Genomic DNA, 55,044 nt, shown 5'->3' on the forward strand with positions numbered 1-55,044 from the left:
GCAATCACCCTGCCCGTGGTCCAGATGATTGGAAGAGTGTTATCGCCTCAAAAGCGCAAGGCTCACCCGCGCAGCATTGCCGGCAAGCGCGCTCTCACCATGGGCAGAGCCTGAACGCACCAGGACCAGAATGCTGGCATTGATCAGGGCTCGCGCCCGATATGGCCGGCCAGGGTGTCGAAAAAACTCTCATCTTTGGTCGGGGCGCCCGAAAAACACGAAAAAACCTCTCCTGCCAGATGCCCGGCCCAGGCGGTCAGGCGGTGTCACCCTGTCGGCAACAGGCGACCATTCCCGGAGGGGGGGTCAACGGTAAGAACCTGTCAGGAACAGGTCTGCGGTAAACAATTCCCCTGTAAATCGCAGCCTTATGCCGGCCCGAGCTTTGCCAGCCGCGCCGCGCGCAGCTGGGCGAAATCATCGCCGGCATGATAGGAGGACCGTGTCAGCGGCGTGGCCGAGACCATCAGGAAGCCCTTGTTCCGCGCCGATTTCTCATAGGCCTGGAAATCCTCGGGTGTGACGAATTCCGCGACCCGGTGATGTTTCGGCGTCGGCTGCAGATATTGGCCGACGGTAAGAAAGTCGATATCGGCCGAGCGCATGTCGTCCATCACCTGCAAGACCTCATGGCGCTTTTCGCCAAGGCCGACCATGATCCCCGATTTGGTGAACATCGCCGGATCCAGCTCTTTCACCCGCTGCAACAAGCGCAGCGAATGGAAGTAACGCGCACCGGGGCGAACCTCGTGATAAAGACCGGGCACGGTTTCCAGATTGTGGTTGAACACATCGGGACGCGCCTCGACCACTTTCTCCAGCGCCGAGGGCGCGCATTTCAGGAAATCGGGCGTCAGGATCTCGATGGTGGTGCCCGGAGAGCGGTGCCTGACTGCACGGATCGTCTGGGCGAAATGCTCGGCACCGCCATCATCCAGATCGTCGCGGTCGACGGAGGTGATCACCACATGGTTCAGCCCCAGCTTCTGCACCGCATGCGCCACCCGGCCAGGCTCGAACGCATCCAGCGTCTGCGGCTTGCCGGTCGCCACATTGCAAAAGGTGCAGCCGCGGGTGCAGATCTCGCCCATGATCATCATGGTGGCGTGACCCTGGCTCCAGCATTCACCGACATTGGGGCAGCCCGCTTCCTCGCAGACCGTCACCAGACGGTTTTCCTTCATAATGTCGCGGGTCTTCTTATACCCTTCCGAATTCGGCGCCCGGACCCGGATCCAGGACGGCTTTTTCGGCTGTTCCTGATCGGGGCGATGCGCCTTTTCGGGGTGACGCTGATCAGGGATCTTCAGATCGCGCATGGGCTGACCTCTGGCTTTTTCCCCCTTTTCCGGGGCTCCCCCCAAGACATAAGCTGAGCGCGGCCCTAAGGCAACGGATAGTGCATGTACACGTCCCAGGGGCCGACTGACCAGGAACTGCCGGGGACTTCCCCCCGGCCCTGTCACCAGGAGGGACAATGTCTAAAAAGTTCACTGCCGAAGTTATCGGCACATTCATCCTTGTTTTCTTCGGCTGCGGCGCGGCGGTGATCGCCGGCGCCGACGGCATGACCGGCGTGGGCCTGACCGGTATCTCGCTGGCCTTCGGGATCTCGATCATCGCCACCGCCTATGGGATCGGCGCGATTTCCGGCGCCCATCTCAACCCGGCGGTCAGCCTTGGCGTGCTGATGGCCGGTAAAATGTCGCCCGGCGATTTCATCGTCTATGTCGTCGCCCAGCTTGTTGGCGCAATTCTCGGCGCCGCCGTGCTTTACCTGATCGTGACCGGCAAGACCGGCTTTACGCTTGGGGAATACGGTCTCGGCTCGAACGGCTATGGCGAGGCCTATCTTGGCAAATACAACCTGACCTCGGCGCTGGTCTTCGAGATCGTGGCGACCTTCCTCTTCGTCACCGTGATCCTCGGCGCCACCCATCCGGGCGCCTATACCGCCATGGCGGGCCTTGCCATCGGTCTGACCCTGACCGGCATCCACCTCGTCGGCATCCAGGTCACCGGCGTTTCGGTGAACCCGGCGCGTTCGATCGGCCCGGCGCTTTTCGCCGGCGGCGCGGCACTGAGCCAGCTCTGGGTCTTTATCGTGGCCCCGCTGATCGGCGGCGCCCTGGCGGGGATCGTCCATGCAGCCGGCCTGACCCGCGCAGACTGAAGCCCAGGGGTCGAAGACCGATAGACCGCAAATGAAAGGACGCACGCCCCCAACCGGGCGTGCGTTTCTCTTTTCGCCGCAGGACGGGCCCGCCCCGAACCCACGCGGCGCCAGCCAGAGCCAGGGCGAAACCTCCGGATTGCTCATCCGGGTAATTGTCTTGACAGGACCAGCCTGCACTGAAAAATTCTTAGAATTTTCCAGTTAATCTTCGGGGGAGTAAGTGATGGTCAATGTCATATTCACAGGAACAAATGCAGGCGCTGAGAGCAGCAGCTTTTCCCTCCTTGATGTGGGACCAGGGCTTATATCCGGAAGTTTGATCAACAACCGATATACCTACTTATACGTTTCAGGTCCTTTCGGGACCGGCAACACCTTCCAGTCTACATTCCGGTTGTTCGACCTGCCCGGCCGGCTGGAGATCGTATCCGGAACCTTCAATTATAACGGAACCGCTATCATTCAGATGGACGGGATCGGGCAAACCCTGACGGGTTTCGAACATTCCCCAATCATTGCCGCCCTGGATAATCTGCTGAGCGGAGACGACAATTTCAGAATGTCAGGCGCGCTCTCCTTCGCCTGGGGCGACATCGCTACTGTCGCGGCCGACACAACATTCTTCGGAGGCAACGATACTTTTGATATCTCAGGAATAACGGTTGCGACAGGCCATACCAGAGCAACGATCTACGGAGACGCAGCCCTGGTCGCTGCAGGGGCCACAGCTAGAGGTGGCGATGACGTGATTTCCGCTTTGGCCGCCAACGCTGGCTTAGTCATCTACGGAGATTTCGGCACCGTCCAGGGCAACGCCACCTATGGCAATGACATTATCGTCGGCAGTCAGCACAGCGACATAATTTATGGCGACGGGCCCGATGACACAGCCGAGGGCGGCAATGATACGATCAGTTCCGGAGGCGGGGCCGACACCATCTATGCTGGCGGAGGCGACGATCTTATCGCTCACTCGTACGGACCGATCGAGGCCTATGGCGGGGCCGGGTTTGACACCCTGGATCTGACGACCTTTGCGGTCAGTAATGGCCCGATAGTTGTTGATCTGGAAGATAACTCCCTCAACCGCTCAAACGTTGCCGGAGCCCGGTTCTTCCAGATCGAGGCGATCATCGGAACTTTCACCGGAGACGACCTGCGCGGCGATGCGGCGGATAACCTGCTTTCAGGTGCCGGCGGCAACGATACCCTGACCGGGCGTGCCGGCAATGACACACTGGATGGTGGCACCGGAGCCGACAGGATGTATGGCGGCATCGGCGATGATCTCTATTACGTTGACCATGCCGGTGATCAGGTCACCGAACTGGCGGATGAGGGCACCGATACCGTCATCAGCAGCGTCAACTGGACGCTGAGCGCCCATGTCGAAAACCTGCAGCTGACCGGCAGCGGCGGGCTTACCGGGTTCGGCAACGCGCTTGCCAATGAAATCCAGGGCAGCGCGGGCAATGACCTTCTGCGCGGCGCGGCCGGCAATGACACCCTGTTCGGTGGCGAAGGGGATGACACCTTCTTCGGCGATGCCGGGTATGACATGTTCTATGGCGGGCTCGGGAATGACATCTATTATGTCAACACGGTTCATGATGTGGTGATCGAGGCTGCGGGCGAAGGCACCGACCTTGTGGCCTCGACCGTCTCCTGGACGCTCGGCGCGCATATCGAGAATCTCATCCTGCGCGGCAGCGCCAACCTGACCGGAATCGGCAACGAGTATGGGAACAAAATCATCGGCAATGACGGCAATAACGTGCTCGATGGCGCGGGGGGCAATGATTACCTCGCAGGCGGTGCCGGCGATGACATGCTGATCGGCGGCGATGGCATGGACCTGCTGTTTGGCGGTGCCGGGGCGGATGTTTTCGTCTGGCGCAACGCCGCGGAAAGCGCGGTCGGGACCGGGCGCGACCAGATCGGCGATTTCGCAGCCGGCGATCTGATCGACCTTTCGGCAATGGATGCCGACAGCCTGACCGAAGGCAACCAGGCCTTCACCTTCATAGGCCACGCGAATTTCAGTGGTGTGGCCGGGCAGCTGAACCTCTGGGGCAATGGCAGCGTGACCATCCTCCAGGGTGATCTCGACGGCGACCGCCAGGCCGATTTCCAGATCATGGTCAGCGGTGTCGCCACGCTGAGCGAGACCGATTTTCTGCTCTGATCCGCCTGGAACGCCCCGGTCGTCCGGGGCACCACCAGGCACAGAAAAAAAGGCGAGGCCCCGCGGGCTTCGCCTTTTTTGCTGCCGTCATCAGCCGATCAGCGGGCCGGAGCGACCATAGGTCTCGTCGTAATGGCGCCTGAGCCGGAGCAGCGCGATCCGCAGCACGATCTTACCCGAGCGCGCCGCCCAGCCCATGCGCCGCTCGGCGCTTTCCACCCCTTCGAGAAAGCAGCAGACCCGCAACGCGATATCCCCCAGCCCCGGCCCCAGATCACGCAGCGCAAGCGCCACCCGGTCGCGCGCGCGGCCAGGCCCCTCGGCCAGCCCGCTATCGCCGCGAAAGCCGCCACGGTCGCCGCCGGTCAGGAACTTCTCCCAGTTCTGCGCCACGCGCGGCCCCATTTGCGCCAGCTCGAAGTCCTCACGCAGCCGCTCGGCCGCCGCCACCAAGTCCGAGGTCAGGAACAATTCGCCATTCTTCTCGCGCCGCCGCCCCAGCACCGCCACCGGGCTTTCCGCGATGTTGAACCGCATCCGGCGCGGGCCGTCCGGGGTCTGCACCTCACGCTCGGCAAAGTCGCGATGCTGATCGGCAAAGGGCGTCGCCGCCTCGGCCAGACCAGGCTGCGCCTCGTCCTCGCCCATGATCCGCCTGAGCGCCGCCCTCCCGGCCGGAGTGATGCCATAGGTCGAGATCCGCCCGCTTTTGCGGCAGGAGATCCAGTCCTTCAGGCAAAAAGCCTGCGCGACCGCGCGTTCCAGCACCGCTGTCCTGACCGCGCGCCCATCGGGAAACTCGCGCAGAACGGCGGCCTTTTCCATATCGCCGGCAAAGGCCAGCACGGCGCCCGGCTCGGCCAGACGGCGCAGGATGCGGCGGGCCTCGCGGTCCAGCTCGCCCTCATCGGGAAGGGCGGCAGTGCCTGCGGAAATGGCTTTGGCGGCAACGGGATTGGCGCGGGGGATCGACTGTTGCGAAAGATGGGCTGTCATCGGGGGGAATACCTTCTGGCCGACCGGATTGGGGGAAAGCCGCGCCGACCGGCTGAGCTGACTGAGCGCAGCATCCATCAGCGGATCGTCACGGCGGCACTCATACCGGCGCACCTGGCGCATCACGGTCGAGGCATGCACCCCCCGTTCACGCGCCAGCGCCCTGAGCGAGATCCCCTCCTCGGTATGACCGAGATAAAGCCTTACCTGATCCGGAATCCAGCCCGGCAGATGCGGCGGCCATCCAGGGCTTTCAAAGTCTCTGATCTGTTCCATTTTCAGGTCTGAACATCCGGCTGGTGCAAAAGGCAGGTTAAGGGATCGTAGTTACTCAGACGTTAACTGGTTACGATTTGACGATAATGGTAACCAAAAGCTAAACAGCCACTTCCAGGGCGCGCGCCGGTTTTCGTGGCTGCGCAACGGTGGAACTTTCCAGGTCAGACTGCCCTTCTCACCCGCAGAAGGAACCGATAATGCCTGATTTCCGCACCGCCCTTTCCGAAATCCGCCGCCCCGGCATCCTGATGCGCGCTGTCCGTTTCGCCCTGACCGACTACCACCGTCCGACTGCGCTGAAGCGCTTCGCCCCCGAAGAAAAACGCCCCGAAGGCATCGTCTCGAAACTGTTCGAGACCGAGGCGCGGATCGAGGAAATTCGCCAGAGCGGCGCCTCGACCTATTCGATCTGTGATCATATCGAGGTGCTGGCCGCCCTTGTTGCCGAGACCCGTCTGCTGCAGCCAAGGCCGGTTTCGGGCTGAAAGCAGCCGCTGCAAGACCCGGGCCACATCCTTACCGATGCGGCCCTATTCTTTGCACAAACCTATATATTAAAAGGTTATTCTGATTTTGACTTTTGCCAGAGCGCAATCATCTCCTCCGGCGGCGCGCCACCAATCGCCACCCCGGTGAGGCGGCAATTGTTCAGCGCCGCGCCCGAGAGGTTGAGGTTCTGAAACAACGCACCCGAGAGGTTCACATCATAGACCCGCCAGCCCGACATATTGCTGTCGTTGAAACTGGCGCCCGAGAAATTGATCTGGTTGAAGCGGCTGCCCGACAGATTGGCATCATTGAAATGCGAGCCGGAAAGATCGGCATCATTGACGTCAGGCTGCCCGGTCACGCGGTGCAGTCTCATCAGATCAAACTCCACGACTGTCTCCTGCCGGGCATTGGATGCCCTCAGCCGCACGCGGTCAGCAGAGGGATCGGGAAAGAAGGCAGGATAAAAACAATTGGCCCCGCTCTGTTGCCAGAACGGGGCCAATTGTTTCGAAACCGGCGACGATTACATGAAGGCGTCGGGCATCGATTCCTTGCGCTCTGCGACATAGGCGTCCAGCGCCTCGCGCTTCGCAATATCCAGTTCGGGCGCCACATAATCCGCCAGCATCTTCCGGACCCTTGCCGAGGCCAGCGTCGCGGTGTCGCGCGCGCCCTCTTCCTCCCAGGTTTCGAATGGCTTGTAGTCGAGCACATCCGAGCGCCAGAAAGCGGTCTTGAAATTGGCCTGGGTATGGGCACATCCGAGGTAATGGCCGCCGGGGCCAACCTCGCGGATCGCATCCAGCGCCTGGGCGTTCTCGTCAACCGAAACACCCTTGGCCAGACCATGCAGCGCGCCCAGCTGATCGGCATCCATCACGAATTTCTCGTAAGAGGAAACCAGACCGCCCTCCAGCCAGCCGCAGGCATGGAGCATGAAGTTCACCCCCGCCAGCAGGCCCATATTCAGGCTGTTCGAGGTCTCGTAAGCCGCCTGCGCATCCGGCAGTTTCGAGCCGCAGAACGACCCTGCCGAACGATAGGGCAGCCCCAGACGCCGCACCAGCTGACCGGCGCCATAGGTGATATGCGCGGCCTCGGGCGTCCCGAAAGTCGGCGCGCCGGAATTCATGTCGATCGAGGTCACAAACGCGCCCGCAATCACCGGAGAGCCTGCGCGCACCAGCTGGCTATAGGCCACGCCCGCCAGAATTTCCGCCAGCACCTGGGTCAGTGTCCCCGCCACCGTCACCGGTGCCATCGCGCCGCCGACGATAAAGGGCGACACGATGGAGGCCTGGTTATTGGCCGCATAGACCTCAAGCGCGCCCATCATAATGCCGTCAAAAGTCATCGGCGAGTTGATGTTGATCAGCGACGTCATCACCGTGTTCTGGTCAACAAAGTCCGGGCCGAACAGGATCTTCGACATATCGACCGAGTCCTGCGCCCGCGAGGGTTCCGTCACCGAGCCCATATAGGGCTTGTCGGACAGTGTCATATGCGCCAGCAGCATATCGAGGTGGCGCTTGTTCACCGGCACATCGGTCGGCTCGCAAACGGTGCCGCCGGAATGGTGCAGCCATTTCGACATATAGCCGAGCTTCACGAAATTGCGGAAATCCTCGATGGTCGCGTAGCGGCGACCACCTTCCAGATCGCGCACGAAGGGCGGGCCGTAAACCGGCGCCAGCACAAGGTTCCGGCCGCCGATTTCGACATTGCGCTCCGGATTGCGGGCGGCCTGGGTGAAATGCGCCGGCGCTGTCGAACAGAGTTTGCGCGCCAGACCACGGGGGATATGCACCCGCTCGCCGCGCACATCGGCCCCGGCCTCGCGCCAGCGCACAAGGGCGCCTGGATTCTCGACGAAATTGACGCCGATCTCTTCCAGCACCATTTCGGCATTATGCTCGATGATCTGAAGCGCCTCTTCATTCAGCACTTCGAAATTCGGAATGTTGCGGCTGATGAATTTCGCAGTCTCAAAGCTGACAGCCGTGCGTTCGGCCCGCCGCGCCGCACCGCCACCCCGCGCCCGACGACCCTCGATCACATCCGACATCTTATCCTCCTGAACGGCCTTCGCAGGAAATACTCCTGGCCGTGGCGGCACCGCCTGGTGTTTGCGGCGTTTTTGTGCCGTTTGCGACATTATCAAAGTCCGGATGCGACAGGGATGGTCAGGCCGTGAAAGAAGGGTTGTCAGTTAAGAATGGTTTTCATTTACAGCTGAACAGGAAAGAAAAGGAAACCCCATGCAATCATGGCTCAAACTTCCGACGACGGCCTTTGCGGCGCTTCTGATGACCACCGGCCTCGCCCCGGCCCAGGAGAAGCTGAAAGTCGGCACCACCATGGCCGTGATCGCGGATATGGCGCAGCAGGTGGCGGGGGATGCGGCCGACCTGGTCTCGGTCACCCGCCCCGGTGCCGAGATCCATGGCAATGAGCCGACGCCGCAGGATCTGGTCGTACGATGGATGCCGATCTGGAACTGTGGTTCGCGGGGCTCCTCGAAAACCTGGGCGATCTGCCCTCGGCCACGCTGACCGATGGCATTGATCCGATTGCGATCTCTTCGCGGTCCTGCCAGGGCAAGGCCAATCCGCATGCCTGAATGGGTCTGTATAACGCGCTGATATATATAGACAATATAGAAAATTCGCTGTCAGAGCAGGATGCGGACAATGCGAGCGTCTACGCCGCCACTGCGGCGGCCTGTAAGGATGAGCTGAAAGCCGTGATAGGGCTGCTGCGCGCCCGCGTCGAAGCCATTCCGGAAGGCACGCGCTGGCTGGTGACCTGCGAGGGCGCGTTTTCCTGGCTCGCCCGCGATTTCGGCATGGAGGAGCTGTATCTCTGGCCGATGAATGCCGATCAGATGGGCAGGCCGCAACAGGTGCGCCCGGTCATCGACGGGGTCAGGGAATATCAGATCCCGGTCGTCTTCTGCGAAAGCACTGTCAATACCACCCCCGCCGAACAGGTGGCGCGCGAGACCGGCGCGGCCTATGGCGGCGTGCTTTATGTCGACAGCCTTTCGACGGCGGATGGCCCGGTTCCGACCTGTCTCGACCTGTTGAAAACCACATCCGAAACCATTGCAAAGGGTCTGGAAGGCGCGCCCAGTTGAGATTGCTTCTCAAAATCACCTATCTTCCACGGATTGTCGTGGCAGAGTTCCCCGGCCGCAACTCAGGAAAACCAGAAAGATCATGTCGCAAAACAGCCAGCCCCGGATCGGGGCGCCACAGCCCAAGACCCGGGGAGCGGCATCACCCGCCCGGGATGTGACGGTCACCTGCCGGAATGGCCATACCGCCTTGCGCAATGCTCGTTCCAGATCCCGCGCGGCACCGTCACCGCGCTTGTGGGCGTAAACGATGCCGGAAAATCCACACTTTTCAAGGCGACATGGGGTTCGTGCCGCTGACAAAGGGGAAGCTCCGGCTCCTCGGCCGACGGTATGCGAGACGCTTAAGCAGAACTTTGTCGCCTATGTACCGCAATCGGAAGAGGTCGACTGGTGCTTTCCCGTCCTCATCGAAGATGTGGTGATGATGAGGGCGCTACGGCCATATGGGTTTTTGCGAATCCCCTCGGCGACGGATCGCGCGGCGGTGGATCAGGCGCCCATGCGGATAAACATGCTTGATTACCGCCACCGCCAGATCGGCGAGCTGTCCGGGGGCCATAAGAAACGGGTCTTCCTCGCCCGCGCGCTGGCGCAGGATGGCCAGATGATCTTGCTGGACGAGGCTTTCACCGGCAGCGACGTCAAGACCGAAGAACAGATCACCCCCCTTCTGCGCGATGAGGGAAGGGTGATGCTGGTCTCAACCCATAACCCCGGCTCGGTGCCGGAATTTTGCGGCCGGGTGGTGCTGGTTTGCGGCACGGTGCTGGCCTATGGCCTCACCGCCGGGACCTTTACGCATGACAATCCAGAAGAGGCTTTCGGGGGTGTTCTGCGCCGCTTCACGCTGTCGGGCGATCAGTTGCATGACGATGACGACCCGCGCCATGTTTCGATCCTGAGCGATCACGAGCGGCCTTTGGTGCAATACGGCCATGAGACCCGTCCCCGCGCGGACAGGCAGACCGAAAGCGGAGGGGCGCGCTGAATGTCCGTCCTCTGGGGGCCGTTTACCTGGTCCTACATGCTGAATGCGATGTGGGTTTCCGCCCTGGTCGGCGGCGTCTGCGCCTTTCTCTCGGCTTACCTCATGCTGAAGGGCTGGGCGCTGATGGGGGATGCGGTTTCTCACGCGGTGGTGCCCGGAATGGCCGGCGCCTATATGCTTGGCCTCCCCTTCGCGCCTGGCGCCTTTCTTTCAGGGGGGCTCGCTGCGCTCGCCATGCTGGTCCTGTCGGACCGGTCGGGGCTGAAATCGGATGTGGTGATCGGGCTGATCTTCACCGCGTTTTTCGGCCTTGGGCTGTTCATGGTGTCGCTGAACCCGATGGCGGTCTCGATCCAGACCATCACCATGGGGAATATCCTCGCGATCACGCCCGAGGACACGACGCAACTGGCCATTATCGGCTTTGTCACGCTGGCGGTGCCGCTGGTGAAGTGGAAAGACCTGATGGTGGTGTTCTTTGATGAAAACCATGCGCGTTCCATCGGGCTGCATCCGGGGCTTTTGAAAGGCGTGTTCTTCACGCTGCTTTCGGCCTCGGAGGTGGCCGCGATGCAGACGGTGGGCGCCTTTCTGGTGATCGCCCTGGTGGTCACACCCGGCTCCACCGCCTGGCTGCTTTGCGACCGGTTCGGGCGGCTGAACGCACTTTCCGTCGCCATCGGCACGGTGACCAGCTTTGCCGGCGCCTGTATCCGCTATTTCCTCAATGGCGCGACCGGCGGCGTCATCCTCCGCCTGTAAACCGCGATCGTCCTCACGGTCTTCATCTTTGCGCCAAAACACGGGTTTCTGGCCGCAAAACGCCGCGCAGCCGAGGCGTTGCATGACGAGGTGGCCAATGATCGAGACGCTTCTGCTGCTGTTCCGGTTCCCGTTCATGCAAAAGGTCTATCTGATTTCAGACATGATTTCAGTGCTCTATGCGCTTTTGTCCTGTTTTCTGGTGCTGAAGGGCTGGGCGCTGATGGGGGATGCGGTCTCTCACGCGGTGCTGCCCGGAATCGTGCTGGCCTATATCTGGGGCTTTCCGCTGATCATCGGCGCCTTTGTCGCCGGCATGTTCATCTCGGTCGCCACCACCTGGCTGTCAGAGAACAGCCGCATCAAGCCCGATACGGTGATGGGGGTGGTGTTCTCGGGCATGTTTGCCGTCGGAATCGTGCCTTACACCTTGATCGAAAGCGATGCCGATCTCGACTATATCCTGTTCGGGAATATGCTGCGTGTCAGCGTCCAGGACCTCTGGACCGCCGGGCTGATCGCCGGATGTGTCACGCTGGTGCTGGAAAGACCTGATGCTGCACGCCTTTGATCCGGCCCAGGCGCGGGCCCCGGGGCTGCCGGTGGGGCTGTTACATTACGGATTGCTGGCGACCTGTCGCTGACCATCGTGGCGACGCTTGCGGCGACCGGGCTGATTCTCGCCATCGGGCTGCTGATCGCACCCGGAGCCATCGCCTTCCTGCTGACGCGCCGCTTCGGGCGGATACTGGTGATCGCAAGTGCCTCCTGTTTCACCACCATGATGACGGGGATCCGGACGAGCTTCTGGCTGGTTTCCCCGCCGGCCGCCCCCATCATCCTGGTGCTGACCGCAATGTTTCTCCTGGCCTTTTTCCGGCGCAGCCTGCAGATCCGCGCGCAAGGCCGCGCCAGGACCGGCCATCTGTGTGAAAACGGGGGCCGGCCCCGGTTTCAATGCCGGCCCCCCTGTCAATCCGGCCTGATCCGGCCTCAGCTCATCCCAAGCGCGGTCATATAAACCTCAAGGATCGCATCCGCCTCCTGGCGCTCATTCGCATCCTGCTTGCGCAGCGACACGATTTTACGCAGCGCCTTGGTGTCGAAACCGCGGCCCTTGGCCTCGGCATAGACCTCTTTCAACTGCTCAGCGATGTCCCTCTTCTCGGCTTCGAACTGTTCGATCCGCTCGATCAGCTGGCGCAGTTCATCTGCGGTCACGTTGAAGGCGTCATTCATTCCTGCTCTCCGCTTTATGCCCTGGGCAACAGATACCCTGCCCGCCTTGCGGAGTTCAAGCGGCGCCGCCCCTTCCCCGGCCCCTCTTGCGCGAAAGCCCGGCAGCGTTTAGCCAGCATCCCGTAGCAAATGGCGGAGTTCCCCATGCCGTATCTGATCTGGCCCGGCGCCTTTCTGTCGCTTCTTGGCGTGTTTGGCCTGGCCTGGTGCATCCTGCGCGGGCTGAAAATCCGCCGCTCCGGGGCGACGGATGATCAGATGCGCACTGAACTGCAAAAGCTTTTCGCGGTGAATTTCGGCGCGCTTGGCCTGTCGGTGCTGGGCCTCGCCTTGGTGATCATGGGCATCTCCCTGGGCTGAAACCCTGCGTTCAGGCGGGTCCTGTGCTCAGGCGGCAACGCCCCGCCCTTTTGAGACCAGCAGATCCAGCATCGGATGCGGTGCCCAAAGCGGGTCATCCTCCTGCCAGCGGCGCAATTCGCTGCGCAGCACCATCGCGCCGCGCTCGGCGGCGAGATGCATCGGCCCGCCCTGCCAGCGCGGGAAACCATGGCCCTGCACCAGCAGGAAATCCACCGCATGCGGCCCCGGGGCCGAACCCTCGGCGATCTGCCGGTAACCCTCATTCGCCAAAGCGCTCAGCCAGCGCCGGACCACCTCGTCCGAGGCCATGCCGCGCACCGCCTGGCCGGGCTCCGGCTCCGCCAGATCGGGCATCGCCTGGCCAAAGCCCTCCAGCGCGGTTGCGATCAGCCGGCGCGGCACGCCCATGGCCAGCATGCGCGACAAAGCCGCCTGGCCTGCCGCCGCCACCCGTCGTCCGATCTGTGGCAGCCCGCCGCTGAGCACCGGTTGCAGCCCAAGGCCACGCATCAGCCGCCACAGCCCGGCAAGCGCCAGCGGCCCCGCCACACCGCCGGTGCTGATTTCACAAACCCGGCCCGATGGGGCGATGGTCAGCCCGGCCCGGCCCGGCGCGCCGCCGATCACCAGATGCAGCGCGGCAGGATTTTGCCGTGCCAGGGCATCGACAGTGGCGCCTGCACGGGCATGAACCACCAGACCGGCCTGGGCCAGCGCCTGGGCCGGCTGGCCGGTCTCGAACCGCAGCAGATCGGAATCGCGCTGCGCCTGGGCCATGCGGCCAGAGCGCGCCCCGGCCTCCAGCCGCTCCCGCACCCAGGCCGCAATGCGTTGCAGCGAAGCCTCGTCGCCACCACCCTCCGGACCGGCCCAGATGACCCTGATCCCGCGCCCAAGCGCAAGCAGCGCAAGCGCAGCAAGCTGCGGCCCGGCGCCGGTCAGCCCCAGAACGCGGATATCCTCGCCATTGCCGGCAGCCACGCCCGCAGGCAGCGCATGGGCCGCCCTCTCGGCCCTGGCGGCCGCGATCAGCCCGCGGCTCTCAGTGGTCTCCAGCAGATCCTCGAAAATCACCGTCTCCAGCGCGAGGCCGTTTTCAGGGGGCAGGTAAAGCGCCGCCTCGACGCAATCTATGATCCGCGCCGGGGCGGGCATGGGGTTGCGCGCGGTATCGCGCCGCGCCTGGGCAATCGCCGCGACAAAGGCACTCGCATCGCGGATGCCCTCGTCGCGGGCGATCACCGGCGCCGGGATTGGCATCCGCGCCGCGAACTCAACCGCGGCCGGCACCGGATCGCCCTCGGTCACATGATCGGCGAGGCCGATGGTCAGCGCCTGGTCGGCATCGACGGGTCGGGCATCCAACAGCAGCGCAATCGCCTCTGTCGCGCCGGTCAGACGCGGAAGCCGCTGACTGGCGCCGGCCATCGGCGGCAGGCCCAGCCCGGCCTCGGGAAACTGGATCCGGGCGCCCATTGCCATGATGCGCGCATGGCAGGCGAGCGCCAGCTCCGCCCCCGGGCCGGTGGCCCGGCCCGCAATGGCCGCCACCACCGGCGCCGGATAGAGGTCGATCTGCCGGCAGAGATCGGCCAGCGAAGGGGCGCCATCGCGCAAAGCCGCACCCGCCTCCACCAGTGTCGCCGAGGAGAAGCCCCCCGCCGCGCCGGTAATCACCACCGGCCGGGCGCCGGTCCTGGGCCGGGTGCCAGGGGTCTCACCACCTTCGGGCGCGCGGGTCAGCGTCTCGCCGTCACGACCGGCAGAGCCCGCATCGCCATTTGATGCGCGGTTACAGGCATCAGGGGCAGCCTCGCCGGTATCCGCAGCCGCGCGGCCATGGGCCTCGTCCAGCCGGGCTTCGGCCTCCCCGACCTCTGCGGCAAGCGCGGCAGAAAGGGCGGCCCGCACCTCCTGGGTCAGGCCGTTCAGGGGCGCATTGTCGATCTCAAGCAGCAGGACGCGCGCCTCCGGACCGACCAGGCTCTGCCGCAAAACACCCTTCGCCGTGGAATGCGGCCCGGCCACATTCCCGCTCCGCTCAGTTCGAGTCATGCCCCCGCCTTCACCCGACACATCCATGGGCTGCGAGTTAACAGGACATTCCGGTGGCTTGACAAGAGCTTACCCTGCCCTGCCGGCTGTCTCCCGCCCAATATTCCACGCTTATTCCCACACGGCCCGCGCCCAGGCCAGCCAATGCCCTGCCCGGATAACAGGCCACCTGCAACAATCCCTTGCCCATGCCACAACCGGACCGGCAAAAAAGACAGGCAGCACAATCCTTCCGTGAGCAGCCAATACAGCCTGCCGCCGGATGGCAGCAGAGTATCAACGGCGCAAACCACCCGTGCAGGGCTGGTGGGGATCAGACCGGCATATTATCGAATATTTGTTCGATTTCTTCTTCCTCACGCAGGCGCCGCGCCTCGCGCTGCGAGAGGCTTTCGCGCCCGCCCTCGGAAACGGGGGTGGGAAAGCGATGCGCCAGGGCCTGGATCTCTGCGAGCGTCGCGCTCAGATCCGTCATCGCACCATCTTCCGCAAGCTTTACCGCCTCGCGGGTCAGGCGCTGCAATTGAGAAAAACCGTTATAGATTTCCATGGCCGTTCCTCCTCCGGCTGCCGGTACTCCCGGGATTACAATATCAGGCTTGTGTTTCACTGCCATGACGCAGATCAACAATGGGCGCGCATTGCGCGGACAGGCGCCGCCGGATCGGGGCTTTTCCCCCGGCTTTCGGCGCTATAGGCTGCGGCAGAATTTCCGAAGGGACGTCAAGATGGATATCCGCCCGCTCAGTGAAACCTATGCCGTTTCGCCCCAGATCGCAGTCGAGGACCTTGAGGCGATCAGGGACGCCGGCTACCGCGCGGTGATCGACAACCGCCCCGATGCGGAGATCCCCGACGACCTCCATACCAGCGAGATGCAGGCGCGGGCCGAGGCGCTTGGCCTCGCCTTCTTTGCCAATCCGGTGATTGGTGGCGCGCTTACGATGCAAAATGTCGTGGCCCAGGCCGAGGCAATTGCCGCCGCGCCGGGGCCGGTGCTGGCCTATTGCGCCAGCGGCAACCGTTCGTCGATCGTCTGGGCTTTGTCCCAGGCAGGGACGCAGCCGGCCGCCGATCTGATCGCCGCTGCCGCGCGGCATGGCTATCAGCTCGCCCATCTCGAACCGCAGATCGAGGCACTTGCGGCGCAGAAATCCGCCGGCTGAGACACGTCCGGGTCGTGGCGTGGCCCCGGCCTGGGGCTCTGTGCTGCGCCGATCAGGCCGGGACACGGAAATCAAGCCCATCCCCGAGGCCAGCCTCAATCCCGAAGCCCGGTTCACCCTCCGGGCCGGGAATCGCCATTTGTTCCGTTGCGAATCCAGCCGGAAAGTCCATCGCAGCGGGCGTATTCATCGCCGGAAGATCCGGCACCGAGTCCGCCGGGATACCCGGCTCTGTTTCGCCCTTGCCGCTCGCCACCGCGCTGATCCGCAATGCGCGGTAGCCGTTTTGCTGCCCCAGCCGTGCCGCAGCCACCGGTTTACCGTCGATCCCCCGCAGGCTGATCTTTGCGATACTGGCCTCGTTCAGCGGCAAAACCTGCCCCGGCTCCAGCTGCATCACCTCATTCAGGGTCAGCATCCGCCGCCCCAGCACCGCCTGCAATTCGCATTCCGTCTGCCCCAGATCGGCGGAGAATCCCGCAGGCTCGGGTGCGGTGCCGGCGGGCTCCGCCTGCGACATCTCAGCCAGCGGCAGCGCCAGCAGCATCTCCCCGCTGCGCTTGCCATCGGCCAGTGACAGGGTGGTGGTCATCAGGTGATAGGGCAGATCATCCAGCAACAGCCCGATGCTGCGCGGATCATCCAGCAATGAGGCAAAGCGGAAACCGCCATCGACGCGGCGATCCGGCAGGTCGCGGACCAGGAAATCGAACCGCGCCAGCGCCCGGTCAAGCACCGGCGAGATCATCGCGGCATCGGTCCTGGTCGGTCGTCTGGATCCGGGCGCCACCGTGCCGATACGGCCGATCGTCTGCATCTCGATCAGCGAAGCCGTCAGCTCGGGTGAGAAAGCCGCCACCCCCATCGCGCCCCCCGGCCCGTCCAGCAGCGCGATCAGCGCGCGCTCGGGCGGCAGCTCCGGCAGTTCCAACAGATCGCAGGGCCGCGAGGACAGCGCCGTGGTTTCCGCAGGCAGCCCCACCCCTTCGCGCAGGGCGCGCGCCAAAGCCAGCCGCCAGGCCTGATCAACCAGCGCATGGGGCTGGGGCAGTTCCTCATGCGCGGGGCGAAGTTTGCGGCGCAGGATCTCGCTCATGCCAATGCTTCCCGTTTTCGTCCAGGTATCGCCATTCTGGTCGCGAGAAGGTTTGCGCAAAGTTAACAGGGCCGGGAAAATCGTAGCGAAACCGCGCGCCGCCCGCCGCTGCCCGTTTTTTTTCAGCCGGGGTCGATTCTCAGCGGCAGCACCACGCGAAAGGCCGCACCGCCCTGGCCGGGAAGATAGTCGATGCTGCCGCCCAGATTGGTGACGATCTCGCGGCAGATCGCGAGGCCCAGCCCCGCGCCCGAGGCCCTTGCCTCGCCGGGAAGTCGCCAGAATTTCTCGAACACCATGGATTGCAGCGCCTTGGGAATGCCCTTGCCGTTATCCGAGACATCGACCCTGACCCGCCCGCCTTTGACCCGCACCGCGATGCGGATGCGCGGATGACTCGAATCGCAATATTTGCGCGCATTGGCGATCAGGTTGATGAACACCTGGGTCAGCCGGTCGGCATCGGTGCGCATCCAGACGGATTCGGCGATGGTGTCGCGGGTGAATTCGATATCACGCTCGGGCTTGACCTTTTCGGTGGCGAGAATGGCGCGGTCGATCATATCGCGCATGCTGACAAGGCTCACTGACAGCTGCACCTTGCCGCTTTCCAGCACCGACAGATCCAGCAGATCATCCAGCAACCGCGTCAGCCGCACCGCCTCGTCGCGGATGATCCCGCCCGAGCGCGCGACGGTACCGGGCGGCAGATCGCCCTCGGCGAGGATCTCGGAAAAGGCGCGGATCGAGGTCATGGGGGTGCGCAGCTCATGGCTGATCTGCGACAGGAACGCGTCTTTCTGCACCGAAAGCGCGGTCAGCTTCTCATTGGCCTCCCGAAGCGCGGTGGCGGTGCGCGAAAGCGCGCCCCGCTGTTCCTCCAGCTGCGCGGAATGTTCCATCAGCTGCGCGGATTCGCGCGCCACCACCATCAGATCCTCGACCGTCACCGTATCAAGGCCGACCAGTTTCGAGATCATCGCATGCGCCGTGGCGGCACCGATGGAGCCGGCGAGCTTCTCCTCAAGCGCGGCGAGGAAGGCGGGCGTCGGGTCGGGCAGCATGGATTCGCTTTTGCCCTGATCGCGGGCGGCGCGCTCGAAAAGGCCCTGTGCCTCCTCCTCGCCCATGATGCGCTGTGTCATAACAAGCAGCGCCTCGGGCTCTGCCTCGCCGCGCGCCCAGCGTTGCGGGCCGACCGGGCCATCGAAGACATTGACGAAAACCGCGCTTTGCAGCCGCTCGACCGGGCCGGGGAAGCTCAGGATCGAGGCGGCGCAGAACACCGCCGTATTGGCGATCAGCGACCAGAACAGCGCATGGACCAGCGGATCCATCACCTCGGTGCCGAACATCGCCTCGGGGCGCAACCAGCCAAATCCCCAAAGGCCCTGTTGCAGCACCGAGGCGGGCAGGATCGCATCCCCGAAAGAGGGCAGGAACAGGCAATAGGCCCAGAGCGCGAAACCCGTCCCAAGCCCAAGGAGCGCGCCGGTCCGGGTGGCGCCGCGCCAGAAAATACCGCCGATCATCACCGGCAGGAATTGCGCGACACCTGCAAAAGAGATCAGCCCGATCTCGGCCAGCGCCCCCGATCCCCCCGAGACGCGGTAATAGCCGAGGCCCAAAGCCAGCACGAGCGCGATGGAGATCCGCCGTGCATTCAGCACCAGCGAGCGCACATCCTCGGAAATCGCGCCAGAACGGCGCAGCCTGAGCCAGGTCGGAATCACGATATGGTTCGACACCATGGTGGCCAGTGCAATCGCCTCGACGATCACCATCGAGGTGGCCGAGGAAAAGCCGCCAAGGAAGGCAAGCATCGCAAGCGCTCCCTGCCCCTCGGCCAGAGGCAGGGTCAGGACGAACATATCGGGGTTGGCGCCTTCGGGCAGGCGCTCGATCCCCATCACGGCGATGGGGATGATGAAAAGGCTCATCGCCAGCATATAGGCCGGGAATGCCCAGGAGGCGCGGGCCAGCTGGCGCTCATCGGAATTCTCGACCACGATGACCTGAAACATGCGCGGCAGGCAGATCACCGCCGCGCCGGCAAGGAACAGGATCGCGGTCCATCGCCCCGGCTGCAACTGCCAGTCATGCAACGAAGACGCGTCGATCTTCGCCATGATGCCCGAGACGCCGCCCGCCAGCCCCCAGACCACGAAACAGCCGACCGCGATCAGCGCGACCAGCTTGACCACCGCCTCGACCGCGATGGCGGCGACGATGCCGGTATGCTGCTCTTTGGCGTCCAGGTTGCGGGTGCCGAACAGGATGGTGAAGAGCGCCAGCCCCACCGCCACCCAGATTGCGGTCTGGCCGGCGGCCGGGCGCGCCTCGCCGGGCGCGGCATTGGCAAAGACCTCAAAGGCCAGCACCACCGATTGCAATTGCAGCGCGATATAGGGCGTCACCGCGACAATCGCGATCACGGTGACCAGCACGCCCAGCGAATTCGATTTGCCATAGCGCGACGAGATCAGATCGGCGATCGAGGTCAGCCGCTGCCGGCGCCCGATATGCACCAGCTTGCGCAAGATCCACCACCAGCCGATGAAGACCAGCGTTGGCCCCAGATAGATCGTGATGAATTCCAGCCCCGAGCGCGCCGCATAGCCCACCGCGCCGTAAAAGGTCCAGGCGGTGCAATAGATCGACAGCGACAGCGTATAGACCATGGGCGAGCGCAGCCAGCCAAGCTTCCCCTGCCCCGAGCGCCGCTCGACCAGAAAGGCGACGGCGAAGAGGAAGATCACATAGGCAAGGCAAGAGGCGACCAGCAGGTTGAAAGACATCGGGGGTTCAGCCTTCTTCCTCGTCGCCCGATGCCTCGCCGGGGCGGGTCTCGTCGGGTTTCGCCAGCCCCGGCGCAAGCGCGGCGGCCAGAAGGATCAGCACGGCCCAGGTCAGAAAGAACCAGATCACATCCGAGGAAAGCAGCCGCTGGCCGCCATCCGCCGGCGTCCAGAGGATCGGCAGGATCATCAGAAAGACCCCGGCCACCGGCAAAAGCCGCGCCGCATCGCGCAGCCGGCGGCGGCGATAGGGGATGCGGCCAAGAAAGAGCGGACGGCGCGGGCGTTTCACGGCCTGTCTTCTCCACACCTGACCGCAGTATCGCGGAACCCGGGCCCGCGCGCCACAACCCTCCGCCGCGTCAGCACTGCTGTCACGACCTGCGCGAGGGTCTCGGTCACCGCGCCCCTTTCTGCCCCCGGCATGGACTCTGCCCCTGTCACGGAGTTCGTCTCCACCCTGCGGGTGTTGCAACATGGCCGCGCGCAAGCCAGCGGCGGGATCACCCGGCGCGGAGGGCGCTCCTCTCTGATACGAATATGCCCCGTCCCGCTGAGGGTTCGGGTCACGGAAATCCTGCGGAGCGGATCTTCCCCCGCATCCGTGCTGCATTGTCCGATTGCGCGGGCGCAGGACGCGCCCGGATAATCCGGCCCCTCGCCGCGGGAAGATCGCGTCCGATCGCGCGCATCCGGCACGGGACCTGTCTGCCCCGACAGCGCTGTCTTCGGCAGCCGGGTATCGGCAGCAGCCTGTCGCACAACACCCCTCGGGCAGGAGGACCCGCCTTCCCTCTGACAAAATCCGGTCATCCGGCCAATGCCTCCCGGAGCCCGCAACCGCGCCATGGCAAAAGGCCCGGCGGCGTCATGCGGCGCCATTGCCGGATCCCGCAATGGCCTGCCCCGCAATGGCCTGACCCGCATTGGCCTGACCCGCATCGACCTGCCCCGCATCGACCTGCCCCGCATCGACCTGCCCCGCATCGACCTGACCGGCCCCGGCGCCAAAGCCGGTGAGGCTGCGCACCTCGGCCACGATCTCGGCATTGGAAAAAGGTTTGGTCATAAAGCGCGTCGCCCCGGCCCGCTCTGCCGCCTCGCGGTCGCGCGGCAGGCCCTTGGCGGTCAGCATCAGCACCGGCACCGTCACCGTCACCGGATCGGCCCGCAGCGCCGTCAGCACATCAAGACCCGAAAGGCCGGGCAGCATATGATCAAGGATCACGAGGCCCGGGCGCAGGCTCCGCGCCAGCTGCGCCGCGCCCTGTCCCTCGGCATGGTGGATCACCTCCCAGCCGGCGCGCGACAGGATGAACTGGATCGCCTCGGCGATATTGGGTTCGTCTTCGACCAACAGCACCTTGCGGCTGTTTTCCATGCCCGTCCCCCGCCTTTCTTCGCTGCTTTCTTCCCTGCCCGTCTGCCGCTTGTGATGCGGCATGACCGGTCCTCCCCATCCGGGCAACCGGCCCGGAAAGCCAGTATCTTATGATTTGCCTTCCCCTGTCAAAAGGCGATCCACGCCGCATTGCAGCGCACCCTTACGCAGAGCGTGGCAGATACTCCGCCGTCGCTCAGCGCGGCGGTTTTGTCGCCTGCTGTGGCGCATCGCCAAGGATCGAGGGTTCCCGCCGCGCCGGGCAGGCATCCCTCGGGCAGATGCGGCAGGTGGTGCCCGCCGCCAGCGGCGCCGGATCGGGGGCGCTGCCGCTGTCGGGCTGGATCAGCAAGGCGGCCTCGCGCAGTTCCGGCCCGGCAAAGCCCCAGGGCAGCCGCGCCTCACACCAGGCCAGACAGAGAAACCGCCCGCCCCCTGGCTGCGGCATCTCCATCACCGCCCGGACCGGCTGGCCGGGCCGCGCAAGTGCCGTGAAAAGCGGCCAGAGCGGACAGGCCGCCCCATAGCGCGGCGGCGCGAAACCGGGGATCGGCTTCCGGAACAAAAGCGTCCCCGAGGCATCGCAGACCACCAGCCCGGCGACAGATCCCGGCCGGAACGCGATCCGGCGCATCGCCGCCTGGACAGAAACCCCGAACCGCGCCGCGATCAGCGCGGGATCGCCCCCCGCTGCCAGCGCGGTGCGCAAGCCAGCTTCGGGGATCGCCGCGATATCGCCCCGCGCCTGACCCATCCAGCCCCGCGCCAGCGCCTTCGCATCACGGCCCTGGATCTGATCCAGCGCCACAGCCTCTTCCTCGGGCAGGACCCAGCCGATCCTGGACAGCCAGGCCTCCAGCTCGTCCTGCGGCGCCATCACGGCGCTTTCCGCCTCCTCGCCGGAATGATCAAGCCAGGAGACCAGCGCCTCGGCGCCCCCCACCAGGCGCTCGCTGTCCTGATGCAGGTTCAGGTGAAAGCGGCGCTGCCAGTCGGGGCTGAGATCCTCGGTCTCGACCAGGATCCCCGCCGTCGCCCGGACCGCAGACAGCGCCGATAACAGCTCATGCAGCGCCGCCGACAGATGCGGGTCATGGCCCAGCCGGTCATTCAGCGCCGCCATCCCCTGCCTGAGCCCGGAGATATGGGTCTGGAGATCGGCGATCAGCTGCGCCCAGCCGGGAAAGCGGCCCGCCAGTTCCCCGGCGCGATCGGCCTCGGCACCCGAGCCCGGGAAGCTTGCCGCCACCGCCCTGAGTTCCGCCACCAGCGCGCCGGGATCACGCTCCGAGAATTCCTCGGGCGCGACATCCAGCGCGCGCGCAAGGCGGTCCAGCACTTCGGGCGTCACATTGCGGCGATTATGCTCGATCAGGTTCAGATAGGAGGGCGAGATCCCCGCCGCCCGGCTGAGATCACCCTGCCGCATCCCCGCAGCAATACGCCGCTCACGCAGGCGGGTGCCGATCAGGGGGGCGCGGGACATGGCTTCTCCGGGCAGGGCTTGCGACAGGCTCGCCCGGAGAATTTACAACCTGGTGAAAACTTTACAACCGGTTCAGACACCGGTTGCCGGAATGCCGCCGCGCTGCACCGGGCGCGGCGCGGTGAGGTCTTTCCACTGCGTATAGGCGCGGCTGACGGTTCCGCGCGGCTCGCGCGCGACGAATTTGCCATGCCCCTCCGCCGAGGCAAGCTGGCCATCGGTCACCGCCACATGGCCGCGTGACAGCACAAAACGCGGACCGCCCATGACCTCCTGCCCCTCGAAGACGTTGTAATCAATGGCGGATTGCTGGCTTTCGGCCGAGATAGTCTTTGCCTTTGCCGGATCCCAGACCACCAGATCGGCATCGGCGCCCACCAGCACCGCGCCTTTCTTCGGATAGCAGTTCAGGATCTTGGCGATATTGGTCGAGGTCAGGGCGACGAATTCGTTCATCGTGATCCGCCCGGTGCGGACGCCATGGGTCCAGAGCATGGAAAGCCGGTCCTCCAGCCCGCCTGTCCCATTGGGGATCCTGGTGAAATCGCCAAGCCCGGTGCGTTTCTGTTCGGTGGTGAACGCACAATGGTCGGTCGCGACACAGGACAAAGACCCCGAAGACAGCCCCGCCCAGAGACTGTCCTGGTGCCGTTTGCCCCGGAACGGCGGCGACATCACGCGCCGCGCGGCATGGTCCCAGTCGGGGTGGAAATACTCGGTCTCGTCCAGCGTCAGGTGCTGGATCAGCGGCTCGCCCCAGACACGTTGCCCATTCTGACGCGCGCGGCGGATCGCCTCATGCGCCTCTTCGCAAGAGACATGCACGATATAGACCGGCACCCCCGCCATATCGGCAATCATAATGGCGCGGTTCGTCGCTTCACCCTCGACCGCAGGGGGCCGTGAATAGGCGTGGCCCTCGGGGCCATTGGTGCCGGCGGCCATCAGCTTCGTCTGCAGCTCGGCCACCAGATCGCCATTCTCGGCATGCACAAAGGGGATCGCGCCGAGATCGGCGCAGCGCGAAAACGACGCGAACATCTCGTCGTCATTCACCATCAGCGCGCCCTTATAGGCCATGAAATGCTTGAACGAATTGATGCCGCGATCGGCGACCTGCCGCATCTCGTCAAAGACCTGCTCACCCCACCAGGTCACGGCCATATGGAAGGAATAATCGCAATGCGCCCGCGCGCCTTTGTTGTCCCAAAGCTTCAGCGCATCCATCAGCCCCTGGCCGGGCGAGGGCAGCGCGAAGTCGACGACCATCGTGGTGCCGCCCGCCAAAGCCGCGCGGGTGCCGGTGTCGAAATCATCCGCCGTATAGGTGCCCATGAAAGGCATTTCGAGATGGGTATGCGGGTCGATCCCCCCCGGCATCACATAGCAGCCGGTGGCATCGAGCACCTTATCGCCTTTCAGCCCATGGCCGATCCCGATGATCTGCCCCGCCTCGATCAGCACATCCGAGACATAGCTCAGATCCGCCGTGACGATGGTGCCGCCTTTGATGACCGTGCTCATGCTCTTTCCCCCTGCTATTGCCCTGCACAAACCGGATCGGCCAGCGCCTCGCGCAGACCACCGGCAGTGAAATCGAATTCGGTTCCGACCTCTTCGCCCATCACCGAAAGGATCACACCGGCGCTGTTTTGCAGCCGCTCTACCGATTGCGGGTCAAGGGCGGTGAAATAGCTGCCGCCGGCATAGGGCATCTCGTTCAGGTCGATACTGTCGCCATCGGCGAGGCCGAGGCTTGCCGTGATCGTGCTGCCAAAGGCCGGCTCGCCTGAGGCCGAATAGCGGATGGTGCGATTACCACCCTCATCCGTCCAGCAAGACAGGTAGAGGCCGTTCCCGACCGCATCGCGAAGATAGGCTTCGGAAAATTCGGCCTCGGCGCGCTCCACCACGACCGGACGCGAGCCGCCGCTGTCGGCGAGATATTGCAGCTGCCAGCCCCCGGCAGCGGCGACGCCTGCGGTTGCCATCAGCCCCACCAGGGCCAGCACGCCCGGGCGGGCGGGGATCAGCGATGTCAGTTTCATGTCCTTGCCTTCACGTTTCACGCCACGACCTCAGCCGTTTCCAGCACGGCATGGAGAAGCACATCCGTCCCCGCCGCCGCCCATTCCGGGCTGATCGCCTCGGCCTCGTTATGCGACAAACCACCCTCACAGGGGCAGAAGATCATCGTGGTCGGCGCCACCCGCGCAATCCAGCAGGCATCGTGCCCGGCGCCGGAAACGATGTCACGATGGGAATAGCCGAGGCGCTCTGCCGCGCGGCGCACCGAACCCACGAGGTCCGGCGTGAAGGTCACCGGGTCGAAATGGCCGACTGCCTCGACCGCGCAACCAACATCCAGATCGGCGCAGATCTTCGCCGCGCCCGCCTCGACCGCTGCCCGCATCCGGTCAAGCTTGGCCTGGTCAACCGTGCGGATATCGACGGTGAACACCACCGTGCCCGGCAGCACATTGCGCGAGTTCGGCGCAAACCGCACCTGACCCACGCCCCCCACCGCATCGGGCTGGTTGGACATGGCAACCCCCTGCACCAGCTCAAAAATCCGCGCCATGGCGAGGCCCGCATTCTTCCGCATCGCCATCGGAGTGGATCCGGTATGGGCATCGCGGCCGGTCAGGGTGAATTCCAGCCACCAGAGCCCCTGGCCATGGGTCACCACGCCGATATCTGTGGCCTCCGCCTCAAGGATCGGGCCCTGTTCGATATGCAGCTCATAGTAAGCATGGATTTTGCGCGCGCCGGTCTTCTCTTCGCCCAGCCAGCCGATCCGCCGCAATTCATCGCCGAAACGCTTGCCATCAGGGTCGGGCCGCGACCAGGCGTAATCCTGTTCCAGCACCCCCGCGAAAACGCCCGAGGCCACCATCGCCGGTGCGAACCGCGCGCCTTCCTCATTCGACCAGTTCACCACGGTGATCGGATGCTTCGTGCGGATGCCGAGATCGTTCATCGTCCTGACCGCCTCCAGCGCGCCCAGAACCCCCAGCACACCGTCATATTTGCCACCAGTGGGTTGCGTGTCGAGATGGCTGCCCATGAAGACCGGCGCGGCTTCTGGGTCTTCGCCCGGGCGGGTGAAGAACATAGTCCCCATCTGATCGACGCCCATGGTCATGCCCGCCGCCTCGGCCCAGCTGCGAAACAGATGGCGGCCCTCGCCATCCGCATCGGTCAGCGCCTGGCGGTTATTGCCGCCCGCCACGCCCGGCCCGATCTTCGCCATCTCCATCAGGCTGTCCCAGAGCCGTTGCGAATTGATGCGGAGGTTCTCGCCCGCTGCGGCCATGGTGGTCTCCCGTCGGTCTGCCATTCTGACCGCAGGCCAGCACAGCCTGACCACATGGTCAAGATTTTTCCCCACGCCGCGCCTGCGAGGTTTGACCGCCACCCCCCGGGCGGATTAAAAAACATCATGGAGAACAAGACCGCCCGCGCGCCGCGCCGCAGCCGTATCCAGCAAAAGAACCGCGAGACCATCCTCGCCGCGGCGCTCGACGTGTTTTCCGCCCAGGGGTTTCGCGGCGCGACGCTGGACCAGATCGCGCTGCAGGCAGGACTGTCGAAACCCAATCTGCTGTATTATTTCGGCTCCAAGGAAGAGATCCATCGCGACCTCCTGACCGGGCTGATGACCGCCTGGCTGGAGCCTTTGCGGGCGATGCGCGAAGACGGCGATCCGCTGGCCGAGATGCTGGGCTATATGCGGCGCAAACTGGACCTGTCGCGCGATTTCCCCCGCGAAAGCCGGCTTTTCGCCAATGAGATCCTGCAGGGCGCGCCCAGGATTTCCGAGGTGATCCAGGGTGAATTGCGCGATCTCGTGCAGGAAAAGGCACGGCTTTTGTCGCGCTGGATGGATCTGGGGCGGATCCGGCGCTCGGACCCGGTGCATCTGATCATCTCGGTCTGGGCGCTGACGCAGCATTATGCCGATTTCGAAAGCCAGACCCGCGCTGTGCTGGGCGAGGGTCACGACCCCTGGACCGAGGCTGCCGCTTTCCTTGAAACGCTTTATCGGCGGCTGCTTTCGCCGCTGCCGGGCTGAACCCGGGGGCCGGGGTCAGGGGGCCCGGGTCGCGGCCGGGGTCGCGGCTGGGGCTTCGGGGGCCGAGAGGTTTCCTAAAATCTCTGACAAATTCATCATATTGCCCGCTGGGGAGAATCCGCGATCTGTGCCAGGATCAGGCTGTGGGGCTTTCTATCGTGGGGTGACGGTTATGGGATTCATTTCCGCCGTCCGGCCAGTCATGGCGTCCGTTGAACCGGTCGCGAATGCCCAGGCCGGGAATACAGCCGGATCCGCTCCGGCATCTCAAAGCGGCAGCCGGGCATCGCCCGCCGCCGCCAGCGAAATCGCGCAGCCTGTGGCGCAGGTCTCGGGGGCAAACAGCTCGCGGCCGCCGCTGACCGATCAGAGCAATCTGTCCGAGGCCGCGCGCGACAAGGTCGAGGCGGCGCAGCGCGCCTATATGATGACGCTGCGCGCGGTCGGGGTGAACCCGCTGGCCAACCGCGTGCCGTAACGCCGGTTGCCGTAACCCCGGTTTCTGCGCCGCCGGATTATGGGCGCCCGGATCTGGCATATCCGGATCTGGCATGTCCGGATTTGAGACGTCCGATTTGGGGCATCAGCAATCGCCTGACCTGTTTGCCTGGAAACGGAGGCAGCGATCCCGGCCGGGGTCATTCCGGCTGAGGGCACCAGCTTTTCCAAACCCTCTCGCGCAGCCGCCAGGGCTGCGCGAGATCCGGTTTCGGACTACACGGCGGGCCATGCTGATGGCTCTCTGGCCGCTGGCTGAGGGAGCATCCGACCCTGTGCGCGCCCGGGCTCCGGGCGCAAGAATGGACGCAAGAAACTGCCGCTGCATCATCCCCCCCGGAATTGCCGCTGCGGGTCAGATCCGCCGCCTGCACGCGCCCAAGGAAACCTGAACCCCAAACGGCAAACTGGAATCCACGACCGTTCTGTCAATCAGACGGATCGGAACCTGACCTGAACCGAGGCGCATCACCGACATCACACAGCTGGGCGGCAGCATAGTGCTGCCCCGCCTGTGACCGTGCCCAGTGACCCTGCCCTGCAATCGTGCCCTGTGACCGTGACGAAATCGGATTGCGCCAGGGTCTCGCATTCCTCTGCGCATTCCTGTCGGATCGGTTCCGCCCAAAGAGCAGCCCGAAGGCGTAGGGGCATTCCCCGCCAGATCCCGTGAGGCGCCATGAGCCAGCGCCCTCCGCCCCCGCTGTCAGATCCGGATCGTGCGGATTTCCGTGCCCTTCGCGGTCAGCGCGATTTCGCCCTTGCACAACCGCAGCGCCTCATCGCCAAAGACCTCGCCGCGCCAGCCTTGCAGCGCCTCGACATCGCGCTTGCCGGCCGCAATCGCATCAAGCTCCGAGGCCGCCGCGATCAGACGCGGCGCCACGCCCAGTTGCTCGGATTTCGCCTTCAGCAGCACCCGCAGCAGATCGGCCAGCGCCGCATTGGTCTGCGGCTGATCAATCTGCGGCGCGACCTTCGGCAGATCCTCATTGCGCACCTCCATCCCGGCCTGGATCGCGGCAAGGATCCCCTCGGCGATCTCGGGCTTCCTGCCCTCGCGCAGCAAGAGCCGCGAGCGGCCGAGTTCCTCCATCGTGGTGGGCCGGGTCGAGGCCAGCTCCAGCAGAGCATCATCCTTCATCACCCGTGAGCGCGGCACGTTCTGCCCCTGCGACCAGGTTTCGCGGAATTTCGCAAGCTCGCGCACAATGGCAAGGAACCGCCCCGAAGAGGTGCGGGTCTTGATCCGCTTCCAGGCCTCATCGGGATGCACGGTATAGGTCGCCGGATCCACCAGCACCGCCAGTTCCTCCTCGACCCAGGCGGAGCGGCCATTCTTTTTCAGCTGCGCCGCCAGCCATTCATAGATCACCCTGAGATGGGTGACATCGGCCAGCGCATATTCCTTTTGCGCATCCGACAAGGGCCGGCGCGACCAGTCGGTAAAGCGCGAGGTCTTGTCGAGATTGGCCCGCGCGATCTTGCGTACCAGCGTCTCATAGCCGACCTGTTCGCCAAACCCGCAGACCATGGCCGCGATCTGGGTGTCGAACAGCGGCACCGGAAAGACATTGCCCTCGACGAAGAAGATCTCAAGATCCTGGCGCGCGGCATGGAAGACCTTGACCACCGCCTCATGGCGGAAGAGGTCATAGAGCGGCTCCAGCGACATATCCTCGCCAAGGATCGGGTCGACCAGAACCGCATCGCCCTCCTTGCCCGGCAGCGCCATCTGGATCAGGCAGAGCTTTGACCAATAGGTGCGCTCGCGCAGGAATTCGGTGTCGATGGTGACATAGGGGGCCGATTTCGCAGCTGCGCAGAAAGACGCAAGCTCTTCGGTCGTGGTAATGGTGCGCATCTGTCCTCGCGGTTGCGGGGGTGTCCCGCCGGTGATCAGCGGCAGGAACGGGTCCGGCCGCCGCGATTTCGCCGGTATCCCGCATGCCCCCGCCATTCCGTCCCCGCCGCAGCAGGCTGCGGACGAAGGATGGTCCTTGCGCCGGGAACGGGCTCCAGGCACAAAACCCGAAGGAAACCGGAATTTCCCGTTTCTAATCGCCGTTGTGCTGATTGGAAAGAGAAATAGCGCGGCGGCAGCGATGCCGGATGTCCCCGGCCCCGCCCATCAGCCCGCCGCGCGCAGCGCCGCGAGCAGGGCATTCATATCCCCCGGCAGCTCTGACCGGAATTCCAGCCGCTCGCCCGTCACAGGATGGGTGAAGCCAAGGCTTGCCGCATGCAGCGCCTGGCGGGGGAAATCCGCAGCCTCCTGCGCCGCCTCGCCCAGCAGTTTCCCGGATAATTTGCGCCGCCCGCCATAGGTCGGATCGCCGATCAGCCCATGGCCCGCCCAGGCGAGATGGACACGGATCTGATGGGTGCGCCCGGTCTCCAGCCAGCAATCAATCAGCGCCGCCTGGCCCGCAAAACCCTCGACCACCCTTGTGCGGGTGACGGCATGGCGCCCCTCGGGCGGCCAGGTCACGGCCTGCTTTTGCCGGTCGGTGCGGTGGCGGGCGAGGTTGGTCGCGATCCGGATCACGCCGCCGGGTTCAAAGCTTATCCCCCTGGTGCCGCGCAGCCGCGGGTCAGATCCCTCCGGCACCCCGTTGCACAGCGCGAGGTAATGACGCGTCACCGTATGGGCCTCGAACTGCGCCGCCAGTCCGTGATGGGCGCGGTCGGATTTCGCCGCCACGATCAGGCCCGAGGTCTCTTTGTCGATCCGGTGCACGATGCCGGGGCGCCGCTCGCCGCCGATGCCGGAAATGCTGTCGCCGCAATGATGCAAGAGCGCATTGACCAGCGTGCCCGAGGGAGAACCCGGCGCCGGATGCACCACCATCCCCGCCGGTTTGTCGATCACGATCAGATCAGCATCCTCCCAGATCACCGAAAGCGGGATCGCCTCGGCCAGGGTCTCGACCGCCTGGGCGGGGCCGATCCGGATCTGCCAGACCTCTCCCGGCGCGGTTTTCGCCTTCTGATCGGTCACCACCTGGCCCGCACGGCTGACGGCGCCTTCTTCGATCAGACGCGCCAGCCGCGAGCGCGACAGTGCCGCTTCCTCTGGCACAGCGGCGCTGAGCGCCTTATCAAGACGCAAAGCGGCATCCGGGCCCAGCGTGACGGAGATCACCTCTCCCGCTTCCGGCTGGCCCAGAAAGTCGTCATCGTCAGGAAAAGGTTCAGGCGTGAAAGGTTCAGTCATGGCTCAGGCCCCGAAGGAGAATGCGGAAGAGATCGCGCTGCCGCCCTCGCTGCGTTTTCTGAAGGCGCTGGTGATCGTGCTGATGCTGAGCATGATCGCGGGTGTCATAACCGTGACCCTGTTGCTTGTCACGCGCCTCAGCGCGCCGATTTCGGCGCCGGCAGAGCTGCCCGCCGCGCTGCAGCTGCCTGCGGGCGAGGTTGCGGTCTCGGTGGTGCCCGGGCCGGGCTGGATCGGCGTCGTCACCGGCAAGAGCCGCATCCTGATCTTTGCCCCCGATGGCAGCCTGCGGCAAGAAATCGAGGTCACAACCGCGCCGTAAGGGATGTCAAAAAAATACGGCGCCGTCCGGGCCGCCACAATCAGCCACGGCGCTCAGCCGCCAGCCTCACCGAATCCGGCCCCACCGAATCCAGCCCCACCGCCTCCAGCCAGGGCTCCATATGGGGCGCCCAGAGCGCCGGTTTGAACATCAGCGCATGGCCCGCCTTCAGCGAGACAAAGCGCACCTGCCCGCCCGCCTCGCGGAAACGGTCGAAATTGCTGCGGCAATGGCCGATGCGGTAATACTGATCCTGGGTGCCATGCAGCCAGAGCGTGTCAGTTCTGGCCCCGGTTCTGGCCCCGGCACCGAGTGCAAAGAGCAGCGGATTGACCGCTTCGAAAGCCGGACAGGCCCGCCCCAGCCAGCCGCCGCTGAAACTGACCGCACCCCGTAACAGGCCCGGCCGCATCCCGGCAAAGGCAATCGCGAGGATCCCCCCGCGCGAGACGCCGCCGATCACCAGCCGTCCCGGATCGACATCGGGCCAGCGCGCCAGATCGCGCATGACAGCGTCCAGATCCTCGACCGCCCGGTCAAAGCCGGCCAGCGCTGCCGCCGTATCGCAGGAATAGCCCGAGCCATCCGCCGCCAGCCCCTCACCATAGGCGCCACCCGATTTCCCCCGCCCGCGCCGCTGCGGGAAGGCAACCATCCAGCCCCTTGCCACGAAATAGCGGCTGATCACCGCCGGACTGACGCTGCGCCGCCAGACCGCCGGGCTTTGCCCGCTGCCGGTCGAGCCATGGTTGAAGACCATCACCGGATAAGGCCCTGGCTGCGGCTGCGGCGGCCGCACCACCACGACCTCAAGCGCCACTCCGGGCTCGGCCGAGGGCAGAAAGACCCTGTTGCTTCGCGGTTTTTCCGTCACGCCATACCCCGTCGCAAAACCCGCCCCCGCTTTGCATTCCCGGTCTCATGTTTCCCAATCCCATGTTTCCCAATCCCATGTTCCCAGGTCTCATGTTTCCCGGTCTCATGCCACGCCGCCCCGGTCCCGCGCCAGCCGGGCTCCCCCGGTTCTTTCCCGTTTCCTTCCCCCGGCCCCTCCGCCCCTGACATTCGCGTGAACCGCCCGACACAATTCTTTTCATCGGGATCCCCAATCCCCATCTCGCGTTCATCTTCCATTGATCGCTCCCTTGTAAGGAGGATCCGTGGCACATAAGTGAAGCGGTTCTCCGGGGGCTGATGGCACCGGAAGAAAAACAGGGGGCAGAAAATGAGCACCTATACCAACCTTCCCGCACCGAGCCCTGAACAGGGCCTTAACCGTTATCTCCAGGAAATCCGCAAATTCCCGCTGCTCGAACCCGAGCAGGAATATATGCTGGCCAAGGCCTGGACCGAACGCCAGGACAGCAAGGCCGCGCATCAGCTGGTGACCTCGCATCTGCGGCTCGCCGCCAAGATCGCCATGGGCTATCGCGGCTATGGGCTGCCTCAGGCCGAGGTGATCTCCGAGGCCAATGTCGGGCTGATGCAGGCGGTGAAACGCTTCGATCCCGAGAAAGGCTTCCGCCTCGCGACCTATGCGATGTGGTGGATCCGCGCCTCGATCCAGGAATATATCCTGCGGTCGTGGTCTCTGGTGAAAATGGGCACCACCTCGGCGCAGAAAAAACTGTTCTTCAATCTGCGCAAGGCCAAGGCCAAGGTCGGCGCGCTGGAGGAAGGCGATCTGCGTCCGGAAAACCTCGCCCAGATCGCGAAAGACCTCTCGGTTTCCGAGGCCGAAGTGGTCGAGATGAACCGCCGCCTTTCCGGCTCGGATGCCTCGCTCAACGCCCAGATCGGTGGCGATGGCGATGGGGCAACCCAATGGCAGGACTGGCTCGAGGATGAGGACAGCGATCAGGCCGGCGCCTATGCCGAAAAGGACGAGCTGGACACCCGCCGCGAAATGCTGACCGAGGCGATGTCCGTGCTCAATGACCGCGAGAAAGACATCCTGATGCAGCGCCGCCTCGCCGATGAGCCGGTGACGCTGGAGGAATTGTCGGAAAGCTATGGCGTCTCGCGTGAACGGATCCGCCAGATCGAGGTGCGCGCCTTCGAGAAACTCCAGGCGAGAATGCGCGATCTGGCACAGGGCAAAGGCATGGCGATCCCGGCCTGAAATCGCATTGTTCACCTGAATGGAACACCGCAAAGGCCCGGCCCATCGCTGGGCCTTTTCATGTGCAGGGCCGCCCCCTTCGCAAACAGCCCGACCAGAACGCATTGCCTCCGGCGCATCGACCGCCCGCAGCGGGGCCGCTATGCAGCGGTCAGAACAAAGTGAAAGCCCCCCGGCCAACAGCCAGTCCAAATCAGACCAGCAGGCCCATCGCAACATCAGCCAAAACAGTCGTCGGAAGGCGCATAGAAGGTCGGCAGCAAAGCGTTTGCTGACTTCGTCCGCGATCAGGCGTTCGCCCGTGCTGGCCTCTTCGAAAGGTCGTTTGAAGCCGGTCGGCGAGACGAACACTTTCGGATTGTGTGAGCGTTAAGTGTTAAGCCAATACCCAACGTTCAATAGGAAACGGGAACTGAACCCTTCCCGATTATGGGCAAATCATCCCACACTTGCGAAATTTCACCACTGATTTCATTGACTATTTTGTGCCCCTTCCGAGGCGTGAAGGCCTGCACCTACCCGTGCAGCCCTCAAAGCATCAAACCTGTTGAAACGCGTCACGAGGGGGCAGGGCCACTCTGCCCGATCAGCCAATGCTACCCGATCAGCTGCCTGACGATCTCCGGCAGATCCTCGTAGCGATGCAGCAAGACATCCGGCGCCAGCCGCGCAATGCCTTCCCCCTCCGGCCCGAAACTCACCAGCACCGAAGGCACCCCCACCGCGCGCGATGTTTTCAGATCGGTCTCGGTATCCCCGACCAGAAGCGAGCGCGCCACCACCCCGCCCGCGCGTTCAACCGCCAGATGATAGGGCGCGGGATCGGGCTTGCGGACTGGCAGCGTATCGGCGCCCACCAGCGATCCGAACAGATCCCGCACACCAAGCTGGCGCAACAGCTCTTCCGCCAGCGCAAAGGGTTTGTTGGTGCAGACCGCAACCCGGTAGCCCGCGCGGCGCAGCGCCTCCACCGTATCGACCGCCCCCGGATACATCTTTGTGTGAACCGCAATCGCCGCGCGGTAATGGCGCAAAAGCCCGGGGTAAAGCCGCTCCAGTTCCTGCCCTTCCGGCGCCGGCTGTCCCAGCCGCTCAAAGCCGAGCCTCAGCATCGCCCGCCCGCCATGAAACGCGGTCAGGCTGTCTCCCGCATGCAAAGGCGTGCCGGCCCCCATTTCGGTGAAACAGGCATTGGCCGCGGCCAGCAGATCGGCGCTGGTATCGGCCAGGGTGCCGTCAAGGTCAAACACCACACAGGCGCCGTCGCGGTTGCCGTTTTGCTCATTCCCGGGCGAAAGCCGATCTTGCAACATGCCGCAACCCTCTGTGACCGCCGCCCCCCTTGGCGACCCTGCACGGCTTCGGTAGAACGGCGGCAACACAAAAGGAAGGGGCAGAATGCAGGTCTCGCTCATCATCCTGGCGGCAGGCCAGGGCTCGCGCATGAATTCGGATCTTCCGAAAGTCCTGCACAAGGTTGCGGCGGCACCGCTTTTGCATCACGCCATGGCCGCCGGCGCCGCTCTCTCCCCTGTCGCGACCATCGTGGTGGTCGGCCATGGCGGCGATGAGGTCGCGGCCTCGGCGCTGAAATTCGACCCCGATGTGGTGATCACCCGCCAGGAGGAGCAGAAAGGCACCGGCCATGCCGTCGATCAGGCCCGGGCAGCGCTTGCAGGCCAGGCGGGCGATGTGATCGTGCTTTACGGCGATACCCCCTTCATCCGCTCTGAGACGCTGGAGGCAATGCTTGAGGCCCGCGCGCATAATGCCGTGGTGGTGCTGGGCTTCGAGGCCGCCGATCCCGGCCGCTATGGCCGTCTGATCACCGAGGGTGACAGTCTCGAACGCATCGTCGAATATAAGGATGCGAACGCAGCCGAACGCGCGGTGACTTTGTGCAATTCCGGGGTGATCTGTGCCTCGGCCAAAGACCTCTTCGCGCTGATTTCAGAGATCGGCAACGCCAATGCCAGCGGCGAATATTACCTGACCGATGTGGTGGGAATCGCGCGGTCAAAGGGCCTTTCGGCCACCGTGGTGATCTGCGACGAATCCGAGACGCTGGGCGTCAATACCCGGGCGCAGCTGGCCGAAGCAGAGGCCGCCTTCCAGGCCCGCGCCCGGAGCGAGGCGCTGGAAAACGGCGTCACCCTGACCGCGCCCGGAACCGTGTTTTTCGCGCTGGACACCATTGTGGGTCGCGATGCGATCATCGGGCCGAATGTGCTGTTCGGCCCCGGCGTCACCATCGAATCCGGCGCTGAGATCAGGGGCTTCTGCCATCTGGAGGGCTGCCATGTCTCGCGCGGCGCCGATGTCGGGCCTTTTGCCCGCCTGCGCCCCGGGGCGGAACTGGCCGAGGATGTTCATGTCGGCAATTTCGTCGAGATCAAGAACGCCATCCTTGAGGAGGGCGTCAAGGTCGGGCACCTGTCCTATATCGGCGATGCGGATGTGGGCGAGTTCACCAATATCGGTGCCGGCACCGTCACCTGCAATTATGATGGGGTGATGAAACACCGCACCCGGATCGGCAAACGCGCCTTTATCGGCTCTGACACCATGCTGGTGGCGCCGGTCACGGTCGGCGATGACGCGCTGACCGGCTCTGGCTCGGTCGTCACCGAGGACGTGCCCGCAGGTGCCGTGGCGCTGGCACGGGCAAAGCAGGTCAACAAACCCGGCCTCGCGATCAGGCTTTTCGAGAAACTCCGCACGATTAAAGCTGCGAAGAACAAAGGATAATTTCATGTGTGGCATTGTCGGCGTCCTTGGCAATCACGAGGTCGCTCCGCTTCTGGTCGAAGGGCTGAAGCGGCTGGAATATCGCGGCTATGATTCCGCCGGAATCGCCACCGTGAACAAAGGCCGGCTCGACCGGCGGCGCGCGGTGGGCAAGCTGGTCAACCTATCGGATCTGCTGGTGCATGAGCCGCTGGCCGGGAAATCCGGCATCGGCCATACCCGCTGGGCCACCCATGGCGCGGCGACGGTGGTAAATGCCCACCCCCATCGCGCCGGTGGCGTGGCGGTGGTGCATAACGGCATCATCGAAAACTTCCGCGCCCTGCGCGAAGAGCTGGCAGCCGACGGCTATCACCAGGAATCCGAGACCGATACCGAGACGGTGGCACTGCTTTTGAAACGCAGCATCGACAAGGGCGCCACCCCCATCGACGCCGCGCGCGAGACGCTGACCCGGCTGGAGGGCGCCTTTGCGCTGTGCATGCTGTTCGAGGGCGAGGATGATCTGCTCATCTGCGCGCGCAAAGGCAGCCCGCTTGCCATCGGGCGCGGCGAGGGCGAGATGTTCGTAGGCTCGGATGCCATCGCGCTGGCGCCGATGACCGACCGGATCACCTATCTCGAAGAGGGCGACTGGGCGGTGCTGACCCGCCAGGGCGCCGAGATCTATGACGCCGCAGGCCGGCGCGCGAACCGGGCCGAGACCCGCATCCAGCTGGGCGCGACCCGGGTGGAGAAAGGCGGCTACAAGCATTTCATGGCCAAGGAAATCGCCGAACAGCCGGTGGTGCTGGCCGATGCTTTGCGCCACTACACCGGATCCAGCGCCAGCCCGGCGCTGAACCTGCCCGAGGGGCTTGATTTCACCACTATCGACCGGGTGGTTATGGTGGCCTGCGGCACCGCAAGCTACGCCACCCATGTCGCGAAATACTGGTTCGAACAGATCGCCGGCATCCCGGCGGAAATCGACGTGGCCTCCGAGTTCCGCTACCGCGAGCCGGTGCTGTCAGACCGCTCGATGGCGCTGTTTGTCAGCCAGTCGGGCGAGACCGCCGACACGCTGGCGGCCTTGCGCTATGTGAAGGAAAAGGTCGCGAAAGTGGTCGCGGTGGTCAATGTGCCGACCTCGTCCATTGCGCGCGAAAGTGACCTGGTGCTGCCGATCCTCGCCGGCGCCGAGATCGGTGTTGCCTCGACCAAGGCGTTTTCCTGCCAGCTGATGGTGCTGGCGCTGATGGCGCTGAAGGCAGCCGCCGACCGGGGCCGGATCAGCGGGGAGGAACTGACCGCGCGCATCATCAGCCTGCGCAACCTGCCCGGGCTGCTGAATGCGGCGCTCTCGCTGTCCGATCAGATCGCGGCGGTCTCGAACGAGTTGGCAGAGGCGCGCGACATCCTCTTCCTCGGGCGCGGGCCGATGTATCCGATGGCATTGGAAGGCGCGCTGAAACTCAAGGAAATCAGCTATATCCATGCCGAGGGCTATGCTTCCGGAGAGCTGAAACACGGCCCCATCGCGCTGATCGACGCCAATGTTCCGGTGATCGTGATGGCGCCGTCAGATGCGCTGTTCGACAAGACGGTGTCGAATATGCAGGAGGTGATGGCCCGCCATGGCAAGGTTCTGCTTCTGTCGGATGCGGCGGGGATCGCCCATGCCGGCCAGGGCACCTGGTCACAGCTGACGCTCCCCGAGGTCGACCCGGTCTGGGCACCGATCCTTTACGCGGTGCCGGCGCAGCTTTTGGCCTATCACACCGCGATTGCCAAAGGCACTGATGTGGACCAGCCGAGGAACCTCGCGAAATCGGTGACGGTCGAGTAATCGCCCCGGAACCGCTCCGGCGGGCAGATTACGGCCCCGCCGGAGTTCAGCCGGCAAAGCGTTCCAGCCGGGCAGCGATCTGCCCGGCGATGATGCGCTGAAACCCCAGCGACAGCATGACGACCAGCGCAAGGCTCGCGAAGACAAGGTCGATCCGCATCCTTCCATTCGCGTGCAGCATCACCGCGCCCAGCCCTTCCGATCCGCCCACCCATTCGCCGATCACCGCCCCCACCGGCGCCAGCACGGCCGCAAGCCGCAGCCCCGTCGCCAGATCCGGCAAAGCCGAAGGCAGACGGATACGCAGCAGCCCGGCCCACCGCCCGGCGCCCATCACCCGCGCCAGATCGAGGCGCGCCTGCGGCACACGGGCAAGCCCGTCATGGAAGGCACTGGCCACCGGGAAAAACGTCACCAGCGCCACCACGGCCAGTTTCGGCGCCATGCCGTAACCCAGCCAGAGCGTCAGGATCGGCGCCAGCGCGAAAATCGGGATCGTTTGCGAGAACACCACCATGGGGCCAAGCCAGCGCCTGACCCGCCCGGATGCCGCCATGGCCAGCGCAAGGCCCATGCCGATCAGCGTGCCAAGCGCGAAACCGGCAATGACCTCGGCAAGCGTTCGTGCGAAGGCGGGCGCGAGTTCCCCCCGATGGGTCCAGAGCGCGCCGGCCACCGCCTGCGGCGAAGGCAGCAGAAAGGGCGGCAGGCCGGTTGCAAGGATCAGCCCCTGCCACAATGCCAGCAAGATCAGGGTGGTGACCAGCGCCCGGATCATGCCAGCGCCACCAGGCGGGTCAACAGAACATGGGCGCAGGCCAGCACCTCCGGCGCATCGGGCGCGCGCGGCCCCGGCCCTGCGGGCGCCGCGATATCCTCCAGCCCCGCCGGGCTCATCAGGCAGATCCGGTCCGAAAGCCGCGCCGCCTCGCCCGGGTCATGGCTGATCATCATCACCGTCCTGCCGCGCAAAAGCTCGGCCGCCAGATCCTGCATCTTCAGCCGCAGCCCGACATCCAGCGCCGAAAACGGCTCATCCAGCAGGACAAGCGGCCGGTCCTCCATCAGGACCCGCGCCAGCGCCACCCGCTGCCGCTGCCCGCCCGAAAGCTGTCCTGGCCGCCTGGCCGCATGGGGGGCGAGGCCGGTCCGCTCCAGCACCTCGGCCAGCCGGACGCGGTCGGGCGCCTCTCCGCGCAGCTTTGACCCCAGCGTGATATTCGCCGCAACCGTGGCCCAGGGCATCAGCCCCGGATCCTGCGCCATCAGCGCGACCGGGCGGCGACCGGTGATCCGGCCGGTGAATTCCGCGCCGACCGGCAAGCCGCCGATCAGCCGCAAAAGCGTGGTCTTGCCCACCCCCGAGGGACCAAGCAGTGTCAGCCATTCGCCTTCCCTGAGCGTCAGCCGCAAGGGCGGGAACAAAGGCTGCCCGCCGATCTGCGCCGGGCCGTCCAGCACCAGCGTCATCGAAGACCCGCCCGCCAGAAGCCCGCCTCAAGCCGGGTGGCGGTGCGGAAATGCCGCTCAAGCTGGCGCCAGCGCGGCAGGGTCTGCGGCGCCTCCCCCAGCCGGTCACGGATCGCAGCGTCAAACAGCGCCCCCGCCTCGCGGCAGATCTGCTGCCAGGTCTCGCCGCCATAGGTGTCGATCCAGTCGCGGTAAGGGGTTTCCCCCGCCATGCGGATCAGCCGCGCCCCGATCTCGCCATAGCCCAGCACGCAAGGCATCAGCGCCGCCAGCAGATCAAGGAAATCACCGCTGAGCCCGGCATCAAGCACATAGCGCGTATAGGCGAGGTTGCCGGTGGCCTCTTCCGTCGCGGCCAGATCAGCCGCAGAAATCCCCGCCTCGCCGCAAAGCCGGATATGCAGCCCCATCTCGTGATGCAGCAGCCCATGGACCGTCGCACTCGCCGCCTGCATCTCTGCCAGCGATCCGGCCTTCACCACCGCCAGCGACCAGGCGCGGGCGAAATGGATCAGGAACACATAGTCCTGGCGCAAATAGCTGAGGAAGGCGGCGCGGGGCAGCGTGCCGTCCTGCAGCTGTTCCAGGAAATCATGCTGCGTATAGGCAAGCCAGTCCGCCTCGCAGGAGGCGCGCAGCCGGGCGAAGGCGTCACCGTAATCGGGGATCATTCCGCAGCCCCCGGATCAATGGCGAGGGCCCCGACCGGCAGTGCGGTGTCGATCAGCCCCGCCTCAAGCAGGAAGGCCTCGAACCGGGCGTAACGGCCATAATCCAGCGCCGCCGGAGAATGGGCGAAACGCGGCAAGGTGTCTTTCCAGGCCTGGGCATTCAGCGGATCGGAAAGGTCGGGCGCGGTGGCGGCAAAGATCTCGTAAGCCTCATCGGGATGGTTGATCATAAAGGCGGTGGCGCGCTCGATCGCGGTCAGAAAGCGGGTCACCTTTGCAGGGTCAAAGTCTTTCTGCGCCACGAAGATCAGCTCGTCATAAGCGGGGATGCCGGATTCTTCGGGGTAAAAGCAGCGCCCCTGACCGCCCGCGAGCCGCATCTGCGTCAGTTCGAAATTGCGGAATGCCCCGATCACCGCATCGACCTGGCCGGTCATCAGCGCGGGCGTCAGCGACCAGTTCACATTGACCATTTCGACATCGCCGATACTCAGCCCGGCACTGGCCAGCATCCCCGCCAGCACCGCCGATTCCACGCCGGAAACCGAATAGCCGATGCGGCGCCCTTTCAGATCGGAAAGCGCCTGAACCGGCCCGTCCTCTGCCACCATCAGACAGTTCAGCGGTGTCGCTATCAGGGTGCCGACGCGGATCAGCGGCAGCCCCTCATGCACCATCAGATGCAGTTGTGGCTGGTAGGAAATCGCCAGATCCGCCTGGCCTGCCGCCACCAGTTTCGGGGGCTCGGTCGGGTCGGCGGGGGCGATGATCTCCACCGCCAGCCCCGCATCAGCGAAGAAGCCCTTTTCCTGCGCGATGATCACCGGGCCATGATCGGGGTTCACATACCAGTCGAGGATCAGGGTCATAGAGTCCTGCGCAAGGGCTGGCTCTGTCAGGGAAAATGTGGCCATAAGGGCCAGGGCGAAACGGGTCATCCTTCGGTCTCCGTAAGGGGCGAATCAGCGATCAGCGCAATCTCATTGGGGAAAAGCGGGCCAAGCCGCGCCGCTGCGCGCCAGGCCCTGAGGCCGGACCGGCAGGCCAGCACGATGCGCTGCCCGGGTGCAGGGGCGGAGCGGCTGATCTGGTCGGGCGACAACCGATGCGCCCAGGGGGTGACGGGCAGCGGCGCCTCGGCGGCATCGCGCAGCTCGACCACATAATCGCCGGGCTGGATCGCGGCTTTCGCGATGAAGGGAAAGGCGGTTGCCGGCTCGGGCGCGGCATCGAAACGGAAGGTGCTGAAGCGCCAGCCCTCCAGGTCAAAGCGGATCAGCTGGCCAAGCGGCGAGGGCGTGATCCCCGCCAGATGCGCCAGGGCCATCTGCGCCATGATCATGCCCAGCATCCCCACCACCGGCCCCAGCACCCCGGCGCTGTCGCAGCTGGCAAGGGTCTCGGGCAGATCGGGGAAGACCGCGCGCAACGAGGGTGCCGGGCCGCAAAACCCGCCGACATAGCCCGAAAGCCCAAGTGCCGAGGCCGAGATCAGCGGCTTTCCGGCAGCCTGGCACAGATCGGATAACAGGTAGCTCGTGGCGAAACTGTCGGCGCAATCAAGGACCAGATCGGCCGCCGCTACAAGGCCCGGCGCATTGGCCGGATCGCAACGCGCTGTCAGGGCGGTGACCGCGCAATCGGGGTTCAGCGCCCGCAGCGCGCTTGCCGCCGCATCAGTTTTGGGCTGGCCGACGCGCCCGGCATAAAGCGGCTGGCGGTGGAGATTGCTTTCCTCTGCCCGGTCGGGGTCGATCAGGGTGATGCGGCCAATGCCGGCACCGGCGAGATATTGCAGCGCCGGCACGCCCAGGCCGCCCGCCCCCACGATCAGAAGATGCGCCGCATGAAAGGCCGTCTGACCTCCCGGCCCGATCTGCGGCAGGATCAGCTGGCGGGCATAGCGGCTCATGCCACCGCCTCCAGCCAGGCGCGAACCCGCGCCTCCGGATCGGGGTTCAGCGTGATATCGGTCACCACCGAGACCACATCCGCCCCCGCCGCAAAGGCCTCCGCCGCGCGGGGGATGGTCAGCCCGCCGATGGCGATCAGCGGAATATCCTGGACCCGCGCCTTCCAGTCAGCCAGCTTTGCAACCCCCTGCTGATGCCATTTCATCTGTTTCAGAATGGTCGGCCAGACCGGCCCAAGCGCGATATAATCCGGGGAAAGCGCCAGGGCGCGCGCCAGTTCGGCCTCGTCATGGGTCGAAAGGCCAAGCCTGAGCCCCGCCCCCCGGATCGCCGCCAGATCGGCAGTGTCGAGGTCTTCCTGGCCGAGATGGATCCAGTCGCAGCCCTCCTCGATCGCGAGGCGCCAATGGTCATTGACCACCAGCGTCGCATTATGTGCGCGGCACAGCGCGAGGCTGTCGCGGATCTCGGCGCGGGTTCCGGCGAAGTCCAGATCCTTGATGCGCAGCTGCACCAGCCGGACGCCCAGCGGCAGCATCCGCTCAAGCCAGGCGGCGCGGTCGAAAATCGGGTAGAAACGCGGCAGGGCTCTCAAAGAAATGCCCTCCCCACCACCGGCGTCGAGGGCGCGGCCATGTCGCGCGGCTCCATCGGTCGGGCAAGATACGCCGCCCTGCCCGCCCGGACCGCCCCGGCCATCGCGGCCGCCATCAACGCCGGATCGCCGGCCTTCGCCACCGCCGTGTTCAAAAGCACCGCGTCAAAGCCCAGCTCCATCGCGCGGGCGGCATGGGAAGGCAGCCCGATCCCGGCATCGACCACCAGCGCCTGGTCTGGAAATTCCGCCCTCAACGCGCGCAGCCCATATTCATTCATCAGCCCGCGCCCCGAGCCGATCGGCGCCCCCCAGGGCATCAGCACCTCACAGCCCGCCTCGACCAGCCGGGCGCAGACGGTCAGATCCTCGGTCGTATAGGGAAAGACCTGGAACCCGTCGGCGATCAGAATGCGCGCGGCCTCGACAAGGCCAAAGACATCGGGCTGCAGGCTGTCGGTATGGCCGATCACCTCCAGCTTGATCCAGCCGGTTCCGAACAGTTCGCGCGCCATATGGGCAGTGGTGACGGCCTCTTTCACCGTATGGCAGCCGGCGGTATTGGGCAGGATCTGCGCGCCAAGGCCCGCCACAAGCGCGCGGAAATCACCGCCGCCGCCCTGTTCGCGGCGCAAAGACACGGTGGCAATCCCGGCTTTTGACGCCCCGAACGCAGCCTCAAGGATCTTTGGCGAGGGATATTGTGCTGTCCCGAGCATCAGCGCACTGTCGATGTCAGTCCCGTAGAAAACCGGCATCTCAGCCCCCCTGCATCGCAGAAAGAACCTCGACCCGGTCGCCATCCTGCAGCTTTATCGCAGCGCGGGCGGCTTTGGCGACAAAGCTCTCATTCACCGCTGTGGCGACGGCCGGGCCAAATCCCTCCTCCTCCAGCAATGCCGCCAGCGTTGCTGCGCCGGTCTGTCTTTCCTCGCCATTCACGAATATTTTCATGGGATTACCTCATCCATCAGTTCGGGCTGCGATCCGGTCTCGATATGCTCCGCCAGCATCCGCGCGACGGCGGGGGACAAAAGGAAGCCATGGCGGTAGAGACCATTCGCAAAGATCACATCGCCCCGGCGACGCAGCCGGGGCAGGTTGTCGGGGAAAGCGGGGCGGGCATCCGCGCCGGTTGCGATCAGTTCGGCCTCGCCAAAGCCCGGATGCAGGGTCCAGGCCGCCGCCATCAGCTCCATCATCGACCTGAGCGTCACCGGCCCGCGATGCCCGCTTTCGATCATCGTGGCGCCCAGCATGAAATACCCGTCGCCGCGCGGCACGATGTAGAGCGGGATGCGGGGATGCAGCAGCCGGACCGGGCGCGAGAGCGTCACGCCCTCGCAGCGGATCAGCACCATCTCGCCCCGCACCCCGCGCAGATCGGGAAGGCGGTCGCGGGCGGCGAGGCCCCGGCAGTCGATGGTCAGGGCTGCGGCCTGGGGTTCAGAGGTCACGGTGATACCCTGTCCGGCCAGGCGGCGGACCAGTTCCGCCAGTGCGGCGCGGGGGGCGAGATGCGCCTCGGTTTCGAAATACAGCCCTGCGCGGAAGCGGGTGGCAAGGTCGGGCTCCAGCGCCGCGATTTCATCGGCACCGAGGCGGCGATGCTGCCGGGTCAGCCGCGCGAACCGGGTCAGATCGCCCCGGTCGCGGGGATCTGCCAGCACAAGGGTTCCGGCCTGCGAGACGAGGCCGGTATGAGCCTGCCACCAGGCAGCGGCCTCGTCGCCCAGCCGTTCAACCGGCTCTTCGGCTGCTTCCGCCTCGCAATGCGGCGCCAGCATGCCGCCGGCCCACCAGGAACAGGCATGTGGCCCCGGCCCGCCGGCGGGGTCGGAAATGGTGACCGCATGGCCGCGTGAGGCCAGTTCGCTGGCCACCACCAGCCCCATGACACCGGCCCCGAGAATATGGATGCGGGGGATATGGACCCGGCTCATGGTTGCGGCCAGAGCGCGTGGAAATGATGCACCGGGCCATGGCCGGAGCCGACCGCCAGAGCATCCGCCGCCCGGATCGCATCCTGGAGCCAGGCATGGGCGCGGGCCACAGCCTCGGGCACCGCAAGCCCCTGCGCCAGCCCCGCCGCAATCGCCGAGGCATAGCTGCACCCGGTGCCATGGGTGTTGCGGGTCTCCTGGCGTTTTGCGGTGAAATCATGGGCTTGTGGACCGATCAGCAGATCGCGGCATTCGGCCCCGCTGGCATGACCGCCCTTCATCAGCACCCATTCCGGCCCCAGGGCCAGCAACTGCCGCCCCTGCGCCTCCTGCGCAGCCCGGTCATTGGCGGGCGCAAGGCCGAGGAGATCAGCGGCCTCGGGCAGGTTCGGGGTCAGGACCGTCGCCAGCGGCAGGAGGTGGTCGCGCAACGCCGCCACCGCCTCCGCCGCCAGCAGCCGGTCGCCGGATTTCGCCACCATCACCGGATCGACCACCAAAGGCAGACCGCGACCGCGCAAAGCCCCGGCCAGGGTGACGACCAGCTCCGGCGTGCCCAGCATACCGATCTTGACCGCCCGGATGGCGAGATCGTCGAACACCGCCTCCAGCTGCGCCTCGACCAGGGCGACCGGCAAGGCCATCACCGCGGTCACCGTCCGTGTATTCTGCGCGGTGATCGCGGTGATCACGCTGGCGCCGTAAACGCCCATGGCCGCGAAACTCTTGAGATCGGCCTGTATCCCGGCCCCCCCGCCGGAATCCGAGCCCGCAATGGTCAAAGCTATCGCCGTCATCATGCCCCCAAATGACCGGCGAAATGTCAGGGAGCCGCCGCGCCGGGCCGCCCCCAAAGGGCCACCAGAGGCGCGATCAGACTACCCGTTCCCTCCGCCGGTATGAACCGGATCAGGTTCGATGGGTTAGCCTTTCGGCCTCTCAGCCCCGGTTGCCCGGGACACCCCAACGAGTAAGTTGCCCAATCGTTAAGCGCCGCATTTTGGTTTGGCAACCGGCAAAATCGCACTTTCGGGGCCAAAAGCACCGCGCGGGCGGCGGCTGTCTTTTCCGCTTTGCGACATGTCGCAAACAGACAATCCGGCGCGCTGCACTGTGGTCAATTCGCCTTGCAAGGTGCCGCTGGAGACAGCGGAGAATTGGGAAGCCGGTGCGGCCCGAAATGGGTCAAATCCGGCGCTGCCCCCGCAACGGTGGGGGGAGAGGGCGCGACAAGGACCACTGGGTGGAGGAGCCCGGGAAGGCGTTGCGACCGGGGTCGAAGAGACCACTCCCCAAGCCCGGAAACCAGCCTTGCGAGAGAATGTCGAGCCGCGGCGGGCGGTGCAGCGACAACAGGCTCGCGGGTCCATCCCCCGTGCGGGCCGGTTGTGCTGCCTTGTCCATCGCAAGTCAAACCTGCCCGTGCGGGGAGCGCGGGCTAACGCGAAGGACAGCAGATGCTGAGCCAGTCCGAGACCCTAACGCGCCTTTTGGCGCGCCAGAGCGGCTATGCTCTCGAACGTGATTTATACTGTGATCCCGGCGTTTTGGAGGCCGATCTTCAACAAATCTGGTATCGCGAATGGCTTTTCGCCATACCGGCCTGTGAACTGGAAAAGACGGGCGCTTTTGCCACGCTGCAGGTCGGTGCCTATCCGGTGGTGATCATCAAAGGCAAAGACAACCGCATCCGCGCCTTCCACAATGTCTGTCGCCATCGCGGCCAGAGGCTTTGCGCGAAGACCAATGGATCGACCACGAACCTTGTCTGCCCCTATCACCAATGGACCTATGATCTTGAGGGCAAGCTGATCTTTGCCCGCGATATGGGCGAGGATTTCGATCCCGCGAAATTCGGCCTGAAGAAGGTTCACTGCGTCGATCTGGGCGGCATGGTCTTCATCTGCCTGGCCGAAGTGCCGCCGCCGATTTCCGATCTCGCACCGAAACTGATGTCCTATCTGGCGCCTTCGGGCCTCTCGGATACGAAGGTCGCTTTCAGCTCTACGATTGTGGAAAACGGCAACTGGAAGCTGGTGATCGAGAACAACCGCGAGTGCTATCATTGCGGCGGCTCGCACCCGTCTTTGTGCCGCACCTATTCCGACAATCCGCGGATGACGGCGATGGAGGGTCCCGATTCGGCCTCGCCCGATATTATCGGGCACTGGAAGCGTTGTGAGGCAGCCGGCCTGCCCTCGCGCTTTACCAACCACCCGAAGATGCAATGGCGGCTGGCGCGGATCCCGCTGCTGAACGGGGCGGAAAGCTATACGATGTCGACAAAGGCCGCCGTGGCGAAACGGATGGGAACCATGCCGTTCAATGATGCCGGCAGCCTTCTCTTCTTCCACTACCCGAACACCTGGAACCACTTCCTCGGCGATCACGCCATCGTCTTCCGCATCCTGCCGATCAGCCCGACCGAGACCCAGGTGACCACCAACTGGCTGGTCCATAAGGACGCGGTCGAGGGCGTCGATTACGATCTCGAAACCCTCACCCGCGTATGGCTGAATACCAATGACGAAGACCGCCAGGTGGTCGAGGAAAACCAGAAGGGCATCCTCTCGCCCGCCTATGAGCCCGGCCCCTATTCCACCATCCAGGAAGAGGGCGTCATGCAGTTCATCGACTGGTATGCCGGCGTGATGACCGAACGGCTGAGCCCGAAGCCCGCGATGGCGGCGGAATAAGCCATGGGAAAGAGCCAACTGAACTGGGCCGCGAACCCCTGGAGCGATTCCGAGCCGCTGGAATGTGCCATGGTGGTGCCCGAGACGCCCGACACCGCCACCTTCACCTTCCGCGCGCCCTCGGGCGCCTGGTTCGACTATCAGCCGGGCCAGTTCGTGACGCTGGACCTGCCAGTCGATCCGAAAAAGGGGGCGAAGGGCAATGTGCAGCGCACCTATACTATATCTTCCTCGCCGTCCCGGCCGCTGTCGATCTCGGTCACGGTCAAGGCGCAGGCGGACAGTATCGGCACGCGCTGGATGCTCGATCATCTGAAACCGGGGATGCAGATCAAAGCCTATGGGCCGGCAGGGATCTTCAGCTCGCACCGGCATCCGGCAAAGAAGTATCTCTTCATCTCGGCCGGGTCCGGCATCACGCCGATGATGTCGATGACGACCTGGGCCTGGGATTCGGGCCAGATGCCCGACATCACCTTTGTTCATGCCGCGAAACGGCCGTCGGAGATCCTGCTGAAAAAACGGCTGGAGGGGTTTGCCGACCGGGTGCCGGGGCTGAAACTGCGCTTCACGGTCGAGGAAGCCGACCCGTTCCAGACCTGGTCGGGCTATCAGGGGCGGCTTTCGCAGATCATGCTGGGGCTGATGGCGCCGGATTATCTGGAGCGCGAGGTGTTTTGCTGCGGACCGGAGCCCTTCATGCAGGCGGTGCGCGAGATGCTGGTCTCGCTGGCCTTTGATATGGAGCATTACCACCAGGAAAGCTTCGGCGCCCCGGTGAGTTCCGAGGCCGAGGCGCCGGTGATTACCGATGTGATCCCCGACGCAGATGCCGGAGCGCAGATCACCTTTGCCGCTTCCGGTGTAACCAGCCCCTGCGCCGAGACCGATACGGTGCTGGCGGTGGCGAAACGCTCGGGGCTGAACATCCCTTCGGGCTGCACTTTCGGTCTTTGCGGCACCTGCAAGGTGAAGAAGACCGAGGGCGAGGTGCATATGGTCCATAATGGCGGCATCTCGGATGACGAGATCGCGGATGGCTGGATCCTTGCCTGTTGTTCAAACCCGATGGGCAAGGTGACCGTAGAGGTCTGAGTAAAATGACGCATCGGCACCCTTGCCGGTGCGCCTGAGACGGCTACTCTCCCGCTGGCTGAGAGGGAGAAGAGCCATGACAAAACCGATCCTGATGGATGCGCGCGCGCTGAATGACTTTGTCACCCGCGATTTCGGCCAGGTGGCGGCAGATTTCACGGTTGATGCGGTGACGGATCAGGGCATCCGGCTGCGGCTGATCGTGGCGGATCGCCACCTGCGCCCGGGTGGCACGGTTTCCGGCCCCACGATGTTCGCGCTGGCCGATGTGGCGGTTTACCTCGCGATCCTGTCCAGGATCGGGCCGGTGGCGCTGGCGGTGACGACGGGCTGCTCCATCGACTTCATGCGCAAGCCCGAGGCCGGGCGCGATCTTTATTGCGATGTGCGGCTGCTGAAACTGGGTCGTGTGCTGGCGGTGGCGGATGCGCTGATCTTCTCGGACGGGGTCGAGGATCCGGTGGCGCGGGCGAATATGACCTATTCGATCCCGCCCGCCCCCGGCAGATGAAACGGGCGACCAGGGCGGGCAATGTGGACGGGCGACCCGAGCAGGCGACGCGGGTGGGCGTCAACGACCGGTGGGCGGGTGGAATCGGCAGCGTTCGAATCAATTTGACGACGCCCTCAGGGAACCCATAGCGGACCGCGCAGCCTTACCCTGGGTCAACGGGCTTATCCCCAGAGATGTACACCATTCTGTCCACGAAACGCCCCGTCTATGGGCAGGGGCCGCTCCTGGATATTGTGCAAGGTGAAATTTTGCGCGGCCGCGCCCTGTGGGTTTAGAGGCACACATTTGCCCCCAGGATCAGAGGCAAAGCCGGGATTTCCCCTGATTTCAGGGGGTTTTCAACCCTGAGCCGTCCCGGTCACAGCTGGCATTTCAATAACACAAGATGTTGACAGTCAGATAAATCAGAGATCAATATACAGGTGTTCCAGGGCGCAACTCTGCAGCCTGCGACGTGATGGAAAACCGGGGGGAACCGGGAATTTTCCAGCCGCCGCCAGCAGCAGACAAACCGATGGGGAAACCCATGGCAAGGCGGGAAACCCGGAACAAAAGTGAAGGCAACAAAACCGTGCGACGGGCGCGAGGATATGCCCGGCGGAAGATCTCCGCCGGCCGATCCTTTGTGAACCCTTGCCATATGGGACAGTAGAAGGATCAGGCAATGACCATCACCGTTTACTCCAAACCCGCTTGCGTTCAGTGCACCGCCACCACCCGGGCGCTGGATGCCAAAGGCTTGTCCTATTCGATTATTGATCTGACCGAAGATGCCGAGGCGATGGATCGCGTTGTTGCGATGGGCTATCGCCAGGCCCCCGTCGTCATCGCCGGTGATGCGCATTGGGCGGGATTCCGTCCCGACATGATCGGCCGCCTCGCCAGCTGAGGGCGCGGTCATGCCCGGGCTTGTCTTTTTTTCTTCTGCCTCGGGCAACACGCTCCGTTTCGTCACGCGCCTCGAAGAGACCCTCGCCGATACCGCTGAGGGCCGCTGTGCAAAGGTGCTGCGTATCCCGATATCCCCGCAGGATCCGATGCCGGATCCGGGCGGGGATTATGTTCTGATCTGCCCCACATTCGCCGATGGCGAGGGGCGCGGCGCGGTCCCGAAACAGGTGATCCGCTTTCTGAATGACCCCGACCGGCGTGCCGGTCTTAAGGGCGTGATCGCCGGGGGCAACCGGAATTTCGGGACGACCTATGCTCTTGCGGGCAGGGTTATCTCAGAGAAATGCAATGTGCCGGTTCTGTACAGCTTTGAGCTGGCCGGAACCGAAACCGATATCGCCCGCGTCCGGCGCGGGCTTGATCTATTCTGGGGGATGGAATGCTCGACAATGGCGTGAAGCCGGCGCTGGATTACCATGCGCTGAACGCGATGCTGAACCTCTATGACGGCGAGGGAAAAATCCGCTTTGACGCCGACCGTATGGCGGCCAAGCAGTATTTCCTGCAACATGTGAACCAGAACACCGTTTTCTTCCACAACCTGGATGAAAAGCTGCGCTACCTGGTCGATGAGGGTTATTACGAACCCGATGTGCTGGACCAGTATTCGCGCAATTTCCAGCGCGCGATCTGGGATGCCGCCTATGAGAAGAAGTTCCGGTTCCCGACCTTCCTCGGCGCGTTCAAATATTACACCAGCTATACGCTGAAGACCCGCGATGGTCAGCGTTTCCTGGAGCGGTACGAGGATCGTGTCGTGATGGTCGCGCTGGCCTTGGCGCGCGGCGATGAGGCGCTGGCGATGTCGTTTATGAACGAGATCCTTTCGGGCCGCTTCCAGCCCGCGACACCGACCTTCCTGAATGCCGGGAAGATGTCGCGCGGCGAGCTGATCTCGTGCTTCCTGCTGCGGCTGGAAGACAATATGGAATCGATCGGTCGTTCCATCAATTCGGCGCTGCAGCTGTCGAAACGCGGTGGCGGTGTCGCTTTGATGCTGACCAATCTGCGCGAAGCGGGTGCGCCGATCAAAGGGATCGAGAACCAGTCTTCCGGCGTCATTCCGGTGATGAAACTGCTGGAAGACAGCTTCTCTTATGCGAACCAGCTTGGCGCGCGTCAGGGCGCGGGCGCGGTCTATCTGAACGCGCACCATCCCGACATCCTGCGCTTCCTTGATACCAAGCGCGAGAATGCCGACGAGAAGATCCGCATCAAGACGCTGAGCCTCGGCGTCGTGATCCCGGATGTGACTTTTGAACTCGCGAAGAAGAATGAGGATATGTACCTCTTCTCGCCGCATGATGTGCAGAAGGTCTACGGCGTGCCCTTCTCGGAAATCTCGGTGACCGAGAAATATGACGAGATGGTGGACGACAAGCGGATCAAGAAGAAGAAGATCAATGCGCGGGAATTCTTCCAGACGATTGCCGAGATCCAGTTCGAGAGCGGCTATCCCTATATCATGTTCGAAGACACGGTGAACAAGGCGAACCCGATCCATGGGCGCATCACCATGTCGAACCTCTGCTCGGAGATTTTGCAGGTCAACGAGGCTTCGACCTTCCATGAGGATCTGAGCTACGACCATCTCGGCACCGATATCTCCTGCAACCTCGGCTCGCTGAATATCGCGGCGACGATGGACGGGCCGGATATTGGCGCGACCGTCGAGGCGGCGGTGCGCGCGCTGACCGCCGTGTCGGAAATGTCGGCGATTGATGCAGTGCCCTCGATCCGCCGCGGCAATGACGAGAGCCATGCCATCGGCCTTGGCCAGATGAACCTGCACGGCTATCTGGCGCGCGCGCATGTGCATTACGGCTCGCCCGAGGGGGTTGAATTTACCTCTGTGTATTTCGCGGCGGTGGCCTATCATGCGATCCGCACCTCGAACCTGCTGGCGCGGGAACACGGGCAGAGCTTTAAGGATTTCGACAAGTCGAAATATGCCGATGGCAGTTTCTTTGACAAATACACGGAAAAGGACTGGCTGCCGGTCTCGGAAAAGGTCACCGAACTCTTTGACGGCGTGACGCTGCCGACCCGTGCGGATTGGGAAAGCCTGAAGGCCGATGTGATGGCGAGCGGGCTTTACAACCGCAATCTGCAAGCCGTGCCACCGACCGGGTCGATCAGTTACATCAACAACTCGACCTCTTCGATCCATCCGATCGTGGCGAAGATCGAGATCCGCAAGGAAGGCAAGATCGGGCGCGTCTATTACCCGGCCGCCTTCATGTCGAATGAGAACCTGGAATATTACCGCGACGCCTATGAGATCGGGCCGGAAGCCATCATCGACACCTATGCGGCGGCGACCGAGCATGTCGATCAGGGCCTCTCGCTGACTTTGTTCTTCCCCTCAGAGGCCACCACGCGCGATATCAACAAAGCGCAGATCTATGCCTGGAAGAAGGGCATCAAGACGATCTATTACATCCGCCTGCGCCAGACCGCGCTGGAAGGGACCGAAGTGCAGGGCTGCGTTTCCTGCACGCTGTAAGGTCAGGCTGAGCGCCGGGGGCCCTGCCCCCGGACCCCCGGGATATTTTCAGACAGATGAAAGGGTTCTTCCGCGATGAAGGATCATGTTGTGCCCAAGACCATTCTCAAGGCGATCAACTGGAACCGGTTGCAAGATGAGAAGGACCTCGAGGTCTGGAACCGTTTGACGGTGAATTTCTGGCTGCCCGAGAAGGTGCCGCTGTCGAATGACGTGCAGTCCTGGTCGACTTTGCGCCCGGAAGAGCGGGAGCTGACGATCCGGGTCTTCACCGGGCTGACGCTTCTGGATACGGTGCAATCCTCGGTTGGCGCGATCTCGATGATGCCTGACGTGGTCACGCAGCATGAAGAGGCCTGTCTGACCAATATCGCGTTCATGGAATCGGTCCATGCGCGGTCCTATTCCTCGATCTTCTCGACGCTTTGCTCGACCAAGGAGATTGATGACGCGTTCCGCTGGTCGGAGGAGAACCCGCATCTCCAGGCCAAGGCGCGGATTGTGCTGGAGAAATACAAGGCCGGGGAAGACCCGCTGAAACGCAAGATCGCCAGCGTCTTCCTTGAGAGCTTCCTGTTCTATTCCGGCTTCTACCTGCCGATGTACTGGTCGAGCCGCGCGAAGCTCACGAATACCGCCGACCTCATCCGTCTGATCATCCGCGACGAGGCGGTGCATGGCTATTATATCGGCTATAAATTCCAGCGTGGTCTGGAGGCGCTGGACGAGGCGCGGCGCCAGGAGCTGAAGGATTTCGCCTTTGCGCTGATGTTCGACCTTTATGAGATCGAGCAGCGTTATACCGAGGAATTGTATGACGGTATCGGCCTGACCGAGGATGTGAAGGCCTTTCTGCATTACAACGCCAATAAGGCGCTGCAGAACCTGGGCTATGAGGCGCTCTTCCCGCCTTCGGTCTGCGAGGTGAACCCGGCGATCCTGGCGGCGCTGTCGCCTGACAGCGAGAACCATGACTTCTTCTCGGGCTCGGGGTCGAGCTATGTGATCGGCAAGGCGGTCGCGACGGAAGACGAAGACTGGAATTTCTGAACCTTGCTCCGGCTCTGCCCACCTGAGGCAGAGCCGGATTTCACGGCTGGCTTTGCGGGCGGCATCGCCGCTGGTCGGGCCCGGCTGGATGCCCCCTGGTTTCCCCGGGGAACGCGCGCGCGCCTTGGATCATTCACGGATTTTCGTCACTCTGTAGTGCGTCAACCGCCGGGCCCCTGGCACGCAGAGGCTATGCTCTGGATGGGACCGGCCAACGAGATGGTCTGGCATGCCATGCGCCGCTCGGTTCGTGTGGGCTGGCCCGGTCTCCGACTGCCGCCGATGCTCATCAATGGTCCGCCCGGCATCGGCAAAAGCCATTGGGCGCGCAGGCTCGGCGAATTGCTCTCCATGCCGGTCCTGGTGGTCGATGCGGGCAGCGAGAGCGCCAGCTTTGGGCTGATCGGGCCGCAGCGTGGCTGGGGCAGCGCGGAGCCGGGGCGGCTCGTCAGGACGGTTCTGCGGAGCGCGGTGGCCAATCCCATCGTCGTGGTGGACGAAATCGAAAAGGTCGGAACGCCCGCCTCCCACAAGGGACAGACATTCGGGTTGACCGAGGGGCTGCTCCCGCTTTGAGCGCCAGGCGATGGAGCTGCCCCTGTTTTCAGGTGCCGTTCGACATGAGCTGGATCGGCTGGATCCTGACATCGAACACCGCGTCCATCCTGTCGGAGCCGTTCCGCAGCCGCTGCCCGCCCATTCATCTGCGGCACCTGACGCCCGACGAGCTCACAGCCTTCGTGCGCCACGAGGGCAAGAAGCGCGAGCTGTCCGAGGCCGCGATCGAGGCGATCGCGGAGGTGCTGACGCACCCTTCCCTGTGCCAGCACCGGCCCTCACTGCGGATCGTCAACCGCGTGCTGCAACGCACGGCGGATCTGGAATGCGGGTCGCTCCTCCACTGAACCTCAAAGGACATTTTCATGATACTCTCACCCCAATTGCGGGCCGAGTTCGATTGGCTGCTCCTTGCCATAGAGGCCGCCGAGGCCGGACCGTCGGATGAGGACCTCGCCACCGCGCCGATCATCGTTATGTGGCGAACCACCGCTGCGCGGTGCTCGGGGGCCTAGTCTCGAACCACCCGGAACTGAGCCGCGACTATACCACAACCCCGGCGCTGATCGCGCTCGACCAACAGCGGGGCTGGGAGAGGACCTGGAACCGTTGGTATCGTCTTGGCACGCCTCTCGCGGACTTGTCGATGAGCGCGCCTGTGGTCCATCTTAAGGATCTTGCACGTCCCGGTTTCCGGGAGATGGAAGACGAGGCCCGGCTGCCGGAGGTCATTGCCAACTACATCATTCGAGTTCGGTAAGGTGGACGCACAGGACCAGCTGGCGCGCGATGCGATGCAAAGCAGAGGATATCCGCATGCAGTTCCGTCGCGATCTCATCCGCACGATGTTCGCGGGGGATGGCGATCAGCTTGGCGCCCTTGGCGAGGGGCTGGAGCACGCGCAGATCCTCGGTCTTCAGATGGCCGACCTCCCGAAGGGCGGCTCGGGCCCTGATAATCCGTTCCACGCGCCGGTCGATCTTGTCGATGTCCTGATCACTCAGATCGCCGAACTTGAAGCGCTTGGCGGGGCGGTCCTCCGGCGCATCGGGCGTTGCCTTGGCGCGGAGCGTTGCGAGATGCGTCATGAAGCGCTGTTTGAGAACGTGGGGGGTGTGTTCCGGGTCGAAGAGCCGGATGCCGAGCATGGGGATCGTGGGCATTGGCTAGGAACCTCGCGGCATGAGGGGACCGACAGGGAAAACCATGGCTTCCCGAACGAATTATTTAATAATTTAAAATCAATAATATAGGATATTTTTTAGTTTTGAAATGTTCAAACCGGCGGGTGTCAGATGTTGGGAAATGTCGACGCTGGATCAGCGACTGGCTGAGCTTTTCAGAGGAGCAAGCCGCTATTGAGCGGATCAGAGGAATGAGGGCTTTCGGGCCGTGCGCGTCCCGACCTGGGTCCAGTCAACACCCTTGAAGAGCACCTCGAACTGAGCCCTGCTGAGGGTAACCGGCGCAGCCTGAGGTTTCGGCCAGGTGAAACGACCGCCATCGAGCCGTTTGGTGACCAGGACCAACCCGGTGCCGTCCCGGACAAGCAGCTTCAACCGGGTGCGGCTTCTGGAGCGGAACACGAAGACCGCGCCGCAGAAGGGGTCGAGGTCAAAGCTGTTGGCGACACAGGCTGCCAGCCTTCCATTCCTTTACGGAAATCGACA

Annotated in this window: 52 protein-coding genes, 5 pseudogenes and 2 riboswitches; of the genes and pseudogenes, 27 read left to right on the forward strand and 30 right to left on the reverse strand. The window is 64.2% G+C overall.

Annotated elements, in window-relative coordinates:
• Positions 1-368: 368 nt before the first annotated feature.
• Entirely contained in the window at positions 369-1,319 is a 951-nt protein-coding gene (lipA, locus tag DRF71_RS06125) for a lipoyl synthase (RefSeq protein WP_112309578.1), read from the reverse strand.
• A 158-nt stretch (positions 1,320-1,477) separates the two neighbouring features.
• Between lipA and aqpZ the strand changes: the two genes are divergently transcribed.
• Complete coding sequence (aqpZ, locus tag DRF71_RS06130) at positions 1,478-2,173, forward strand: aquaporin Z (RefSeq protein WP_112309579.1); 696 nt, start codon at positions 1,478-1,480, stop codon at positions 2,171-2,173.
• A 562-nt stretch (positions 2,174-2,735) separates the two neighbouring features.
• Complete coding sequence (locus DRF71_RS06135; protein WP_198672076.1) at positions 2,736-4,361, forward strand: calcium-binding protein; 1,626 nt, start codon at positions 2,736-2,738, stop codon at positions 4,359-4,361.
• A gap of 90 nt (positions 4,362-4,451) precedes the next feature.
• On the opposite strand, the gene DRF71_RS06140 is transcribed toward DRF71_RS06135, so the two are convergent.
• On the reverse strand, positions 4,452-5,633 hold the full coding sequence (locus DRF71_RS06140) for a DUF6456 domain-containing protein (RefSeq protein WP_112309581.1): 1,182 nt from the start codon (positions 5,631-5,633) through the stop codon (positions 4,452-4,454).
• Between the two features lie 200 nt (positions 5,634-5,833).
• On the opposite strand from DRF71_RS06140, the gene DRF71_RS06145 reads away from it, so the two are divergent.
• The gene (locus tag DRF71_RS06145; RefSeq protein ID WP_112309582.1) at positions 5,834-6,121 is read left to right on the forward strand and encodes a DUF6477 family protein; all 288 of its coding nucleotides are present in this window, start codon (positions 5,834-5,836) and stop codon (positions 6,119-6,121) included.
• Between the two features lie 77 nt (positions 6,122-6,198).
• Here DRF71_RS06145 and DRF71_RS06150 read toward each other — a convergent pair whose 3' ends face one another.
• Complete coding sequence (locus DRF71_RS06150; protein ID WP_157970941.1) at positions 6,199-6,501, reverse strand: pentapeptide repeat-containing protein; 303 nt, start codon at positions 6,499-6,501, stop codon at positions 6,199-6,201.
• A 150-nt stretch (positions 6,502-6,651) separates the two neighbouring features.
• Positions 6,652-8,193 carry a trimethylamine methyltransferase family protein gene (locus tag DRF71_RS06155; RefSeq protein ID WP_112309584.1) on the reverse strand — a complete coding sequence of 514 codons (1,542 nt, stop codon included), beginning with the start codon at positions 8,191-8,193 and terminating at the stop codon, positions 6,652-6,654.
• 193 nt (positions 8,194-8,386) lie between these two features.
• Between DRF71_RS06155 and DRF71_RS06160 the strand changes: the two are divergent.
• From DRF71_RS06160 to DRF71_RS27240, 4 pseudogenes are all read left to right on the forward strand, one after another.
• A pseudogene (locus DRF71_RS06160) lies at positions 8,387-9,264 on the forward strand (metal ABC transporter solute-binding protein, Zn/Mn family).
• A gap of 82 nt (positions 9,265-9,346) precedes the next feature.
• Positions 9,347-10,255, forward strand: a pseudogene (locus tag DRF71_RS06165) (ATP-binding cassette domain-containing protein).
• Positions 10,256-11,098: pseudogene (locus tag DRF71_RS27235) on the forward strand (metal ABC transporter permease); the annotation flags it as partial.
• A 16-nt stretch (positions 11,099-11,114) separates the two neighbouring features.
• Positions 11,115-11,903, forward strand: a pseudogene (locus tag DRF71_RS27240) (metal ABC transporter permease); the annotation flags it as partial.
• A gap of 107 nt (positions 11,904-12,010) precedes the next feature.
• Here DRF71_RS27240 and DRF71_RS06185 read toward each other — a convergent pair.
• Positions 12,011-12,256, reverse strand: a complete 246-nt coding sequence (locus tag DRF71_RS06185; RefSeq protein ID WP_112309587.1) for a DUF2312 domain-containing protein — start codon at positions 12,254-12,256, stop codon at positions 12,011-12,013.
• A 144-nt stretch (positions 12,257-12,400) separates the two neighbouring features.
• On the opposite strand from DRF71_RS06185, the gene DRF71_RS06190 reads away from it, so the two are divergent.
• Positions 12,401-12,616, forward strand: coding sequence for a hypothetical protein (locus tag DRF71_RS06190; protein ID WP_112310034.1), 216 nt, complete (start codon positions 12,401-12,403; stop codon positions 12,614-12,616).
• 27 nt (positions 12,617-12,643) lie between these two features.
• Here the strand turns inward: DRF71_RS06190 and DRF71_RS06195 are convergent, their stop codons facing one another.
• Positions 12,644-14,674, reverse strand: a complete 2,031-nt coding sequence (locus DRF71_RS06195) for an enoyl-CoA hydratase/isomerase family protein (protein ID WP_198672077.1) — start codon at positions 14,672-14,674, stop codon at positions 12,644-12,646.
• Positions 14,675-14,987: 313 nt separating this feature from the next.
• On the reverse strand, positions 14,988-15,224 hold the full coding sequence (locus DRF71_RS06200; RefSeq protein WP_112309589.1) for a hypothetical protein: 237 nt from the start codon (positions 15,222-15,224) through the stop codon (positions 14,988-14,990).
• 178 nt (positions 15,225-15,402) lie between these two features.
• On the opposite strand from DRF71_RS06200, the gene DRF71_RS06205 reads away from it, so the two are divergent.
• Complete coding sequence (locus DRF71_RS06205) at positions 15,403-15,840, forward strand: TIGR01244 family sulfur transferase (RefSeq protein WP_112310035.1); 438 nt, start codon at positions 15,403-15,405, stop codon at positions 15,838-15,840.
• A gap of 52 nt (positions 15,841-15,892) precedes the next feature.
• On the opposite strand, the gene DRF71_RS06210 is transcribed toward DRF71_RS06205, so the two are convergent.
• The 8 genes and pseudogenes from DRF71_RS06210 to DRF71_RS06245 all read right to left on the reverse strand — a co-directional run bounded on the left by DRF71_RS06210 (position 15,893) and on the right by DRF71_RS06245 (position 25,917).
• Complete coding sequence (locus DRF71_RS06210; protein WP_157970943.1) at positions 15,893-16,936, reverse strand: FliM/FliN family flagellar motor switch protein; 1,044 nt, start codon at positions 16,934-16,936, stop codon at positions 15,893-15,895.
• Between the two features lie 122 nt (positions 16,937-17,058).
• Entirely contained in the window at positions 17,059-19,734 is a 2,676-nt protein-coding gene (locus DRF71_RS06215; RefSeq protein ID WP_112309591.1) for an ATP-binding protein, read from the reverse strand.
• A gap of 7 nt (positions 19,735-19,741) precedes the next feature.
• Positions 19,742-20,026, reverse strand: a complete 285-nt coding sequence (locus DRF71_RS06220; RefSeq protein ID WP_112309592.1) for a hypothetical protein — start codon at positions 20,024-20,026, stop codon at positions 19,742-19,744.
• A gap of 726 nt (positions 20,027-20,752) precedes the next feature.
• Positions 20,753-21,115 (reverse strand): annotated as a pseudogene (locus tag DRF71_RS06225) (response regulator transcription factor); the annotation flags it as partial.
• Between the two features lie 196 nt (positions 21,116-21,311).
• Complete coding sequence (locus DRF71_RS06230) at positions 21,312-22,601, reverse strand: helix-turn-helix domain-containing protein (RefSeq protein WP_112309593.1); 1,290 nt, start codon at positions 22,599-22,601, stop codon at positions 21,312-21,314.
• A 72-nt stretch (positions 22,602-22,673) separates the two neighbouring features.
• Positions 22,674-24,125, reverse strand: coding sequence for a dihydropyrimidinase (hydA, locus tag DRF71_RS06235; protein WP_112309594.1), 1,452 nt, complete (start codon positions 24,123-24,125; stop codon positions 22,674-22,676).
• A 14-nt stretch (positions 24,126-24,139) separates the two neighbouring features.
• Positions 24,140-24,649 (reverse strand): hypothetical protein, encoded by a 510-nt coding sequence (locus DRF71_RS06240; RefSeq protein WP_157970944.1) that lies wholly within the window; start codon positions 24,647-24,649, stop codon positions 24,140-24,142.
• Positions 24,650-24,666: 17 nt separating this feature from the next.
• Positions 24,667-25,917, reverse strand: a complete 1,251-nt coding sequence (locus tag DRF71_RS06245) for a Zn-dependent hydrolase (protein ID WP_112310036.1) — start codon at positions 25,915-25,917, stop codon at positions 24,667-24,669.
• A gap of 126 nt (positions 25,918-26,043) precedes the next feature.
• Here DRF71_RS06245 and DRF71_RS06250 point away from each other — a divergent pair, with 126 nt between their 5' ends.
• Both DRF71_RS06250 and DRF71_RS06255 read left to right on the forward strand, forming a co-directional pair.
• A complete protein-coding gene (locus DRF71_RS06250) occupies positions 26,044-26,676 on the forward strand; it encodes a TetR family transcriptional regulator C-terminal domain-containing protein (protein WP_112309596.1) in 633 nt (210 codons plus the stop codon).
• Between the two features lie 172 nt (positions 26,677-26,848).
• On the forward strand, positions 26,849-27,154 hold the full coding sequence (locus DRF71_RS06255) for a hypothetical protein (RefSeq protein ID WP_157970945.1): 306 nt from the start codon (positions 26,849-26,851) through the stop codon (positions 27,152-27,154).
• A gap of 726 nt (positions 27,155-27,880) precedes the next feature.
• Here DRF71_RS06255 and rnd read toward each other — a convergent pair.
• Positions 27,881-29,038 carry a ribonuclease D gene (gene rnd, locus DRF71_RS06260; protein WP_112309598.1) on the reverse strand — a complete coding sequence of 386 codons (1,158 nt, stop codon included), beginning with the start codon at positions 29,036-29,038 and terminating at the stop codon, positions 27,881-27,883.
• A gap of 267 nt (positions 29,039-29,305) precedes the next feature.
• Positions 29,306-30,391 carry an RluA family pseudouridine synthase gene (locus DRF71_RS06265; RefSeq protein ID WP_112309599.1) on the reverse strand — a complete coding sequence of 362 codons (1,086 nt, stop codon included), beginning with the start codon at positions 30,389-30,391 and terminating at the stop codon, positions 29,306-29,308.
• Here DRF71_RS06265 and DRF71_RS06270 point away from each other — a divergent pair.
• Positions 30,390-30,713: a DUF6476 family protein gene (locus DRF71_RS06270; protein WP_112309600.1), complete on the forward strand. Its 324-nt coding sequence runs from the start codon at positions 30,390-30,392 to the stop codon at positions 30,711-30,713. The two genes, DRF71_RS06265 and DRF71_RS06270, sit on opposite strands and share 2 nt — an antisense overlap.
• A 40-nt stretch (positions 30,714-30,753) precedes the next feature.
• Here DRF71_RS06270 and DRF71_RS06275 read toward each other — a convergent pair whose 3' ends face one another.
• Entirely contained in the window at positions 30,754-31,587 is an 834-nt protein-coding gene (locus DRF71_RS06275) for an alpha/beta hydrolase family protein (RefSeq protein ID WP_112309601.1), read from the reverse strand.
• A gap of 351 nt (positions 31,588-31,938) precedes the next feature.
• Between DRF71_RS06275 and rpoH the strand changes: the two genes are divergently transcribed.
• Positions 31,939-32,835, forward strand: a complete 897-nt coding sequence (gene rpoH / locus DRF71_RS06285) for an RNA polymerase sigma factor RpoH (RefSeq protein WP_112309603.1) — start codon at positions 31,939-31,941, stop codon at positions 32,833-32,835.
• A 596-nt stretch (positions 32,836-33,431) separates the two neighbouring features.
• On the opposite strand, the gene DRF71_RS06290 is transcribed toward rpoH, so the two are convergent.
• Entirely contained in the window at positions 33,432-34,148 is a 717-nt protein-coding gene (locus DRF71_RS06290; protein WP_112309604.1) for an HAD-IA family hydrolase, read from the reverse strand.
• An 85-nt stretch (positions 34,149-34,233) separates the two neighbouring features.
• On the opposite strand from DRF71_RS06290, the gene glmU reads away from it, so the two are divergent.
• Both glmU and glmS read left to right on the forward strand, forming a co-directional pair.
• Entirely contained in the window at positions 34,234-35,583 is a 1,350-nt protein-coding gene (gene glmU, locus DRF71_RS06295) for a bifunctional UDP-N-acetylglucosamine diphosphorylase/glucosamine-1-phosphate N-acetyltransferase GlmU (RefSeq protein ID WP_112309605.1), read from the forward strand.
• A 4-nt stretch (positions 35,584-35,587) separates the two neighbouring features.
• The gene (glmS, locus tag DRF71_RS06300; protein WP_112309606.1) at positions 35,588-37,411 is read left to right on the forward strand and encodes a glutamine--fructose-6-phosphate transaminase (isomerizing); all 1,824 of its coding nucleotides are present in this window, start codon (positions 35,588-35,590) and stop codon (positions 37,409-37,411) included.
• Positions 37,412-37,457: 46 nt separating this feature from the next.
• Here the strand turns inward: glmS and DRF71_RS06305 are convergent, their stop codons facing one another.
• From DRF71_RS06305 to thiD, 10 genes are read right to left on the reverse strand one after another with little or no spacing between them, the layout of a single operon-like run.
• Positions 37,458-38,186: an ABC transporter permease gene (locus DRF71_RS06305; RefSeq protein ID WP_112310037.1), complete on the reverse strand. Its 729-nt coding sequence runs from the start codon at positions 38,184-38,186 to the stop codon at positions 37,458-37,460.
• Positions 38,186-38,881 carry an ABC transporter ATP-binding protein gene (locus DRF71_RS06310; RefSeq protein ID WP_112309607.1) on the reverse strand — a complete coding sequence of 232 codons (696 nt, stop codon included), beginning with the start codon at positions 38,879-38,881 and terminating at the stop codon, positions 38,186-38,188. The genes DRF71_RS06305 and DRF71_RS06310 overlap by 1 nt, the downstream gene beginning before the upstream one ends.
• Entirely contained in the window at positions 38,878-39,552 is a 675-nt protein-coding gene (locus DRF71_RS06315; protein ID WP_112309608.1) for a TenA family protein, read from the reverse strand. Before DRF71_RS06315 ends, DRF71_RS06310 begins: the two co-directional genes overlap by 4 nt.
• Positions 39,549-40,490 carry an ABC transporter substrate-binding protein gene (locus DRF71_RS06320; RefSeq protein WP_112309609.1) on the reverse strand — a complete coding sequence of 314 codons (942 nt, stop codon included), beginning with the start codon at positions 40,488-40,490 and terminating at the stop codon, positions 39,549-39,551. The genes DRF71_RS06315 and DRF71_RS06320 overlap by 4 nt, the downstream gene beginning before the upstream one ends.
• Positions 40,487-41,464, reverse strand: coding sequence for a ThiF family adenylyltransferase (locus DRF71_RS06325; RefSeq protein ID WP_112309610.1), 978 nt, complete (start codon positions 41,462-41,464; stop codon positions 40,487-40,489). Before DRF71_RS06325 ends, DRF71_RS06320 begins: the two co-directional genes overlap by 4 nt.
• Positions 41,461-42,060: a thiamine phosphate synthase gene (locus DRF71_RS06330; protein WP_112309611.1), complete on the reverse strand. Its 600-nt coding sequence runs from the start codon at positions 42,058-42,060 to the stop codon at positions 41,461-41,463. The genes DRF71_RS06325 and DRF71_RS06330 overlap by 4 nt, the downstream gene beginning before the upstream one ends.
• The gene (locus DRF71_RS06335) at positions 42,057-42,818 is read right to left on the reverse strand and encodes a thiazole synthase (RefSeq protein WP_112309612.1); all 762 of its coding nucleotides are present in this window, start codon (positions 42,816-42,818) and stop codon (positions 42,057-42,059) included. Before DRF71_RS06335 ends, DRF71_RS06330 begins: the two co-directional genes overlap by 4 nt.
• A gap of 1 nt (position 42,819) precedes the next feature.
• The gene (gene thiS, locus DRF71_RS06340; RefSeq protein ID WP_112309613.1) at positions 42,820-43,014 is read right to left on the reverse strand and encodes a sulfur carrier protein ThiS; all 195 of its coding nucleotides are present in this window, start codon (positions 43,012-43,014) and stop codon (positions 42,820-42,822) included.
• Positions 43,011-44,003: an FAD-dependent oxidoreductase gene (locus DRF71_RS06345; RefSeq protein ID WP_112309614.1), complete on the reverse strand. Its 993-nt coding sequence runs from the start codon at positions 44,001-44,003 to the stop codon at positions 43,011-43,013. The genes thiS and DRF71_RS06345 overlap by 4 nt, the downstream gene beginning before the upstream one ends.
• Entirely contained in the window at positions 44,000-44,800 is an 801-nt protein-coding gene (gene thiD / locus DRF71_RS06350) for a bifunctional hydroxymethylpyrimidine kinase/phosphomethylpyrimidine kinase (protein WP_112310038.1), read from the reverse strand. The genes DRF71_RS06345 and thiD overlap by 4 nt, the downstream gene beginning before the upstream one ends.
• 72 nt (positions 44,801-44,872) lie before the next feature.
• Positions 44,873-44,979: riboswitch (TPP riboswitch) on the reverse strand.
• 139 nt (positions 44,980-45,118) lie between these two features.
• Positions 45,119-45,331: riboswitch (cobalamin riboswitch) on the forward strand.
• Between the two features lie 129 nt (positions 45,332-45,460).
• Here thiD and DRF71_RS06355 point away from each other — a divergent pair.
• From DRF71_RS06355 to DRF71_RS28460, 12 genes are all read left to right on the forward strand, one after another.
• Positions 45,461-46,699 carry an aromatic ring-hydroxylating oxygenase subunit alpha gene (locus DRF71_RS06355; RefSeq protein ID WP_112309615.1) on the forward strand — a complete coding sequence of 413 codons (1,239 nt, stop codon included), beginning with the start codon at positions 45,461-45,463 and terminating at the stop codon, positions 46,697-46,699.
• 3 nt (positions 46,700-46,702) lie between these two features.
• A complete protein-coding gene (locus DRF71_RS06360) occupies positions 46,703-47,794 on the forward strand; it encodes a 2Fe-2S iron-sulfur cluster-binding protein (RefSeq protein ID WP_112309616.1) in 1,092 nt (363 codons plus the stop codon).
• A gap of 76 nt (positions 47,795-47,870) precedes the next feature.
• Complete coding sequence (locus DRF71_RS06365) at positions 47,871-48,305, forward strand: PaaI family thioesterase (protein WP_232831327.1); 435 nt, start codon at positions 47,871-47,873, stop codon at positions 48,303-48,305.
• Positions 48,306-48,972: 667 nt separating this feature from the next.
• Positions 48,973-49,197 carry a glutaredoxin-like protein NrdH gene (nrdH, locus tag DRF71_RS06370; protein ID WP_112309617.1) on the forward strand — a complete coding sequence of 75 codons (225 nt, stop codon included), beginning with the start codon at positions 48,973-48,975 and terminating at the stop codon, positions 49,195-49,197.
• 10 nt (positions 49,198-49,207) lie between these two features.
• Entirely contained in the window at positions 49,208-49,657 is a 450-nt protein-coding gene (gene nrdI / locus DRF71_RS06375) for a class Ib ribonucleoside-diphosphate reductase assembly flavoprotein NrdI (protein ID WP_112309618.1), read from the forward strand.
• Complete coding sequence (gene nrdE, locus DRF71_RS06380) at positions 49,639-51,765, forward strand: class 1b ribonucleoside-diphosphate reductase subunit alpha (protein WP_112309619.1); 2,127 nt, start codon at positions 49,639-49,641, stop codon at positions 51,763-51,765. The genes nrdI and nrdE overlap by 19 nt, the downstream gene beginning before the upstream one ends.
• Before the next feature lie 75 nt (positions 51,766-51,840).
• A complete protein-coding gene (gene nrdF / locus DRF71_RS06385) occupies positions 51,841-52,815 on the forward strand; it encodes a class 1b ribonucleoside-diphosphate reductase subunit beta (RefSeq protein ID WP_112309620.1) in 975 nt (324 codons plus the stop codon).
• A gap of 201 nt (positions 52,816-53,016) precedes the next feature.
• Positions 53,017-53,391 (forward strand): AAA family ATPase, encoded by a 375-nt coding sequence (locus DRF71_RS28450; protein WP_232831328.1) that lies wholly within the window; start codon positions 53,017-53,019, stop codon positions 53,389-53,391.
• Positions 53,392-53,435: 44 nt separating this feature from the next.
• A complete protein-coding gene (locus tag DRF71_RS28455) occupies positions 53,436-53,720 on the forward strand; it encodes a hypothetical protein (RefSeq protein WP_232831329.1) in 285 nt (94 codons plus the stop codon).
• A gap of 18 nt (positions 53,721-53,738) precedes the next feature.
• Complete coding sequence (locus DRF71_RS27245; protein WP_157970946.1) at positions 53,739-53,888, forward strand: DUF6634 family protein; 150 nt, start codon at positions 53,739-53,741, stop codon at positions 53,886-53,888.
• Entirely contained in the window at positions 53,873-54,133 is a 261-nt protein-coding gene (locus DRF71_RS29360) for a DUF6634 family protein (RefSeq protein WP_112309621.1), read from the forward strand. The genes DRF71_RS27245 and DRF71_RS29360 overlap by 16 nt, the downstream gene beginning before the upstream one ends.
• Before the next feature lie 56 nt (positions 54,134-54,189).
• A complete protein-coding gene (locus tag DRF71_RS28460) occupies positions 54,190-54,627 on the forward strand; it encodes a hypothetical protein (RefSeq protein ID WP_112309622.1) in 438 nt (145 codons plus the stop codon).
• Between the two features lie 114 nt (positions 54,628-54,741).
• Here DRF71_RS28460 and tnpB read toward each other — a convergent pair whose 3' ends face one another.
• Complete coding sequence (gene tnpB, locus DRF71_RS29365; protein WP_112309623.1) at positions 54,742-55,017, reverse strand: IS66 family insertion sequence element accessory protein TnpB; 276 nt, start codon at positions 55,015-55,017, stop codon at positions 54,742-54,744.
• Positions 55,018-55,044: the final 27 nt, after the last annotated feature.

This window comes from Pseudogemmobacter bohemicus (assembly GCF_003290025.1).
In the GTDB taxonomy this organism is placed as follows: Bacteria; Pseudomonadota; Alphaproteobacteria; order Rhodobacterales; family Rhodobacteraceae; genus Pseudogemmobacter; species Pseudogemmobacter bohemicus.

Excerpts from the sequence above, each read along its gene's own strand:
- DRF71_RS06365 (WP_232831327.1), top strand. The coding sequence starts at position 47,871 with ATGACAAAACCGATCCTGATGGATGCGCGCGCGCTGAATGACTTTGTC.
- DRF71_RS06230 (WP_112309593.1), bottom strand. The coding sequence starts at position 22,601 with ATGTCCCGCGCCCCCCTGATCGGCACCCGCCTGCGTGAGCGGCGTATT.
- DRF71_RS06270 (WP_112309600.1), top strand. The coding sequence starts at position 30,390 with ATGGCTCAGGCCCCGAAGGAGAATGCGGAAGAGATCGCGCTGCCGCCC.
- DRF71_RS28460 (WP_112309622.1), top strand. The coding sequence starts at position 54,190 with ATGCAGTTCCGTCGCGATCTCATCCGCACGATGTTCGCGGGGGATGGC.
- DRF71_RS06140 (WP_112309581.1), bottom strand. The coding sequence starts at position 5,633 with ATGGAACAGATCAGAGACTTTGAAAGCCCTGGATGGCCGCCGCATCTG.
- DRF71_RS06205 (WP_112310035.1), top strand. The coding sequence starts at position 15,403 with ATGGATATCCGCCCGCTCAGTGAAACCTATGCCGTTTCGCCCCAGATC.
- rnd (WP_112309598.1), bottom strand. The coding sequence starts at position 29,038 with ATGCGCACCATTACCACGACCGAAGAGCTTGCGTCTTTCTGCGCAGCT.
- DRF71_RS28455 (WP_232831329.1), top strand. The coding sequence starts at position 53,436 with ATGAGCTGGATCGGCTGGATCCTGACATCGAACACCGCGTCCATCCTG.
- DRF71_RS06240 (WP_157970944.1), bottom strand. The coding sequence starts at position 24,649 with ATGAAACTGACATCGCTGATCCCCGCCCGCCCGGGCGTGCTGGCCCTG.
- glmS (WP_112309606.1), top strand. The coding sequence starts at position 35,588 with ATGTGTGGCATTGTCGGCGTCCTTGGCAATCACGAGGTCGCTCCGCTT.
- DRF71_RS06355 (WP_112309615.1), top strand. The coding sequence starts at position 45,461 with ATGCTGAGCCAGTCCGAGACCCTAACGCGCCTTTTGGCGCGCCAGAGC.
- thiD (WP_112310038.1), bottom strand. The coding sequence starts at position 44,800 with ATGACGGCGATAGCTTTGACCATTGCGGGCTCGGATTCCGGCGGGGGG.
- DRF71_RS06290 (WP_112309604.1), bottom strand. The coding sequence starts at position 34,148 with ATGTTGCAAGATCGGCTTTCGCCCGGGAATGAGCAAAACGGCAACCGC.
- aqpZ (WP_112309579.1), top strand. The coding sequence starts at position 1,478 with ATGTCTAAAAAGTTCACTGCCGAAGTTATCGGCACATTCATCCTTGTT.
- DRF71_RS06250 (WP_112309596.1), top strand. The coding sequence starts at position 26,044 with ATGGAGAACAAGACCGCCCGCGCGCCGCGCCGCAGCCGTATCCAGCAA.
- lipA (WP_112309578.1), bottom strand. The coding sequence starts at position 1,319 with ATGCGCGATCTGAAGATCCCTGATCAGCGTCACCCCGAAAAGGCGCAT.
- DRF71_RS06190 (WP_112310034.1), top strand. The coding sequence starts at position 12,401 with ATGCCGTATCTGATCTGGCCCGGCGCCTTTCTGTCGCTTCTTGGCGTG.
- DRF71_RS06335 (WP_112309612.1), bottom strand. The coding sequence starts at position 42,818 with ATGCCGGTTTTCTACGGGACTGACATCGACAGTGCGCTGATGCTCGGG.
- DRF71_RS27245 (WP_157970946.1), top strand. The coding sequence starts at position 53,739 with ATGATACTCTCACCCCAATTGCGGGCCGAGTTCGATTGGCTGCTCCTT.
- DRF71_RS06315 (WP_112309608.1), bottom strand. The coding sequence starts at position 39,552 with ATGATCCCCGATTACGGTGACGCCTTCGCCCGGCTGCGCGCCTCCTGC.
- DRF71_RS28450 (WP_232831328.1), top strand. The coding sequence starts at position 53,017 with ATGGGACCGGCCAACGAGATGGTCTGGCATGCCATGCGCCGCTCGGTT.
- thiS (WP_112309613.1), bottom strand. The coding sequence starts at position 43,014 with ATGAAAATATTCGTGAATGGCGAGGAAAGACAGACCGGCGCAGCAACG.
- DRF71_RS06320 (WP_112309609.1), bottom strand. The coding sequence starts at position 40,490 with ATGACCCGTTTCGCCCTGGCCCTTATGGCCACATTTTCCCTGACAGAG.
- DRF71_RS06145 (WP_112309582.1), top strand. The coding sequence starts at position 5,834 with ATGCCTGATTTCCGCACCGCCCTTTCCGAAATCCGCCGCCCCGGCATC.
- DRF71_RS06325 (WP_112309610.1), bottom strand. The coding sequence starts at position 41,464 with ATGAGCCGCTATGCCCGCCAGCTGATCCTGCCGCAGATCGGGCCGGGA.
- DRF71_RS06155 (WP_112309584.1), bottom strand. The coding sequence starts at position 8,193 with ATGTCGGATGTGATCGAGGGTCGTCGGGCGCGGGGTGGCGGTGCGGCG.
- nrdE (WP_112309619.1), top strand. The coding sequence starts at position 49,639 with ATGCTCGACAATGGCGTGAAGCCGGCGCTGGATTACCATGCGCTGAAC.
- DRF71_RS06210 (WP_157970943.1), bottom strand. The coding sequence starts at position 16,936 with ATGAGCGAGATCCTGCGCCGCAAACTTCGCCCCGCGCATGAGGAACTG.
- DRF71_RS06245 (WP_112310036.1), bottom strand. The coding sequence starts at position 25,917 with ATGGCCGCAGCGGGCGAGAACCTCCGCATCAATTCGCAACGGCTCTGG.
- glmU (WP_112309605.1), top strand. The coding sequence starts at position 34,234 with ATGCAGGTCTCGCTCATCATCCTGGCGGCAGGCCAGGGCTCGCGCATG.
- nrdF (WP_112309620.1), top strand. The coding sequence starts at position 51,841 with ATGAAGGATCATGTTGTGCCCAAGACCATTCTCAAGGCGATCAACTGG.
- DRF71_RS06345 (WP_112309614.1), bottom strand. The coding sequence starts at position 44,003 with ATGAGCCGGGTCCATATCCCCCGCATCCATATTCTCGGGGCCGGTGTC.
- nrdH (WP_112309617.1), top strand. The coding sequence starts at position 48,973 with ATGACCATCACCGTTTACTCCAAACCCGCTTGCGTTCAGTGCACCGCC.
- nrdI (WP_112309618.1), top strand. The coding sequence starts at position 49,208 with ATGCCCGGGCTTGTCTTTTTTTCTTCTGCCTCGGGCAACACGCTCCGT.
- DRF71_RS06150 (WP_157970941.1), bottom strand. The coding sequence starts at position 6,501 with ATGAGACTGCACCGCGTGACCGGGCAGCCTGACGTCAATGATGCCGAT.
- DRF71_RS06215 (WP_112309591.1), bottom strand. The coding sequence starts at position 19,734 with ATGTCTTTCAACCTGCTGGTCGCCTCTTGCCTTGCCTATGTGATCTTC.
- DRF71_RS06310 (WP_112309607.1), bottom strand. The coding sequence starts at position 38,881 with ATGACGCTGGTGCTGGACGGCCCGGCGCAGATCGGCGGGCAGCCTTTG.
- rpoH (WP_112309603.1), top strand. The coding sequence starts at position 31,939 with ATGAGCACCTATACCAACCTTCCCGCACCGAGCCCTGAACAGGGCCTT.
- DRF71_RS06360 (WP_112309616.1), top strand. The coding sequence starts at position 46,703 with ATGGGAAAGAGCCAACTGAACTGGGCCGCGAACCCCTGGAGCGATTCC.
- hydA (WP_112309594.1), bottom strand. The coding sequence starts at position 24,125 with ATGAGCACGGTCATCAAAGGCGGCACCATCGTCACGGCGGATCTGAGC.
- DRF71_RS06255 (WP_157970945.1), top strand. The coding sequence starts at position 26,849 with ATGGGATTCATTTCCGCCGTCCGGCCAGTCATGGCGTCCGTTGAACCG.
- DRF71_RS06135 (WP_198672076.1), top strand. The coding sequence starts at position 2,736 with ATGTCAGGCGCGCTCTCCTTCGCCTGGGGCGACATCGCTACTGTCGCG.
- DRF71_RS06185 (WP_112309587.1), bottom strand. The coding sequence starts at position 12,256 with ATGAATGACGCCTTCAACGTGACCGCAGATGAACTGCGCCAGCTGATC.
- DRF71_RS06200 (WP_112309589.1), bottom strand. The coding sequence starts at position 15,224 with ATGGAAATCTATAACGGTTTTTCTCAATTGCAGCGCCTGACCCGCGAG.
- DRF71_RS06265 (WP_112309599.1), bottom strand. The coding sequence starts at position 30,391 with ATGACTGAACCTTTCACGCCTGAACCTTTTCCTGACGATGACGACTTT.
- DRF71_RS06195 (WP_198672077.1), bottom strand. The coding sequence starts at position 14,674 with ATGACTCGAACTGAGCGGAGCGGGAATGTGGCCGGGCCGCATTCCACG.